Genomic DNA, 56162 nt, shown 5'->3' on the forward strand with positions numbered 1-56162 from the left:
CGCCAGCTTGTCCGGCGATTGCGTGTCGGGAATCACGATCACGCAGCGATAGCCGCGCGCCGCGCAGATATGCGCCAAACCGATGCCGGTGTTGCCCGCCGTGCCCTCGACGACGGTGCCGCCCGGCTTCAGCACACCACGCCGCTCGGCGTCGCGGATGATGTAGAGTGCCGCGCGATCCTTCACCGACCCGCCCGGATTCATGAATTCCGCCTTGCCCAGGATCTCGCAGCCCGTCTCTGCGCTGAGCTTCGTCAGGCGAATCAGCGGCGTACGCCCCACGCAGTCGACGAAACCTTGTCGCACGTCCATGACTCCCTCCGTTGCCTTCGCGCGGCACGCGTGCCCCACACAACGAAGGATAGGCCGCCCTCGCGCCTTTCGTCGCCGGCCGCCACGTATTAAGCTTGAAGAGCCCATTGCGGCGGACGCGCCGCATCGCGAGACGAGGTCCGCCATGCTGCAACTGCACACCGTTGCCGTCGACAAGCCCGAGACCGTGAACTTCATCCTCGGCCAGTCGCATTTCATCAAGTCCGTCGAGGACATCCACGAGGCGCTGGTCGGCACCGTGCCCGGCATCCGCTTCGGGCTCGCATTCTGCGAGGCGTCGGGCAAGCGGCTGGTGCGGCACTCAGGCACCGATGCGGCGCTCGTCGAACTTGCCTGCCGCAACGCCAGCGCGATTGGCGCCGGTCACGCGTTCATCGTGTTCCTCGGCGACGGGTTCTATCCGGTCAACGTGCTCAATGCGATCAAGGCCGTGCCGGAGGTCTGCCGGATCTATTGCGCGACCGCGAACCCGACCGACGTGATCGTCGCGGAAACCGCGCAAGGACGCGGGATCGTCGGCGTCGTCGACGGCTTCGCGCCGCTCGGCATCGAAAATGACGACGACGTCCGCTGGCGCAAGGACCTGCTGCGCACGATCGGCTACAAGGCGTAGGGACGGGCCCGCCGGGTGTGGCCTGTAGACCAGGCTGCATCGAAACCGCGTCGCGGCCGGGATTTTAGCGCGGATGGCACTCAGACCGTTAGTTGCGTTTATGAGTGCGGGCGCACCTCGTTCGTGTCGTGCCGCTACCGTCCGCCTGCCCTATACTGGCTGCAGCAGACTGACGGCCGCGCCGTCGCGCCGGCCGCCGCGATTCCTTCCGGAGCGACCATGCATTACCAGCTGATCTACGAACTCGTCGACGATTACCTCGCCCGGCGCGAAGCGTTCCGCGCCGAACACCTCGCGCTCGCGCAGGCCGCGACCGAGCGCGGCGAACTCGTGCTTGCCGGCGCGCTGCAGGAGCCGGCCGACCAGGCCGTGCTCGTGTTCGAAGGCGATTCGCCGGAAGCGGCCGAGTCGTTCGCGCGTGCCGATCCGTACGTGCAGAACGGCCTCGTGACATCCTGGCGCGTGCGGCCGTGGCGCGTCGTGGTCGGCAAGCACGCGCCGCCCCGCGCGTGAAGCAAGGCTACAGCCACCCTGCCCGCTTGAAGCGCCACCACAACCCGAAGTCGGCGGCGACCATCACCGCGATGCAACCGTAGAAGCCGTATTTCAGGTGCAGTTCGGGCATGTTCGCGAAGTTCATTCCGTAAATGCCGGCGATCATCGTCGGTATGGCAAACAGCGCGGCGAACGAGCCGAGCCGCTTCGTCACCTCGTTCTCGGCCAGCGAGATCATCCCGAGGTTGACCTGGATCGCCGTGACCACCATCTCGCGCCGCCCTTCGATCGTCTTCACGATCCGCTGCAGATGGTCGTACACGTCGCGAAAGTACGGCTCCATGCCGCTGCAGACTTGCGGAATGCGCCCGCCGGTGAGCTTCGCGAGCGGCTCGATCAGTGGCGCCGTGTGCTGGTACAGCATCACGAGCCGGCGCTTCAGCGAATAGAGATCCTCGATGATCGCGCGCGACGATGCGGGCGTCGCTTTCGCGAAGATGCGGTCCTCGAGTTCCTCGAGTTCGGCGCCGAGCGTTTCGAGGATCGGGAAATAGCGGTCGACGACCTGGTCCATCAGCGCGTAGAACACGAATGCCGAGCCTTCCCGGAGCAGATGCGGCTCGCGCTCGCAGCGCTTGCGCACGTCGCGAAAATCCTGCTCGGTATGGTTGCGGATCGACAGCACGTAGTTCGGGCCGATGAACACGTTCAACTCGCCGACATTGAATTCACCGTCGTCGTCCAGCTCGACCGTATGCAGCACCGCGAACAGCGAATCGCCGTACTCCTCGATCTTCGGCCGCTGATGCCCCTTGCGGGCATCCTCGAGCGCCAGTTCGTGCAGCCCGAACTCCTCGCCCATCAGGTCGAGTTCGGCGGGCGTCGGATCCTTCAGCGCGACCCACACGAAGCATTCGGGCTTCGACACGTAGTCGCTGATGGCGTCGATATCGATATCGGCCAGCTTGCGGCCGTCCTGGTATGCAGCACAATTGATCAGCATGGTGTCCGTGACGTTGCGGTTTGCGCATCAGTTTACCGGTTTGCTGCGCCGGCGGCCCGGCTTGCGCGGCACGGCGATATTGGTCATGATCGGGCTGCGTGCGCCGCAGCATGCGCACCAGGACTTCGGTACACACGCCGCACGGCCGTGCGGCCCAACCGTCAAGGAGACACACCCATGTGGTATTTCTCGTGGATACTCGGCATCGGCGTGGCGCTCGGCTTCGGCATCATCAACGCGATGTGGCTGGAAGCGGAAGTGTTCTCGCGCGGCGACAAGCGCAATGGTGCGTCGAGCCCGCAGCCGGGAGGCAAGGTTTCGTGACGCACCTGGTGTTCTTCTGCGGTCACGCCGGCACCGGCAAGACCACGCTCGCGAAGCGGCTCATCGGGCCGCTGATGCGCGCGACCGGCGAGGCCTTCTGCCTGCTCGACAAGGACACGCTGTACGGCCACTACAGTTCGGCCGCGATGGGCGCGCTCACCGAGGATCCAAACGACCGAGACAGCCCGCTCTACCTGAAGCACCTGCGCGATCCCGAATACCAGGGCCTGCTCGACACGGCCCGTGAAAATCTCGCGCTCGGCATCGGCGCGCTCGTCGTCGGCCCGCTGTCGCGCGAAGTGCGCGATCGTCGCATTCTCGACCGCGCCTGGCTCGGCATCGCGCCCGACGTCACGTTGACGGTCGTCTGGGTCCACACGTCGGAAGAGGTCGCGCACCAGCGGATCGTCGCGCGCGGCAACCCAAACGATGCATACAAGCTCGCGCACTGGGACGAATACCGGCAGCGCCGCTTCGTGCCGACCGGCCACGAATGCGACGGCATCGTGATGTTCGACAACACCGCGCCCTCCGATGCCGACGTCAATGCGCTGCTGTACCGCATCGCACCGCCTCCGCCTGCAGCCACGCTCGTCCCGCCGCTGCCGGCCTGACCGGCCCCCTTCTTCGCTCCCCGAAAAAAACAACGCCGGAAGCGCTGCTGCGCTTCCGGCGTCGTACGGCCCTCGTGCCTGAGGCTGGCGGACGGTCAGGCCACCGCGTGCACGCGCTCCATCGTGCCGCCTTCGTACAGCTTGCCGAAGCGGTTCGACAGGAACGCCTTCAGCGACACCTTTTCCTGCGGGATGAAACCGCTCTGCGGCAGTTTCTTCTCGCGGAACAGATCCAGCACCGCGCACATCGCGCCGGCCGTCGTGATCTGGATCGCGCTCATGTGCATCCCGCACACGTCCTTCGCGAAGATCTTGCGCGTGAACACGTCCTGCACCAGCTGGCCGTCCTTCACGCCCGTCACCGTGATGAACACGAGCACGACGTCCTGCTTCGTCGACGGCACCGCGCGGCGCATGATCGACTTCAGCGTGTCGCGGTCGGTCGACAGGCGCAGGTCCTCGAGCAGGAACTGCACGAGATCGCGGTGGCCCGGGTAGCGCACCGACTTGTAATCGAGCGTCTCGACCTTGCCCGACAGCGTCTCGCACAGCGTGCCCAGGCCGCCCGACGTGTTGAACGCTTCGTATTCGGTACCGTCGAGCGAGAAGTGCTCGAGGCCTTCGAGCGGCTGCACCCACTGCTTGCGGCCGTCGCGGATCGCTTCGCACGGCTGGCAGTATTCGTTGATCAGGCCGTCGACGCTCCACGTCAGGTTGTACTTCAGCGCGTTGGTCGGATACTCGGGCAGCGCGCCGACGCGCATCTTCACGTCGCGCACTTCGCTGAAGCCGTTCACCAGTTCATGGGCGGCGAGACCGATGAAGCCCGGTGCGAGGCCGCACTGCGGCATGAACGCACGGTCGGAGCCGTCGGCCAGTTCGCGGATCGCGTGGGTTGCGCGCACGTCTTCGGTCAGGTCGAAGTAGTGAACGCCGGCAGCCTTCGCGGCGGCGGCGACGTTGACCGCGAGGTAATAAGGCAGTGCGTTGACGAGCGCATCGAAGCCCTTCACGGCTTCGCGAATCGCGTTCGCGTCGGCCGAATCGACCCGTTGCGTCGCGATGCCTTCGCGCGACAGCTTCGCGAGCGCATCCGCATCGCGGTCGAACGCGACGACTTCGTAGTCGCCCGTTTCACGCAGCATGTGAGCAATGGTGTGGCCGATCAGACCTGCGCCGACGATGGCGATTTTCATGCGCTTATCTCCTGATGATGGGTTGGTGTTGTGTACGGCGTCGAGCCATGAACACAGTTTAGGGACGCGCAAAATCAGTTCCAAGACGAAGAATGATGCGAAACGACTGATAGTTTCGACGTTTTGACCACGCACTTCGTCTAAACGTCCAAATCATCTAAAAAACGCATATAGGCGTTGGCTCGAACACGCTGCCTCGGGCGGCGTTCCCGAGGGCAAACGGGAAGACGAGCGGCAACGCGCACCGCATGCGCGCCGTACGCGACGCGCGGCGCGTCGGTCGAAGCGAATGAGCAGGGAAATACAGCAGAGAGGCGTCGGACGACGCGGAGGAGCTGCCGTCCGTGTCCGCGCCGGTCATGAAACGCATCGGTGCCGGGCACGAACAAGCGACCCGCGTGCTTGCGACGAGCGCAAGACGCGGCATGCGTGAAGGGCAGAAAACCTGTACAGCGAGTGCGCCGCGCTTGAACGTCAGCCGCCGATCGTCCCGCGATCGATCTTGCGCGACAGGATGATCGACGTCGTCGTGCGTTCCACGCCTTCGAGCGTGCCGATCTGGTCGAGCAGGTCGTTGAGCCGTTCGGGCGAATCGGCGCGCAGCCATGCGACGTAGTCGTACTCGCCGCTCACCGCGCACAGCAGTTGCACTTCGGGCATCCGGTCGAGCTTACGCAGCACGTCCTTGCCGAACTTCGGCGTGAGGATGATGCCGACGTACGCATAAATGCTTGCATCGAGCACGTCCTGCCCGAGCCGGACGCTGTAGCCGGCGATCACGTTGGTGCGTTCGAGCCGCGCGATGCGGGCGACGACCGTCGTGCGCGCCACGTCGAGCTGGCGCGCGAGATCCGCGACGCTGGCGCGCGCATCGGCCTGCAGCAGCGCGACAAGTTGCCGGTCGAGATCGTCGAGTTGGTCGAGGCGGGGTGGACGCATGAGGCTGGGCCAGGGCGCGACGCGCCGGCTGAGTGGAAGGTGACGCGATGATAGCGCCGAACGCCGGCCCGCCCAAACGGCACCGCCCGGATCCGGCCCGAACCTTTCAATTCCGATTCGTATCGGATGTAAGCAAGTGTCGCATTCACTGCTGCGCCGCACTCAACGTGCTACTAATAATGGGCGACGCGAGATGCGCGCTTGCGGCAGTTGCCGCCGCGCCCGCTCGCAAGACACCACCCCGGAGAGCCAACCATGAAGAAAATCTCGCTCACCCTCGCTACGCTCGCCGTTGCAGCCAGCGCGTTCGCGCAAACCCCGGCGCAGGCGCCCGCCCAGGCCCCCGCAACGACGGCCGCGGCGTCGGCTCCGAGCGCCGAGCAGCGCGCGGCACGCCACGAAGCGCGCGTCGAGCAGCGCATCAAGTACCTGCACGACCAGTTGAAGATCACGTCGGCGCAGGAACCGCAGTGGAAGACGTTCGCCGACACGATGCGCGACAACGGCGAAACGATGGGCCGCCTCTATCGCGAACGGATGGCCAAGCACGAAGTCTCCGCACTCGACGACATCAAGCAGTATGCGGAACTGTCGCAGGCGAACGCCGACGGCGCGAAAAAGCTCGCCGACGCGTTCGCGCCGCTCTACGAGAGCTTCCCGGCCGACCAGAAGGCCCTGGCCGACACGACGTTCCGCAGCTGGCTGCACCACGGCGGCGAGCACCGCGGCAAGGGCAAGACGAAGGGCAAGGAAGGCAAGGCGGCAGCCGCGCCGGCCGCCAGCGCACCCGCGCAACCCTGACGCCCTCCCCGCCGGCGCCGTGCCGCCCGTCCGGGCCGAACGGCGCCGCGCCATACCAGGCGACCGGCGCGTCACACGGCGCGCCGGATTCGGGATAAGCTCCCGGCTTTTACCGCTTTCCCGCACTTCCCCGCCATGCTCGAACTCAAGCACCTCGACCTGCGTACCGATCCGCAGGCCCGTCGCGTCGTCAAGGACGAAACCGTCGCCGTTGCCTTCGCGGAGGCTGACGGCGAACTGATGAGCCTCGAAGGCCCGAATCGCTATGTGACGGGCGACGCGCTGGTCACGGGCTCGACCGGCGACCGCTGGGTCGTGTCGCGCGCGCGCTTCGACGCCAAATACCTGCCCGCCGATCCGGCACTCGCACACGGCGCACCGGGCGCCTACCGCAACCGGCCCGCTATCGTGCTCGCCCGCCGGATGGACGAGCCGTTCACGATCGCCCGCTCGGAAAACGGCGACACGCTGCGCGGCGTCGCCGGCGACTGGGTCATGCAGTACGCGCCCGGCGACTACGGTGTCGTGCAGGCGCAGCGCTTCGCACAGGTCTACCGCGACGCGTAAAGCGGCGCGCCGGCATCGCGCCGGCGCGAACGGTCACGCGAAGTCTTCGTCGAGTTCGAGTTCCGCGTCGCGCTCGACAGCCTCGCCGGCCGCGTGACGCTCCTCGAGCGACCCGAGCATCGCTTCCGTATATGCATGCAGTACCGCATGGCTGCGTGCGCGCTGCATCGGCTTGAACGCCAGATAGCGCGCGAGCGCGGCCGGCACGATACGGATATCGAGCGTCATCCGCTTCGGCGCCGCGCCGAAACGCATCGCGAGCCAGTGCACGGACAGGAACCGCCCGCGCGCGTCGCTGCTTTCGGCGAAACGTGTCTGCTCCGGAAAGAGATCGCAGATCACGCGTGCGAGCGCGTCGAATTCCGCGCTCTGGCATTCGATCAGATAGTCGTCCATTCCGTCTCTCCCGTCAGGCTGCCGATTGCGACGGCCGGCACGTCTTCACCAGCACGGCGACCACGATCGCGGCCAGCACGAAATAGGCAGCCTCGACCCAGCCGGCCGGCAGCACGCGCACCTGGTACAGCAGCGCCGGCGCGGCCGCGAGCGCATGCAGCGCGATCGCGAGCGGCAACACGCCCGCGCGGCCGGCGCGCACACCGCGCCAGACCAGCACCGACAGCGCCAGTTGCAGCACGAATGCCGCGCAGCGTTCGAGCAGCAACAGCAGGATCGACTGCGCCGACAGCGTCGCGAGCATCACGTGCAGCCGCACGACGGTGTCGCCCGGCAGGTCGGCGAGCTGGGTCTCGAGCTGGCCGCGGCTCGCGAGCCACGCGAGATACGACCACTGGCCCCATACGAGTACGCCGACGAACCACGCTTCGGCGCCGCCGTGGCCGATCCCGTAGCCGATTCCTCGGCTGTCGCCGGCCGACGGGCCGTAGCGGCGGCTCAGGAAACGCATCCCGAGATAGCGGCCGGCTTCCTCGAACACGGCGGTCGCGAGCGCGCTGTACGCGACGAACGCGAGCGGCTGCGTGAGCCAGCCGTCCGGCGGCGTCTGGCTCAGCACGAGCCCGTGGAACGCGCGTTCGAGGATCATCGCAAACAGCGTGAAGACCGCCACGCCGACGATCGTGTCGCGGCGGTTCAGCGCAAGCGGCTTGCGCAGGATACGGAAGAGGACGAGCGGCAGGAGCGCGATGATCAGCGTGGCGGCGATCAGCACCGCCAGCGTGACGGGAGCGACAGTCATGTATTTCCTTGTTCGGGGCAGCGCACCTGACGCGCTGCGTGCCCCGAATGATACTCAGCTTGCGGTCGACGCGCGCGCAACCAGCTCGCCCGGCAACAGCGAGACGCGTACGTCGCCCGCCGCACCGTCGATCCGCTCGTGCACGAATTCGACGGCCTTGTAGCCGATTTCGTAGGTCGGCTGGCGGATCGTCGTGATGCCGATCAGCTCGGCCCATTCCGGATCGTCGATCGACAGCAGCGCCGCCCTCTGCTGCCATGTGGCGCCGAAACGCGCGCGCAGGTGGCGCGCGATCGCGAGCGCGACCGGCGCGTTCGCGGCAAACAGCGCCGCGCGCGCGCCGCGCCGTGCCGCGTCGTCGATGCGGGCATCGATGTCGGCCAGCGCCGCCGTGACCGCGTCGGGCTCGTTCAGGTCGAGCACGACCGTCGACGGTACCGTCAGCCCGCGCGCTGCCAGTGCCGCGCGGAACGCGGCCTCGCGCAGGCGCCGCGAGCTGACGCGCTCGAACGGCTGCACGACGAAATGGATCGCGTCGAAGCCATGTTCGACGAGGTGCGCGAGTGCCGTCTCGATCGCGTCGGCGTTGTCGAGGCCGATCAGGTCGGCCTCGAAGCCCTCGACCGTCCGGTCGACGAGCACGGCCGGGATGCCGGCCCCGCGCAGCGGGCGCAGCACATTCTCGTCGGCGCCGAGCGCGTTGACGATCAGCCCTTCGACGCGGTAGGTCGTGAGCAGCTGCAGGAAGCGGCGCTCCATCTCGACTTCGTTTGCCGCGTGACAGATCAGCGGCATGTAGCCGAGCGCGTGGCACGCGGCCTCGACGCCCTGCAGCACTTCGACGGTATAGGGATTGGTGAGGTCGGCCGCGAGCATGCCGAGCAAGCGGTTGCGGCCGCGCTTGAGCCCGCGCGCCATCTGGTTCGGCCGGTAGTTGAGCCGCGCGATTGCCGCTTCGATCCGCTGGCGCAGGTCGGTGGACAGCACGTGCGTCTCGCCGTTCAGGTAGCGCGACACGCTGGTCTTGCCTGTGCCGGCCTCGCGCGCGACATCGCTGATCGTCGCAGGACGCGTCGTGGTTGGTTGCGAATCGGTCACTGTCGTGCCTCGCGACGTACGATCCGCGCCGCTTCGTGAGCAGACGGACCTTTGTTGTTGGAAACGTAAGCCACCCGGTGGAATCTCCTGTCGGTCAGCGTTAGCGCTTTAGCGCTTACGCTGACCCCATGCTTCGCGGTCGGTCAGCGTTAGCGCTTTAGCGCTTACGCTGACCCCATGCTTCGCGGTCGGTCAGCGTGAGCCCTTCAGCGCTTACGCTGACCCCATGCTTCGCGGTCGGTCAGCGTGAGCGCGCGGCGCCTGCGATGATCCCATGCTTCGCGATCGATCGCCGCCGGCGCGTTGGCACCCGCCCCGGTCACGTGCAAAAGCAGTCGGCCGCACCGGATCTGGCGCGGATACCTGTCGCGGGACGCCGCCGGCAGCATTGCCGGGCCGTCGATGCGACGCGCGGGCGATCATAACGCAGCCAGCCCTCCGGCACCAAGACCATCGACTCTAACGAAGCCGGCACCCCGTTGGCCGGACATCGGCCGATGGTCGGCCCGCTCCCCCCTCTGCGGCTCAGGCGCGCGCGAGCGCATCCGGATTGACGAGATTCGTGCGCAGCGTGCCGGCCAGCGCGCCGACCAGGTTTTCCGCGGCGCAACGCGCCATCGCGTGGCGCGTCTCGTGCGTCGCCGAGCCGATATGCGGCAGTGCGACGACATTCTTCATCTGCAGCAGCGGCGAATCCGCCGGCAGCGGCTCCTTCTCGAACACATCGAGCCCCGCGCCACGGATCGTGCCCGCGCGCAGCGCATCGACCAGCGCGGCTTCGTCGACCACCTGCCCGCGCGATGCGTTGATCAGGATCGCGCTGCGCTTCATCTTCGCGAATTCGTCCGCGCCGATCAGGTGGCGTGTTTCCGGCGACAGCGGCACCTGCAGGCACACGAAATCCGACTGCGCGAGCAACTCGTCGAGCGTCACGCGCCGCGCGCCGTACTGCGTCTCGGCTTCCGCATGCGCGGAGCGATTCGCGTACAACACCTGCATCCGGAATCCGAGCGCCGCGCGGCGCGCGACCGCGCCGCCGATCCGCCCGAGCCCGACGATGCCGAGCGTCTTGCCCTGCACGTCGGTGCCGTACAGGTCGGGGCCGATACTGTGATGCCAGTGGCCGGCCTTCACCCACTCGGCCAGCTCGACCACGCGTCGCGCAGACGCGAGGATCAGCGAGAACACCGTATCGGCGGTCGACTCGGTCAGCACGTCCGGTGTATGCGTGAGCACGATCCCGCGCTGCGTGAGATCCGCGACGTCGAAGTTGTCGTAGCCGACCGAGATCGTCGACCACGCCTTCAGCCGCGGTGCGCGGTCGAGCATCTGCGGCGTGACCTTCAGGCTCGCGCCGATCGCGCCGTCCGCGTCGCCGAGCGCATCGGCGAGGGCTGCGGCGCCGTCGGCCTGCACGACGTCCGCATGCTCGCGCAGGTACGCGAGGACGTCATCGGGCAGCGGCTTGTACGCGACGATACGGGGCTTCATCAGATTCATTTTCCTTGCAGCGGCGTCGCGAGCGGATGCGTATCGCGCGCCTGGGGTTTGACGGACAGCGTGAGGATCACCGCGGCGACGAGCGCGGCACTCATGAATGCGTACGACGCGACGGGCGAGCCGGTCGCCCCGTTCAGGTAGCCGACGAAGTACGAGCCGACGAACGAGCCGAGCGCGCCCATGCTGTTGATCAGCGCCATCGCGCCGCCGGCGACGTTCTTCGGCAGCAGTTCCGGCACGATCGCGAAGAACGGGCCGTACGGCGCGTACATCGCGGCGCCCGCCACGACCAGCAGCGCATACGAGATCCAGAAATGCGACGAGCCGAGTGCGTACGATGCGGCGAACGCGGCCGCGCCGATCAGCAGGAACGGCCACACGAAACCGCGGCGCGAACCGACCTTGTCGGACGCCCACGATGCGGCGAGCATCGCGATCGTCGCGGCGAGATACGGGAGCGCGGACAGCCAGCCGGTCGCGACCATCCCGAGGTCGGAGCCGTTCTTGACGATCGACGGCAGCCACAGCACGAAGCCGTACACGCCGATGCTCCAGCAGAAATACTGTGCGCACAGCTTGATCACGGCCGGCGAGCGGAACGCCTCGCCATAGTTGCGCACGGGTTTGATTGCTGCCTGCTCGGCCGCGAGCGCGGCGTCGAGGTCGCGCTTTTCCTGCGCGCTGAGCCACGGCGAATCGGCCGGCTTGTCCTGCACGAGGAACCACCAGCACACGGCCCAGAGCACGGCCGGCACGCCTTCGGCGATGAACATGTGGCGCCAGCCGAATTCGTGCACGAGATAGCCGGACACGATCGACATCCACAGCACGGTGACCGGGTTGCCGAGGATCAGGAACGTGTTCGCGCGCGAGCGTTCGTTCTTCGTGAACCAGTTGCTGATGTAGATCAGCATCGCCGGCATCACGGCTGCCTCGACGATGCCGAGCACGAAGCGGATCGCCATCAGCGACGGGATGTTGCTGACCACGCCCGTGAGCGCCGCGCAGGCTCCCCACAGGATGAGGCTGACGAACACGAGCTTCTTCACGCTGCGGCGTTCCGCATAGATCGCGCCGGGGATCTGGAAGAAGAAGTAGCCGAGGAAGAACAGCGCGCCGATCAGCGACGACAGGCCCTTGCTGATCCCGAGGTCCTGGTTGATGCCGGCCGCGGCCGCGAACCCGTAGTTCGCGCGGTCGAGGTAGGCGAGGCTGTATGTGATGAAGACGATCGGCATGATCGTCCACCAGCGGCGGGCAGCGAGAGTATTGGCCATCAGAATGTCTCCTGTGTCGACGCAAGTTAGCGCTTCAGCGCTTACTTGCGTCCCATGCTTCGCGGTCGATCAGAGTTAGCGCTTCAGCGCTTACTCTGATCCCATGCTTCGCGGTCGACGCAAGTTAGCGCTTCAACACTTACTTGCGTCCCATGCTTCGCGGTCGATCAGAGTTAGCGCTTCAGTGCTTACTCTGATCCCATGCTTCGCGGTCGATCAGAATTCGCGCCTCAGCGCTTACTCCGGCCCGATGCTCCGCAATCGACCCGAACAAACGCCTCGGCGCCCGTCCCGGTCCTGTACCTTGCCGTGCGCATGCACGACGAAATGAGTCCGCGGATTGTGCCGTGTCCGGCCTCTCATTGCGCGGTGAAGGTTTCCTCTAAGCGATCGGCGCGATTGCTGACGTTTTCGAACCGATCAAGCGCGGCGCGGGTCGGCAGCCCTTCCGAGTCGCCGATCACCTGGATCGCGAGCGCGCCGATCCGGTTGCCACGCGCCACGGCCTGCTCGATCGTCTTGCCCTCCAGCAGTGCGCTGACCACGCCCACCGCGAAGCCGTCGCCGGCGCCGACCGTGTCGACGACGTTCTGCACGCGCTCGCCCGTCACCGTCCCGTCACGGCCGTCGGCCGTCCGGTAATACGCGCCTTCGGCACCGAGCTTGATCACGACGCCGCGCGCGCCCTGCGCAAGATAGAAGCCCGCGATGTCCGCCGGCGTGTCGTGCCCGGTCAGTTGCCGCCCTTCGGCGATGCCCGGCAGCACCCAGTCGGCGAGCGACGCGAGCGCGTTCAGCGTCTTCGCCATCACGTCGGCGGACGGCCACAGCGTCGGGCGCAGGTTCGGGTCGAACGAGATCGTCTTGCCGGCCGCGCGCATTTCGCGCGCCAGCTTGAACGCAAGCTCGCACGACGTCGCGGAAATCGCCGGCGCGACGCCCGTCAGGTGCAGGTGGCGCGCGCCGAGCACGTAGTCGGCCACGTAGTCGTCGCACGACAGGTGGCTCGCGGCCGAGCCCTTGCGGAAATATTCGACGGTCGGGTCGCTGCCGTCGTCGTTGCGCGACTTCAGCTGGAAACCGGTCGGGAAACGCGGATCGACGGACACGCACGACGCGTCGATACCTTCGCGCGCCAGCGTGTCGAGCACATAGCCGCCGAACGAATCGCGGCCGACGCGGCTCATCCAGCCGACCCGGAAGCCGAGCCTCGACAGGCCGATCGCGACGTTCAGGTCGGCACCTGCGACCCGCTTCGTGAATTGCGTTGCGCGCGCGAGATGGCCGGGCTCGGTCGCGACGAACATCGCCATCGCTTCGCCGTAGGTCACGACATCGAGTGCTGCTTTCATGAATGAACTCTCCAGGATCCTGCCGCCGTCACGCGGTTGCGAGCCACGCGACGCGCCGGCATGCATCGCCCGCCAGGTCGGCCGCGTCGAACGGAAATTCGATGCCGCGCGGCGCCTGCTGCGGCAGCACCGCGAGCACGCCGGTCACGAGCGGGTCGTTCGGCGCCGGCGCGGCGGCGAAACGGCGCGCGCCCTCGCCCGCGACTGCCTTGCAATGAATGTATTCCACATGCGGCGCGAGCACTTGCGCGCAGTCAAGCGGCGCCTCGCCCGGCCACTGCCAGTTGCCGATGTCGAAGGTCATCCCGAGCGCATCGGGCATGCCCGCCGCGGCCAGTGCATCGAACAGCCCGCGGAACTGCGCGAGCGCGCCGCCCACCGGAAGCTGGCCGTTCTCGACCACCACGCGGGCCCGCGCGCCGCGCGACAGCGCGACGATGTCGGCCGCGTGCGCGTCGCCGGCGAAGCCGCCGAGCTGGAATTTCACGAAGCGCGCGCCGAGCGCGTCGGCTTCCGCGAGCGCGCTGCGCAATGCGTCTGCATCGAGCGCGCCCGTTTCCGTGTACAGGTTGGCCGGCGTCGAATAGACCGACCACAGTCCGTGGCTGGTCAGTTGCGCGCCGAGCGCGGCCAGCGCACCGGGCACCGCGTCCTCTTCCGACGCGAACAGTTCACGCCGCACTTCGAAACCGGTCGCACCGGATGCCGCCGCGGTCGCGACGAATGCGCTGTGGCCCTCCTGACGCACGCGGTCCATCCCGAATGCGCTCGCCACGATCACGATGTCTGTCATTTTGCCCTTTTTCACCGGAATGGAACCGGTTCCATTTGCTTGAGACGGATGGTGCGCTTCGCCTCGGACCCACGCCATAGAGGAAATCCCTAAGACGGGGCATGGCGCAAACGCAGGCCTGACGGCATGCATCGCGCGTTCCCGGGCCGGGTTCGGCCGCTCAGGCGATGTCGTGCGTGAGACTCATCTCGAGGAATTGTGCCGCGACCCGCGACGGCGCGCCGCCGTGCGGCACGAGGATGGAGAAGTGACGCGTCAGCGGCGCGGGCGCGAGCGACCGCAGGACGAGCGCGGCATCTTCGTGACGCAGCGACATCGCGGACACGAACCCGACGCCCATCCCGGCGCGCACGGCTTCCTTGACGGCCTCGACGCCCGCGATCTCGAATGCGACGCGCATCGGCGCCGCGCCTTGCGCGAACGCGCGCTCGACGAGTTGGCGCACGGCGGAACCTGCTTCACGAAGCACGAGCGGATGAGCCGCCAGCGCGCCGAGCGTGACCCCCGACGCGTATTCGGGCGCCGCCAGCGGGTGCCCGGACGGCACGATCGCCACGATCTCGTCCTCGCGCCACGCATGCACCGCGGTGCCCGGCGGCAACGCCTCGCCCGGCGGCCCTTCGATCATCGCGATATCGAGCGACGGCAGCGCCGCGACCACGTCGGCCGTGTTGCCGCTCATCGTCTGGATTGCCACGCGCGGCGCGCGCGGCTGGAACGCCGCGATCAGGTACGGCAACAGGTAGCTCGCGGGCGTCGTGCTCGCGCCGATGCGCAGCGTGCCGGCCTCGAGGCCGCGCACCGCGTCACGAAACGCACGCGCCTGCGCGTAGGTGTCGCGCTGCGCCTTCGCATACTGTGCGAGCTGTTCGCCGACCGGGGTCAGGCGGATGCCGCGGCCCTCGCGCTGGTACAGCGGCTCGCCGAATTCGTCCTGCAGCAGCCGCAACTGGCCCGACACGGCCGGCTGCGACAGATGCAGCACCACGGCGGCGTGGCTGATGTTCAGGTGCTCGGCGACGGCGGCGAACGTTATCAGTTGATCCGGGGTCATGGGGATAAATTATCGGATTTCCGGATAGCTTACGTCACAAATCACAATTTTTCATATCGATATAACGAAATTAGGATTACAGCATCGCAACACGCTCCATCACGTGCTTCCATGTCCACTGCCCCGAGTCCCCACCTGAGCCCCGCCGCACCGTCGATGCGCGGCCAGTTGAACGGCGTGCTGTTCGTCGCGCTGTTCGCCGCCGCCGTCACGAGCCTGTCCCAGCTTCCCGCGATCGCGGGGCTCGGCCTGTCGCCGCTGATCGTCGGCATCGTCGCCGGTGCGCTGTATGGCAACGCGCTGCGCGACGGCATGCCGGCCAGTTGGGCGGCCGGCGTCAATTTCTCCGCGCGCAAGCTGCTGCGCATCGCGGTCGCGTTCTTCGGGTTGCGCGTGAGCCTGCAGGAAATCGCGCAGGTCGGGCTGCCGGGGCTGACGGTGTCGGTGCTGGTCGTCGTCAGCACGCTCGTGATCGGCACCTGGGCCGGCATGAAGATCATGAAGCTCGACCGCGATTCCGCGCTGCTGACCGCCGCCGGCAGCGCGATCTGCGGCGCGGCCGCCGTGCTCGCGTTCGAATCGACGCTGCAGTCGAAGCCGCACCAGAGTGCGATGGCCGTGGGCAGCGTCGTGCTGTTCGGCACGCTGTCGATGTTCCTGTACCCGATCGCATATCACGCCGGGCTGTTGAACCTCGATCCGGCCGGCCTCGGCCTCTTCTTCGGCGGCACGATCCACGAGGTCGCGCAGGTGGTCGGCGCGGCGAGCGACATCAGCCCGCAGGTCGCGCACATCGCGACGATCGTCAAGATGACCCGCGTGATGCTGCTGGTCCCGGTGCTGCTGGCGCTCGGCTGGTGGCTGGCCCGCTCGGCGCGCACCCGCGCCGGCGGCGCGCAAGGCAAGCGCAAGGTGGCCGTGCCCTGGTTCGCGCTCGGGTTCCTCGGCTTCGTGATCGTCAACTCGCTGAACGTGCTGCCCGCCGACGTCACGCACACGCTGAACGTGCTCGACACCTTCGCGCTGACGATGGCGATGACCGCGCTCGGCATCGAAACCCGCGTGGCCCAGATCCGCGCAGCCGGCCCCCGTGCGCTGATGACCGGCCTGATCCTGTACGTGTGGCTGATCGCCGGCGGCTACGGGATCACCTGGGCCGTGCAGCACTGGCTTGGCTGAGTTGCCCGCCCGTGACACTTCGCGCGCCGCGCCCGACGGGATGGTCCCGCGGGCGCGGCGCAGTGCTATGCTTCGCGTCGTTTTCCATCGCCCTCTTTCAGCCGTGCTCTCGTTCCTGCTGAAGCTGCGCACTCGCGCCCAAACGCTGTTCCGCCTGTCGGACGCCCATACGATGCTGATCTGGTCGGCCATCGTCGGCGTCGGCGGCGCCTTTGCCACGATGGCGTTCCGCGAAGGCATCGACCTGATGCAGCACCTGATCTCCGGGCAAAGCGGCAGCTTCGTGCAGATGGCGAAACGCCTGCCGTGGTACGTGCGGTTCTGGATGCCGGCCGCGGGCGGCTTCCTCGCCGGCTGCGTGCTGCTGCTCGCCACGCGCGGCGACAAGCAGGCCGCCAAGACCGACTACATGGAATCGGTCGCGCTCGGCAACGGCGTCGTGCCGGTACGCCAGAGCCTGTGGCGCAGCGTGTCGTCGCTGCTGACGATCGGCAGCGGCGGCTCGATCGGCCGCGAAGGCCCGATGGTGCAGCTCGCGGCGCTCGCCGCGTCGCTCGTCGGCCGCTTCGTGCACTTCGACCCGCCGCGCCTGCGCCTGCTGGTCGCCTGCGGGGCGGCCGCCGGCATCACGTCCGCGTACAACGCGCCGATCGCCGGTGCGTTCTTCGTGTCGGAGATCGTACTCGGCACGATCGCGATGGAAAGCTTCGGGCCGATGGTCGTCGCATCGGTCGTCGCGAACATCGTGATGCGCGAATTCGCCGGCTACCGGCCGCCGTACGAGATGCCGGTGTTTCCGGCCGTCACCGGCCCCGAGGTGCTGCTGTTCGTCGTGCTCGGCGCGCTGTGCGGCGTGCTCGCACCGCAGTTCCTGCACCTGCTCGATGCGTCGAAGAACCAGTTCAAGCGGCTGCCCGTGCCGCTGCCCGTGCGGCTCGCGATCGGCGGCCTCGTCGTCGGCGTGATCTCCATCTGGATTCCGGACGTGTGGGGCAACGGCTACAGCGTCGTGAACCACATCCTCCATTCGCCGTGGACCTGGCAGGCGCTCATCGCGGTGCTCGTGTTCAAGGTGATCGCAACGGCCGCGACCGCCGGCTCCGGCGCGATCGGCGGCGTATTCACGCCGACGCTGTTCGTCGGCGCGGTGTTCGGCTCGCTGTTCGGGCTCGCGATGGAAGCGCTGTGGCCGGGCCATACGTCGGCATACTTCGCATACGCGATCGTCGGGATGGGGGCGTTCATGGCAGGCGCCACGCAGGCGCCGCTGATGGCGATCCTGATGATCTTCGAGATGACGCTGAGCTATCAGGTCGTGCTGCCGCTGCTGGTGTCGTGCGTGTTCGCGTATTTCGTCGCACGCGCGACGGGCACGACGTCGATGTACGAGATCACGCAGCACCACCACCAGGACGCGCAGGAGCGGATGCGGCTGCGCACCACGCAGATGCGCGAGCTGATCCAGCCCGCGCAGACGGTCGTGCCGCTCACGGCGAGCGTCGCCGACATGACGCGCGTGTTTCTCGAATATCCGGTGAAGTACCTGTACGTGACCGACGACGCCGGGCGCTTTCGCGGCGCGGTCGCGCTGAAGGACATCACGTCGGACCTGCTCGACAAGCGCGACACGACCGACAAGACGGCCGCGCACTACGCGCACACGCCGTTTCCGCTCCTCACGCCCGACATGCCGCTCGCCACCGCGCTCGAACGCTTCATGGCGTTCCAGGGCGAACGCCTGCCAGTGATCGAAAGCGAGGCCGAGCCGACGCTCGCAGGGGTCGTCTACAAGACGTCGCTGCTCGATGCGTACCGGCGGATGACCGGCGAGCGCTGACCGGGCGGTTCGCCGCCCGCGGCGCGGGTGCGACGCGCGGCCAAGGCCCGCTCAGTCTGGCGCGCGCCCGAGCACGACGCGTGCGAAGAACCCCGCGAGCACCGATTCGGCCGCCTCGGCCGACACGTGCTGCGGATCGGCCGTGTAGTACGACTGCACGCCGTCGCACAGACACATCAGCCCGAACGCAAGCGTCTCCGCCGGCAGCAGCAGCGGCGTACCCGCGCGCTCGGCGAAGCGCCGGATGAACTCGGCCATCTGCAGACGCTTGCCGTGCAGGAACTGGTTGAAGCGCACGCGGAATTTCGCGTCGCGCGCGGCCTGCAGCTTCGCCTCGCCCCACAGCAGCGAATATTCGTCGTCCTGAAACAGCGTCCGGTAATACGCGAGCGCCATCGACTCCATCTGCTCGCGCGACCCGCCCCCGTCGAAGATCGCCTGGAAGTCGGCCTGCACCTCCGCGTGGTCGCGCTCCAGCAACTCCAGCAGCAGGTCGGACTTGCTGCTGAAATTCGAATAGAACGCCCCGCGCGTATAGCCGGCCGCCGCCGCGACGTCCTCGACGCTCGCGGCCACATAGCCTTTCTCCATAAAAATCCGGTGCGCGGCATTCAGCAGACGTTCGCGCGTCTGGTCCCTGCTCTGCTCGCGAGTTAAGCGCTGTGGTTTCATGGCGCGCAGTCTAGCACCCTTTACCTTTCAGATTCATCTTTGCATTCAGATACAGGTGTGTATTAGAATTCGCCACAGTTTCTGAAAGATGGTGCCCGCACGCCCGTGCCGGCGCCGCTCGGGGCAAGCGCCCGCCGCGCTTGCCGGCTTCGTTCCGCTCTCGCTCTCACCTCATCTGGGGGTTTCGTGAATCGCTCCGGTTCCCGCGCCGCGCTGCTGATCGGCGTCGCGCTCGTCCTCGCCGCCTGTCATCCGAAGGAATCCGCGCCGCCCGCGCCGCGCCCCGTCGTCGCACTGCCCGCCCGTGCCGACGGCGCCGCGGTCGCACGCACGCTCCCCGGCGAAATCCAGCCGCGCTACGCCACCCCGCTGTCGTTCCGCATCGCCGGCAAGATCATCGAGCGCAAGGTGCGCCTCGGCGATACGGTCAAGGTCGGCCAGGTCGTCGCGCTGCTCGATCCGTCCGACGTCGAGAAGAACGCCGCGAGCGCGCAGGCGCAATTCGATGCCGCGACGCACAGCCTCGCGTTCGCGAAGCAGCAACTCGACCGCGATCGCGCGCAGGCGCGCGAAAACCTGATCGCCACCACGCAGCTCGAGCAGACCGAGAACAGCTACACGTCGGCGCTCGCGCAGCGCGACCAGGCGCAGCAACAGCTCGCGCTCGCGAAGAACCAGCTCCGCTACGCGACGCTCGTCGCCGATCATGCCGGCTACATCACCGCCGAACAGGCCGACACCGGCCAGAACGTGTCGGCCGGCCAGCCCGTCTACCAGCTCGCGTGGTCCGGCGACGTCGACGTCGTCAGCGACGTGCCCGAGGCCGCGCTCGCGGCGCTCGCGCCCGGCCATGCGGCGACCGTCACGCTGCCGTCGCTGCCGGGCCGCCAGTTCGCCGCCAAGGTGCGCGAAATCGCGCCGGCCGCCGATCCGCAAAGCCGCACGTATCGCGTGAAGCTCACGCTCGCCACCCCCGATCCGGCGATCCGGCTCGGCATGACGGCCAGCGTCGCGTTCGACGGCGCACCGGCCGCCGGCGACGCGCAGTCGATCACGCTGCCCGCGACCGCACTGTTCCACGACGGCCAGCAACCGGCCGTGTGGGTCGTGCGCGCGAAGGACGACACGCTCGAGCTGCGCCGCGTCGACGTCGCGCGCTTCAACGAGCGCACGGTGACGGTGTCGCACGGGCTGCAGCCCGGTGAACGCGTCGTGCTGCAGGGCGTGCACACGGTCAGCGCGGGCGAGAAGGTACGCGCGATCGCGCCGCTGCATGCGGAGGACGTCGCATCGTGAGCGTTTCCTACGAAGAAGGCCGCTTCAACCTGTCGGCGTGGGCGCTGCGCCACCAGGCGCTGGTCGTCTACCTGATCGCGCTCGCGACGCTCGCGGGCATCCTCGCGTACACGCGCCTCGCGCAGTCCGAAGACCCGCCGTTCACGTTCCGCGTGATGGTGATCCGCACGCTCTGGCCCGGCGCGACCGCGCGGCAGGTGCAGGAGCAAGTGACCGACCGCATCGGCCGCAAGCTGCAGGAAACGCCGGCCGTCGACTTCCTGCGCAGCTATTCGCGCCCCGGCGAATCGCTGATCTTCTTCACGATGAAGGATTCGGCGCCCGTGAAGGACGTGCCCCAGACCTGGTACCAGATCCGCAAGAAGGTCGGCGACATCGGCTATACGCTGCCGCCCGGCGTGCAGGGCCCGTTCTTCAACGACGAATTCGGCGACGTCTACACCAACATCTGGACGCTCGAAGGCGACGGCTTCACGCCCGCGCAGCTCCACGATTACGCCGACCAGCTACGCACCGTGCTGCTGCGCGTGCCGGGCGTCGGCAAGGTCGATTATTTCGGCGACCCCGACCAGCGGATCTTCATCGAGGTCAACAACGCGCAGCTCACGCGCCTCGGCATCTCGCCGCAACAGCTCGGCCAGGCGATCAACGCGCAGAACGACATCTCGTCGGCCGGCGTGCTGACGACCGCCGACGATCGCGTGTTCGTGCGGCCGAGCGGCCAGTTCGACAACGTCAACGCGATCGCCGACACGCTGATCCGCATCAACGGCCGCACGTTCCGGCTCGGCGATCTCGCGACGGTGAAGCGCGGCTACGACGATCCGGCCGTCACGCAGATGCGCACGGCCGGCCGGGCCGTGCTCGGCATCGGCGTCACGATGCAGCCGGGCGGTGACGTAATCCGGCTCGGCAAGGCGCTCGACGCCGAATCGAAGGACCTCCAGGCGCAACTGCCGGCCGGCCTCAAGCTGACCCTCGTGTCGAGCATGCCGCACGCGGTCGAGCATTCGGTCGACGATTTTCTCGAAGCCGTCGCCGAAGCCGTCGCGATCGTGCTGGTCGTGAGCCTCGTGTCGCTGGGCCTGCGCACCGGGATGGTGGTCGTGATCTCGATTCCCGTCGTGCTCGCGGTCACCGCCCTCTTCATGTACCTGTTCGACATCGGGCTGCACAAGGTGTCGCTCGGCACGCTGGTGCTCGCGCTCGGGCTGCTCGTCGACGATGCGATCATCGCGGTCGAGATGATGGCCGTGAAGCTCGAACAGGGTTACACCCGCGCACGCGCCGCCGCGTTCGCCTATACGAGCACCGCGTTCCCGATGCTGACCGGCACGCTCGTCACCGTGTCGGGCTTCCTGCCGATCGCGCTCGCGAAATCGAGCACCGGCGAATACACGCGCTCGATCTTCGAAGTGTCGGCGATCGCGCTGATCGCGTCGTGGTTCGCGGCGGTCGTGCTGATCCCGCTGCTCGGCTTCCACCTGCTGCCCGAGCGCAAGCGGCAAGCGCACGAGGCGCACCTGCCCGACGACCACGAGCACGACATCTACGACACGCGCTTCTACCGGCGGCTGCGCGGCTGGATCGACTGGTGCATCGAGCGGCGTTTCGTCGTGCTGCTGATCACGGGCGCGCTGTTCGTCGTGGCGCTGATGGGCTTCACGCAGGTGCCGCAGCAGTTCTTCCCGAGCTCCGACCGGCCCGAGCTGCTGGTCGACCTGCGGCTGCCCGAAGGCGCATCGTTCGCGGCGACGCTGCGCGAGACCGAACGCCTCGAGAAAGTGATCGACAAGCGCCCCGAGATCGATCATTCGGTGAACTTCGTCGGCAGCGGCGCGCCGCGCTTCTACCTGCCGCTCGACCAGCAGCTTCAACTGCCGAACTTCGCGCAGTTCGTGATCACCGCGAAATCGGTGAAGGACCGCGAGAAGCTCGCGACCTGGCTCGAAACCACGTTGCGCGAACAGTTCCCGGCCGTGCGCTGGCGACTGTCGCGGCTCGAGAACGGCCCGCCGGTCGGCTACCCGGTGCAGTTCCGCGTAAGCGGCGACAGCATCGCGACGGTCCGCTCGATCGCCGAGAAAGTCGCCGCGACGATGCGCGGCGACGCGCGCACGGTCAACGTGCAGTTCGACTGGGACGAACCGGCCGAACGCTCGGTGCGCTTCGAGATCGACCAGAAGAAGGCGCGCGAGCTGAACGTCACGTCGCAGGACGTGTCGAGCTTCCTCGCGATGACGCTGTCCGGCACGACCGTCACGCAGTACCGCGAGCGCGACAAGCTGATCGCCGTCGACCTGCGCGCGCCGCGGGCCGATCGCGTCGATCCGGCCAAGCTGGCCGGCCTCGCGCTGCCGACCCCGAACGGCCCGGTGCCGCTCGGCTCGCTCGGCCGCTTCAAGCCGACGCTCGAATACGGCGTCGTGTGGGAGCGCGACCGCCAGCCGACCATTACCGTGCAGTCGGACGTGCGCGCCGGCGCACAGGGCATCGACGTCACGCATGCGGTCGACGCGAAGCTGAACGCATTGCGCGCGCAATTGCCGGTCGGCTATCAGATCAACATCGGTGGCTCGGTCGAGGAAAGCGCGAAGGCGCAGAAGTCGATCAATGCGCAGATGCCGCTGATGGCGATCGCCGTGTTCACGCTGCTGATGATCCAGCTGCAGAGCTTCTCGCGCGTGCTGATGGTCGTGCTCACCGCGCCGCTCGGGCTGATCGGCGTGGTCGCCACGCTGCTGCTGTTCGGCCAGCCGTTCGGCTTCGTCGCGATGCTCGGCGTGATCGCGATGTTCGGGATCATCATGCGCAACTCGGTGATCCTCGTCGACCAGATCGAACAGGACATCGCGGTCGGCCACCGGCGTATCGACGCGATCATCGGCGCGACCGTGCGGCGGTTCCGCCCGATCACGCTGACGGCCGCGGCCGCCGTGCTCGCGCTGATCCCGCTGTTGCGCTCGAACTTCTTCGGGCCGATGGCGACCGCGCTGATGGGCGGCATCACGAGCGCGACCGTGCTGACGCTGTTCTACCTGCCCGCGCTGTATGCGACGTGGTTCCGCGTGAAGCGCGACGAACGCGACCCGCAGAACGGCCCGCCGCCTGGCGGCAGCACGCCGGCCGCGCCGTCGGGAGCCTGACCATGGATCGATCGATGAACCTGAAAACGAAAGCCGTGCGGGCACTCGCCGTAGCGAGCCTCGCCGGCCCGCTCGCGGGCTGTTCCTGGTTCGCGCCGAGCGGCGAGCCGCCCTCGATGCCGTCGCCCGCGCACTACGGCGCCACGCCGCAAGTCCAGCAGACCGTGTCCGCGCAAGGCGTCGCGCAGCAGTTCGAGGTCGGTGCGCAGCCGGTGCCCGACTGGTGGAAGCAGTACCGTTCCGATGCGCTGAACGCGCTCGTCGACGAAGGGCTGCGCAACAGTCCGACGCTCGGCGCGGCATCGCACTCGCTCGATGCCGCGCGCGAACAGCTGCGCGGACAGATCGGCAGCTCGATGCTGCCGTCGATCGACGCGGGCGGCCAGGCCACGCGCCAGCGTGCGCTCGGCGTGCCGATTCCCGCGCTCGGCGCGCCGACGCTGCTGTACGACACGTTCGTCGGGCAACTGCAGGCGAGCTACACGATCGACCTGTTCGGCGCGGCGCGTTTCGCGAACCGCGCGCTGGCACGACGCGTCGACGTCAGCGCGTTCCAGCTCGAATCCGCGCGGCGCGCGCTGGCCGCGAACATCGTTACCGCGTCGATCACGGTGTCGGTGCTGAATGCACAGATCAATACGACCGAGCGGCTCGTCGCGCTCGCCAACGACCAGGCGCACGATGCCGAGCGCCGCTACGCGCTCGGCTCCGCATCGCGCAGCGACGCGCTGAACGCGCGGCAAAGCGCCGACACGTTCGCGGCGAGCCTGCCCGCGCTGCGCCAGCAGCGCGACTCGGCGCGCCATGCGCTCGCGGTGCTGGTCGGCCGCACACCCGACCGGCCGCCGGCCGACCTCACGCTCGCCGATCTGCACCTGCCCGAACAGGTGCCCGTCGTCGTGCCGTCGGACCTGTTGCAAAGCCGCCCGGACATCCAGGCGGCCGACGCGGGGCTGAAGGCGGCCGCGGCCGAAGTGGGCCTCGCGACCGCGCAGATGTTCCCGCAGCTGTCGCTGTCGGCCGCGATGGGCCAAGGCGGCTTCAGCTGGCCGACGATGCTGTCGGGCGCCGGCGCGATCTGGAACGTCGGCGCGTCGCTGAGCCAGCCGATCTTCCACGGTGGCGCGCTGCTCGCGCAGCGCCGCGCGGCAAAGGCGACCTACGAGGCCGCCGTCGACCAGTACAAGCAGGCCGTGCTCGGCGCGTTCCAGAATGTCGCCGATTCGCTCGCGGCGCTCGAGCACGATGCCGAAGCGCTCGACGCGTCGTCCCGCGCCGCGCTTTCCGCGCGTGGCGCGTACGACGACGCCGCGGCGCGCGTGCGGCTCGGCGCGCTGCCGCCGTCGGCCGCACGCGCCAGCGAGCTGCAGTATCGCAACGCGCGGCTCGACGAGATCCGTGCGACCGGCGCGCGGTTCGCGGACACCGCGCGGCTTTACCAGGCGATGGGCACGCCGCCGGTCGACAAGGCCGGCCAGTCCGGCCAGTCCGGCAAGACCAACAAGGCGGCCGGCGACGCCGCAACCGGCCAGCAAGCGCGCGCCGCCACCGCCGACACCCCGCCTTCGCCGCAATAAACCGGCCCTGCCGTCGGGTGCGTGCGGAATCCCCCGCGCACCCGATTCCCGATCTTCCGCTTGACCCTCACGTAGCGTAACGTTCGAGACTCCAGTGTGCGTACCGAACGGAGGAACGAATGCGACTGAAAGTGGGAGAACTGGCGAAACGCAGCGGGCTGACCGTCCGCACGCTTCATCACTATCACGCGATCGGTCTGCTGACGCCTTCGGCGCGCGCCGACAACGGCTACCGGCTGTACGACCGCCACGACATCGCCCGGCTCCACCAGATCCAGGCGCTGCGTCGCTTCGGCCTGTCGCTCGCCGAAATCGGCGACCACCTGAACCAGCCCGGCACCCCGCTCGTCGATCTCGTCGCGAAGCAGATCGCGCTGCTCGACCGTCAGCTCGCGCAAACCACGCAGCTGCGCGAGCGGCTCGTGAGCCTGCATGCGCAGCTCGCCGCGGGCACGGAGCCGGAGCTGGCCGATTGGCTCACCACACTGGAGTTGATGACCGTGTACGACAAATATTTTTCCGAGGAAGAACTCGCGCGCCTGCCGATGTACCAGAAGAGCCAGGCGGGCGACGCCGAATGGATCGCACTCGTCGACGAAGTTCGCGCGCTGCACGACGCGGGCGTGCCCGCCGACGACGAACGCGCCCGCACGCTCGCCGGCCGCTGGATGACGCTGCTCGTGCGCGACACGAACAACGACCCGCGGCTGCTGGCGAAGCTGAACCTGATGCACGAACACGAACCGGCGATGCAGTCGAAGATCGGCATTTCGACCGCGCTGCGCGACTACGTGCTGCGCGCGTCCTCCGAAACCAAGATGCGGATCTTCGAGAAATATCTCGCGCCGGACGAGATCCGCTTCATGCGGGCACACTACGGCGAACGCGCGATGGAATGGCCGCAATTGATGGGCGACGTGCGCGACGCGATCGACGCGGGTGCAAGCCCCGCTTCGCCGGAAGGCCGCGCGCTCGCGCAGCGCTGGCTCGAGCTGTTCTGCAGCTATGCCGGCAACGATCCGGCCACGCATGAGAAATTCCGCCAGGCGATGATGAACGAGCCGGCACTGACGAAGGATTCGTGGGTCGACGACACGCTGATCGGCTTCGTGCGGGAGGCGATGGCGCAGCTTGCGCCTGCGCGTTGAGCTGGTCGAGCGCATGAAGGTGCGGGCGGCAAGCGGGTTTCCCGCATGCCGCCCGTTTCACCATTTGCAGCCGGTGTCGCGAACCGCATCCAGTGCGAGCATCGGCAATGCGAGCAGGCCCGCGCCCGAATAGGCGTGCCGGCAGTCGGCGCGACGGGCGTTCGACATGCCGTCGGCCAGCCTCGCGTCGACGGTGTCGCGGCTCGCAGCCACGCCGCCGGACGACGCGCCCAATGCGCCGACCGCCGCCTGCGCCGGACTGCGCGCCGCCGCATGCCGCGAGCCGATTGCGTCCAGATCGCGGCGCCAGTCGAGGTCGGGGCTTGACGCGGTCTCGGGATGATTTTCAAGCCGGTTCGCGATTGCGCCGGCAGGGGTCTCGCGTTGCCGATGCGTAACGCTCGCCACATCCGAAGTCGGCCGCATCGTCATGCGCGACGTTGCAACCGCGGCGGATCGTTTCGTCGATCGCACGGCGCCCTCGACTCCGCCCTCACCCGCGACCGGGCCGGTTCGCCCGGCGTCACGCGCGCGCGTGCCGGGCGCGGGCCGCGCGGGAATCAGCTCGACATGCAGCGTGATCCGGGGCGGCGCCCCGGCGTTCGGGCCGGTAGCCGTCGATGCCTGTTGCAGCACGAACCATCCGAGCAGGTGGATCGATACGGAGACTGCGACGGCCAGCGCGACGATGCGCGGCCGACGGCACCCCGCCGTCTCGACACGTCGCGATGGCGATGCGTCAGTCCGGCTCGCCGACACCGTCATCGCTGAACGCGAGCAGATCGCCGGGCTGGCAGTCGAGATAGCGGCAGATGGCCTCGAGCGTCGCGAAGCGGATGCCCTTGACCTTCCCTTGCTTGAGCAGCGACAGATTCTGTTCGGTGATGCCGACGGCTGCCGCGAGATCCTTCGAGCGAACCTTGCGCGTCGCGAGCATCACATCGAGCTTGACCACGATCGACATGGCGCGCCTCAGACGAACTGCCGATGTTCGGCATCGAGTTCGCTCGCCTGCCGGAGGATATGCGCGATGACCGCGATGCAGGCCGCGGTGAACAGCGCGACCACGTACGGCAGGCTGAAGCCGATGCTGACCACGCGATGGCCGACCGGTTCGCGCAGCGTCGCCCACACGCTCAGCAGCGGTTCGCACAGCAGGCTCAGCAACACCCACAGGCCGATCGCACGGCCCGTCTTGCCGAGATGGCCGGCCGCTTGCGCGGAGAAATAGTCGCGGCGCGCGTAGGTGCGAAACAGCGCGCGCAGATGGCGCAGGCCGTTCGCGAGCGCAAGCAGCGGCACGCTCGACAGCAGGATGCCGACGGCTTTCTGCCACCACGGGAAGGCGGCGACGTCCACGCGCAGGTTCGAGATCACCGAATCGGTGAGGCCGAACACGAGGCCGGGCCCGGAGGCCGCATTCAGTGACGGAAACGCCCAGCACGCGGCGTTGAGCACCAGCATGCCGACGATGAACCACAGCGTGACGGTGGCCATCTGCTGGCTGATACGGGCGATGCGATCGGAATGCATGCGAAGTCCTCGACGGGGAATGAACGTGCGTCGATTGTACGTCACAAATTATCGTAAAACGATAATTAATCGTCGTCCCGTCATGATTTTTTATCGTGCGGCTTGTTCAACTCACCTCGATCGGCGCGTGCCGCATGCACCGTCGCGACGGCCGGGCGCGCGCCTATCGATAGTCGCGCACGCTGATCCCGTGCCAATGCTTCGTCATGTAGCGCAGAAACGCGGGTTGGGCTTTCAGGTCTGCATTCGGCACGGGCGCCGCGCCGCCGTCCATGAACTTGCCGTGGACCGTGACGGTTTCCTCGCCGCGCAGCACGTACTTCGTGCCCTGGTCGATCAGGAAGTACTTGACCTGGTCGGCGCTGACGTCGCCGCGGCAGCCGAGCTTGTACGCGAACAGGAACTGCTTGCGGCCGTTGCCGAGCAGGTCGCGCATTTCGATCGACCCGGGCACGACGTCGAGGATCACGTCGACCGGGCAGGCCTTCACGTAGTCGCGCACGGTCCAGTCGGGCCGGCCGTCGAGCGTCGCGGCAACCTTGAGTTCGAGGTCATCGCCGGACGCGGTTCTCGCGAGCGTCACCGCATGCGCGCCGGCCGCATCGGTCCATGTGTATTCGGCGTCGGCTTGCGCCAGGTTGCACAGCGCAGCGGCTGCAAGAAACAGGCATGGCGAAAGGAAACGTCTCTTCATCGGCGAGGTGGAGGCTGGATCGAACGCGCCATTATCGACAATGCCGCCTGCCGCGGCCAGCCGCTCGCCGCGCGCCCGTTCAGCGCTCGCGCGATCCGAGCCCGAGCGCCTTCATCCGCCGGTACAACGTCCGCTCGCTCATCCCGACCTGCTCGGCGAGCGCCTTGCGCGTGCCGTCGAACGTGCGCGCGATGCGCACGAGCTCCGCATCCGACACGCCGCGCGCATCGGCCGCACGGTCCTGCGGCGCCGCCGATGCGGCGACCAGCTCGGCCGGCAGATGCTCGATCCGGATCGTCCCGTCGTCCGCGAATAGGCATGCGCGTTCGAGCACGTTGCGCAGCTCGCGGATATTGCCCGGCCAGGCATACGCATCGAGACACGCACGCGCGCGCTCGGTCAGCACGAACGGCCGCGCGCCCGCATCGCCCGCGCTGGCGCGCGCGTTCGCGATCCGCCGCAGGATCGACTCGGCCAGCAGCGCGACGTCCCCGCGCCGGTCGCGCAACGCCGGCAACGGAATCGGAAAAGCGTTGATCCGGTAGTAGAGGTCCTGCCGGAACCGGCCATCGTCGATCATCTCGCGCAGCGGCTTGTGCGTGGCCGCGACCAGCCGGAAATCCGCGCGCAGCGCCTCGACGCCGCCGACGCGGCGGAACGTGCCCGACTCGATCAGCCGCAGCAGCTTCACCTGCATCGGCAGCGGCACGTCGCCGATCTCGTCGAGAAACAGCGTGCCGCCCTGCGCGGTCTCGACGAGGCCCGGCTTGCGCTGGTTGGCCCCCGTGAACGCACCCTTCTCGTAACCGAACAGTTCGCTCTCGAACAGCGTCTCGGCGATCCCCGAGCAATCGACGACGACGAACGGCCCCATCGCGCGATCGCTCGCCTCGTGCAGCGCGCGGGCGAACAGTTCCTTGCCGGTGCCCGATTCGCCGAGCAGCAGCACCGGCAGCATCGAAGGCGCGACGCGCTGCAGTGCGCCGAGTGCCGCATTGAACGCGTCGGCGCCGCCGACGAGCCCTTCCGCACTGGGCTGCGCGGACGCGCTGCGCACCGTCGTCAGCCGCTCGACATAGGCGATCACGTTGCCGTGCGCATCGAAGATCGGCCGCAATTCGACGTCGACATGCTCGGGGCCGCGCGGCGTGTGGTGGATGTGCAGCACCCGGTTCAGGCTGCGCGATTCGAGCGCCTGCTTCATCGGGCAATGCTCGCCGGCCTGGTCGCACGGCACGTCGTAGTGATGCGAAACCTGGAAGCAGTGCCGGCCCACATGCTCGACGCCCGCGACGCCGAACTGGCGCCGGTACGCATCGTTCGCCGCGAGGATGCGGTAGTCGGGATCGACGACGATCATCGGCTGCGGGTCCTGCTCGAGATACGCGACGAGCGCGCGCACGTCGGGCATGACGTCGTGGCGCGGCGCGGGGACGATCGGGATGGTGTCGTGCGGATTCATGCGGACGCTCGGTGATGGGAGGCCTGACGAACTGCCAGGCAGACTGCCAATTCTGCCACGACACTGCCAGATGTGGCAGTCGGCAGCGGCGGCCGGATGCCGACGACGCCCGCCCATCGCCGCGGCCGCACCGAAAACCCGAGCCGAATCAAGTCCCTGGCAGATCGGCCGGTACCGTGGTGCAGGCTGGCACGCTTCTTGAGTTACCGATCCCGATTGCAGATGCAGAACCCGATCGAGGACACCCCGTGAGCCATGCCACCACACTGTCGGTCGAAGGCTTTTTCGACCCGGCGACCCACACCGTCAGCTATCTCCTGCTCGATACCGCGAGCCGCGCGTGCGCGCTGATCGACAGCGTGCTGGACTACGACCCGAAGTCCGGCCGCACGCACACGGCCAGCGCCGACCGGCTGATCGCCCGCGTCGCCGAACTCGGCGCGGACGTGCACTGGCTGCTGGAAACCCATGTGCACGCCGACCACCTGTCGGCCGCGCCGTACCTGAAGGAACACGTCGGCGGCCAGATCGCGATCGGCTCGCACGTGCGCCGCGTGCAGCACGTTTTCGGCACGCTGTTCAACGCGGGCCCCGGCTTCGCGCACGACGGCCGCCAGTTCGACCGGCTGCTCGACGACGGCGACACGCTCGCGCTCGGCGCGCTGACGATCCGCGCGCTGCATACGCCGGGCCACACGCCAGCATGCATGACCTACTGCGTCGACGATGCGACGCAGCGCACGGCGTTCGTCGGCGACACGCTGTTCATGCCCGACTACGGCACGGCCCGCTGCGACTTCCCCGGCGGCGACGCGCGCACGCTGTACCGCTCGATCGCGCGCGTGCTCGGCCTGCCGCCCGACACGCGCCTGTACCTGTGCCACGACTACCAGCCGGGCGGCCGCGACGTGCAGTTCGTGACGACCGTGGCCGAGCAGCGCCGCGCGAACGTGCATGTGAAGGACGGCGTGACCGAGGACGATTTCGTCGCGATGCGCACCGCGCGCGACGCGACGCTCGCGATGCCCGTGCTGATGCTGCCGTCCGTGCAGGTCAACATGCGCGCCGGCCACCTGCCCGAGCCCGAAAACAACGGCGTGCGCTACCTGAAGATCCCGCTCGACGCGATCTGAGCCGCGCGCCTTACCCGGAGAACCCCGACATGACCATCCGCAAGCTGACCGACGCGCTGTCGGTCTCGCCGCAGATCGCGGCGGCCGACCTGCCCGCGCTTCACGCGGCCGGCATCCGCGCGATCATCTGCAATCGCCCCGACGGCGAAGGCCCCGACCAGCCGACCGTCACCGAGATCCGCGCGGCCGCCGCGCCGCTCGGCATCGACGTGCATTACCTGCCGGTCGACACGGGCAAGGTGACCGACGACCAGGCCGCGCAGTTCGGCGCGCTCGTCGCATCGCTCGAAGGCCCGGTGCTCGCGTACTGCCGCAGCGGCACGCGTTCGGCCACGCTGTGGGCGCTGTCTCAAGCCGGCCTGCGCCCGCTGAACGATATCGTCGCGACGGCCGGCGCAGCCGGCTACGACCTGCGCGCGCTCGCCTCGCGTGTCGTGCAAGGCGGCAAGCAGGCAGCACCGGCCGTCGACGCGCGGCACGACATCGTGATCGTCGGCGCGGGCGCAGCCGGCATCGCGGTCGCGTCGAGCCTGCTTGCGCGCGACGCGTCGCTCGACATCGCGGTGATCGATCCGGCCGACGTCCACTACTACCAGCCGGGCTGGACAATGGTCGGCGCGGGCGTGTTCCGGCCCGACACCACCGCACGCCGGATGACCGACGTGCTGCCGCGCGGCGTACACCGGATCCAGGCCGCCGTCGCAGGCTTCGAACCCGACGCGCACGCGGTCGTGCTCGACGGCTGCCGCCGCATCGGGTATCGCAAGCTCGTCGTGTGCCCGGGGCTCAAGCTCGACTGGCACGCGATCGACGGCCTCGCCGACACGCTCGGCCGCAACGGCGTCACGTCGAACTACCGCTACGATCTCGCGCCGTACACATGGGAGCTCGTGCGCGCGTTCCGCGGCGGCAACGCGCTCTTCACGCAGCCGCCGATGCCCATCAAGTGCGCAGGCGCGCCGCAGAAAGCGATGTACCTGTCGTGCGATCACTGGCGGCGCGCGGGCCGCCTCGAGGCCGCGAACGTCGAGTTCCTGAATGCGGGCGGCGCGCTGTTCGGCGTCCCCGACTACGTGCCCGCGCTGATGGAGTATGTGAAAAGCTACGACATCGCGCTGTCGTTCGGCCACAACCTCGTCTCGATCGACGGGCCCGCGCGCCGCGCGACGTTCGCGCGCGCACTGCCCGACGGCGGCAAGGAAACCGTCGTGCGTTCGTTCGACGTGATCCACGTCGTGCCGCCGCAGAAGGCGCCCGACTTCGTGCGTTCGAGCCCGCTCGCCGATGCGGCCGGCTGGATCGACGTCGATCCGGCGACGCTGCGGCACCGGCAGTTCCCGGACATCTACGCGCTCGGCGACGCCACCAACACGACCAATGCGAAAACGGCCGCGGCCGCCCGCAAGCAGGCGCCCGTCGTCGCGCACAACCTGCTCGCCTCGCTCGGCCGCGCGCACGGCGACGCCGCGTACGACGGCTACGGTTCATGCCCGCTCACCGTCGAGCGCGGCAAGATCGTACTCGCCGAATTCCTGTACGGCGGCAAGGTCGCGCCGACCTTTCCCGCGTGGCTGATCGACGGCAAGCGCCCGTCACGGCTTGCGTGGCTGCTCAAGGAACGCGTGTTGCCGCCGCTCTACTGGAAGGCGATGCTCAAGGGCCGCGAATGGCTCGCGAAGCCCGCGATCGCACGTTGACCGGAGCCCGCTGACGTCATGCTGATTTCCCTCGTACTGGGCGGTTTCGTCGGTGCCGTGCTCGGCCTGACCGGTGCCGGCGGCGGCATCCTCGCGGTGCCCGCGCTCGTCGTCGGCATGAGCTGGCCGATGCAGCAGGCCACGCCCGTCGCGCTCGTCGCGGTGGCCGGCAGCGCCGCACTCGGCGCCCTCGAAGGTTTCCGCCGCGGGCTCGTGCGCTATCGCGCGGCACTGCTGATGGCCGTCGTCGGCGTGCCGCTGACCACGCTCGGCGTACGGCTCGCGCACGTGCTGCCGCAACGCCTGCTGCTCGCGCTGTTCGCGCTGACGATGCTGGTCGTCGCCGGCCGCCTGTTGCGGCAGGCGCTGCGGCACGCGCCGGTCGATGCGGAAGCGTCGCCGCTGTGCGTCGGCCGCGTGAACCCCGATACGGGCCGGCTCGTGTGGTCCTGGCCGGTCGGCGTCGCGCTTGCGTCGACCGGCGCGATGACGGGCCTGATGACGGGGCTGCTCGGCGTCGGCGGCGGCTTCGTGATCGTGCCGATGCTGCGCAAGTTCACGAACGTGTCGATGCATGGTGTCGTCGCGACGTCGCTGATGGTGATCGCGCTCGTCGGCACCGGCGGCGTGTTCGCAACGCTCGTGTCGGGCACGCGCGCACCGCTCGACGTGACGCTGTGGTTCACCGTCGCGACCGCGCTCGGCATGGCCGCCGGTCGCGGCGCGTCGCACCGCCTCGCCGCGCGGCACGTGCAGGCCGGGTTTGCGGCCGTGCTCGTGTGCGTCGCGCTCGGGCTGCTGGCGAAGGCGGCCTTCGGCGCGTGAGCCGGCGCACGATCGGGCGCGGGAATCGAGCCTGTGCCCGGTCGCTGACATCCTTCATCCGACGCGATCGCGTACTGACCGGCACCGACCAACGCGCAGCGCCACCAGACAAAACGCCCGGCCCGACTCGTCGTCGGCACCGGGCGTTTTTCATGGCGGTCGCAACCTGAACGTCAGGCCGCGAACCCCGCCATCCGCTTGCGCTCCTGGCGCAGCATCACGAAGTTCGCGATCACGACGCCGGCCGTCACCGCGACGATGAACAGCGTCGCGAGCGCGTTCATCTCCGGGTTCAGCCCGAGGCGCACGCGCGAGAACACCACGAGCGGCAGCGTCGTCGAGCCGGGGCCCGACAGGAACGCCGACAGCACGAGGTCGTCGATCGACAGCGTGAACGACAGCAGCCAGCCGGCGATCAGCGCCTGCGAGATCAGCGGCAGCGTGATCGTGAAGAACACCTTCAGCGGCGTCGCGCCGAGATCGAGCGCGGCTTCCTCCAGCGACGGGTTCAGCTCGCGCACGCGCGACTGCACGATGATCGCGACGTACGAGATGCACAGCATCACGTGGCCGAGCCAGATCGTGAAGACGCCACGCTCGGCCGGCCAGCCGATCCACTTCGCCAGTTCGATGAACAGCAGCAGCAGCGAGATCCCCTGGATCACCTCGGGAATCACGAGCGGCGCGTTGATCATCCCGCTGAACAGCGCGAAACCGCGAAAGCGCCCCATCCGCGCGAGCACGAAGCCGGCCCACGTGCCGATGAACACCGACGCAAACGCGGTCAGCACGCCGATCTTCAGCGACAGCCACGCGGCCGTCAGCAGCTCGTCGTCCTCCACGAGCGCCGAGTACCAGCGGAACGAGAAACCCGACCACACGGTGACGAGCTTCGACTCGTTGAACGAATAGACGATCAGGCTGATGATCGGGATGTACAGGAACGCGAAGCCGGCAAACAGCGCCGCGAACTGCAGGTAACGATTCGGCTTCATCGGCGGCCTCCCTGCTCCTTCGCCTGGAAGTGCTGGAACATCGCCATCGGCACGAGCAGCAGCAGCACCATCGCGCAGGTCACGGCCGACGCCATCGGCCAGTCTGCGTTGTTGAAGAACTCGTTCCACATCACGCGGCCGATCATCAGCGTGTTCGCGCCGCCGAGCAGCTCGGGAATCACGTACTCGCCCACCGCCGGGATGAACACCAGCAGGCAGCCCGCGATGATCCCGTTCTTCGACAGCGGCAGCGTGATCTGCACGAACGCCTTCCACGGCTTGGCGCCAAGGTCGTACGCGGCTTCGAGCAGGCGCAGGTCCATCTTCACCAGGTGCGCGTACAGCGGCATCACGAGGAACGGCAGGTACGAATACACCATCCCGATGTACACCGCGTAGTTGGTGCGATACAGCTCGATCGGCGTATGGGTCAGGCCGATCCACATCAGGAAGTTGTTCAGGAGCCCGTTATTCTTCAGGATGCCGATCCACGCGTACACGCGGATCAGGAACGACGTCCAGAACGGCAGCATCACGCCCATCATCAGCAGGTTGCGGGTTGCCGGGTTCGAACGCGCGATGTAGTACGCCATCGGATAGCCGATCAGCAGGCACAGCAGCGTCGTGATCGCGGCCACCCACACCGAGTTCACGTAAGTCGCGAAATACAGGCTGTCCGTGAACAGGAACGCGTAGTGCGACAGGTTCAGCGCGACGTGCACGACGCCGTCGGCATACGACGCGAGCTCCGTGTACGGCGGGATGCCGAGCTGCAGCTCCGCGAAACTGATCTTGACGACCAGCACGAACGGCACGAGGAAGAACAGCACGAGCCACGTGAACGGCCCCGCGACGACCGCCGTGGCGCCCGTCAGGTTGAAGCGCCGCACCGGCCACGAGAGCATGGACTTGAACGCGGTCATGACGTCAGCACCACGCCTGCGGTTGCGCTCCAGCGCACGTAGATCTCGTCGCCGAGCGCCGGCGTGTCGAGATCCGAAATCGCGAGGCTCGACACGTTCGCGATCACCGTCTTGCCCGCGTCGAGCTTCACGTGATACAGCGAGTAGCCGCCCATGTACGCAACGTTGCTGATCCGGCCGCGCGCCCAGTTGAACGCGCCTTCGGGCGGCTTGCGCGTGAGCGCGATTCGTTCGGGGCGCACCGACACCGTGACCGGCATCCCGAGCGGGCCCGAGATCCCGTGGCTCACGTACAGCCGGCTCGGCAGTTCCGGCGACTCGATGTACACGTGATCGGGTTCGTCCTCGACGGTCACGCCTTCGAACAGGTTCGTCGAGCCGATGAATTCGGCCGAGAAGCGGCTGTTCGGATATTCGTACACTTCGTTCGGCGAGCCGATCTGCACGATCTGCCCTTCGCTCATCACCGCGAGGCGATTGGCCATCGTCATCGCTTCTTCCTGGTCGTGCGTGACCATGATGCAGGTGACGCCGACCTTGTTCAGGATGTTGACGAGCTCGATCTGCGTGCGCTGGCGGATCTGCTTGTCGAGTGCGGACATCGGCTCGTCGAGCAGCAGCAGCTTCGGGCGCTTGACCAGCGAACGCGCGAGCGCGACGCGCTGCTGCTGGCCGCCCGACAGTTGATGCGGCTTGCGCTTCGCGTACTTGCTCATCTGCACGAGTTCGAGCGCCGTGGCCACGCGCTCCTTCAGCTCGGCCTTCGGCGTGCCTTCCTGCTTGAGACCGAACGCGACGTTCGACTCGACCGACATGTGCGGGAACAGCGCATACGACTGGAACATCATGTTCACGGGCCGCTTGTACGGCGGCATCTGCGCGAGGTCCTCGCCGTCGATCAGGATCTTGCCCGACGTGACCGTCTCGAGGCCCGCGAGCATCCGCAGCAGCGTCGACTTGCCGCAGCCCGAGCTGCCGAGCAGCGCGAACAGCTCGCCCTGGCGCACGGTCAGGTTGACGCTGCGCACGGCTTCGGTGTCGCCGAATTTCTTGACGACGTCGACGATCTGGACAAAGTTCTCGGCGCGCGCATCGGCGCCGGAGGAGGAAACGGAGGACGGCGCGCCCGCGACCGGCGCACCCGACTGGCTATTCATGATGTGCTGCTTCTCTCCTGCGTTGAACGAACAAAGCCCCCGGGGGCACCAGGGGCTTCATGACTGCTGGGAACACCGGCTCGTGTCAGCGGCCCGACTTCAGCTCGGTCCACAGACGCGTCTGCAGACGCTGGATTTCAGGCGGCAGCGGCTTGAGCAGGAACAGCGTCTTCACGACGTCGGCCGGCGGATAGACGGCCGGGTCGTTCGCGACGTCCGGCCGCACGTACTTGCGGGCCTCGGCGTTGGCGCTCGGGTAGTACACCGCGTTCGTGATCGCCGCGTGCACCTTCGGATCCTCGATGTAGTTGATCCACTGCAGCGCGGCATCCTTGTTCTTCGCATCCTTCGGGATCGCCATCACGTCGAACCACACCGGCGCGCCGCCCTTCGGGATGTAGTACTCGACCTTGTACGGCTTCTTCGCCTCGATCGCGCGATGCTTCGCGATCACGACGTCGCCCGACCAGCCGAACGCGAAGCAGATGTCGCCACCGACCAGGTCGTTGATGTAACCCGACGAGTTGAATTGCGTGATGTACGGGCGGATCTTCTTCAGCACTTCCATCGCGGCCTTGTAGTCGGCCGGGTTCGTGCTCATCGGATCCTTGCCGATGTAGTGCAGCGTCGCCGCGAACATCTGGTCGGGTGCATCGAGCACCGACACGCCGCAGGTCTTCAGCTTCGAGATGTTTTCGGGCTTGAACAGGATGTCCCAGTTGTCGAGCGGCACCTTGCCGAGCGCCTGCTGCGCCTTCGTCAGGTTGTATGCAAGGCCGGTCGTGCCGTATGCCCAGGGCACCGAGTATTTGTTGCCCGGATCCGCGCCGGCGACGAGCGCCATCAGTTGCGGATCGAGGTTCTTGAGGTTCGGCAGCTTCGACTTGTCGAGCGGCGCGAAGATGCCGGCGGCGATCTGCTTGCCTGCGTAGTTGCTGGTCGGCACGACGATGTCGTAACCCGAGCTGCCCGTCAGCAGCTTCGCCTGCAGCGTGTCGTCGCTGTCGTAGTTGTCGTAGCGGACCTTGACGCCCGTCTGCTTCTCGAAGTTCGGGATCGTGTCCTTCGCAATGTAGTCCGACCAGTTATAGACATTGAGCTGCGTATCCTTCGCCGCTGCCGCCGACGCACCCACGCACAGCGCGAGCGCTGCGAACCGGCCCACTACCTTTGCTTTCATCCCGTTCTCCCTACGGCCGGACCTTGTGTCCGGCTGCCGTCTGCCTCGTCATGGCGGCGCATTCTGGCGCGCCGCCCCTCGAAAACCCCGAAAACTACCATCATTCGCGCCCCGTCACAAAAAAATCATGCCGGTGTCGCGCAAACGGAACAGATTCCCGCCGCCGGCCGGTCTGGCCGCCCGTGCGGCGGGGCGCTCCCGGGGATTCTATCGGGTAATCGGCGGCTGTCCACCGGGAAAAGCAGCGGAAGGTGAAACCGCGTTCGCCGGCCCGGTACGCAAACCGTTCGGCGGCAGCGGTCGCGCCCGATGCTCGCCCGTCCTGTCACGCCCCTGCGCCCGTACGGCATGCCGGCCGCACCCGCCCGGCCGTCCGGCCGCGATGCATTAAAATGGCGGCTGACGATTCAACTGCGTGAACCCTTCCGATGGCCTCCAATCTCCACGACCTGCCCGACAGCCCCTGCATCGGCGTGTGCTCGACCCTCTTCGACGAAGTCTGCAAGGGCTGCGGCCGCACGGCTGCCGAAGTGTCGAACTGGGTGTTCCTGAGCGACGACGAAAAGCGCGCGGTGTGGGAGCGCATCACGCGCGAAGGCACCGCGATGCGCTTCCAGTACGACAAGCTGTAAATCCGCCGCGCATAAAAAAAGCGGCATGCCGACCGCCATGCCGCCAACCCCAACTCTGTTCTTTTCCCGCCGCGCGTCCGCGTCTAGAACTTCATCCCGACGCCCACGCCGACGATCAGCGGATCGATGTGCAGCGTGCCGATGCCCTTGTCGCCGAGCGTCGCATCGGTGCTCATCCAGATCTTCTTCACGTCGACGTTCATGAAGACCTTCTTCGTCAGTTGCACGTCCACGCCGAACTGCAGCGCCGGGCCGAAGCTGCTCTTGTTGATCGATACGCCCTCGCCGCCAACGTTGAGCCCGTTGTTGTAGAAGTACGTGTAGTTCACGCCCGCGCCAACGTACGGACGCACCTTCCCGGCATGGTTGAAGTGGTACTGCAGCAGCAGCGTCGGCGGCAGCACACCCACACCGCCGAGATTGCCGACGCTCGACGTCAGCTGGTGCCGCGACGTGCCGAGAATCAGCTCGACGCCCAGGTAGTCGCGGATCATGTACGTGAAGTCGAGCTCGGGCACGATCGCGTTGTTCACGCCGACGTTCAGCGCACCCAGCGTGTCGCTCGCGCGTTCGTTCGGCTGGATGCTGATCGCGCGCAGCCGGACCAGGACGTCGCCCTGGTTGATGCCGTCGCCCGGCGAGGCCGCGTGCGACAGCGAAGGCATCGCGGCGAAAGCGGCTGCAACGGCCGCAGCGGTAACACAGGTTCGAATCGTTTTATGCATGGTACGGACCCCCAAAGAATGGTTCCATTTTCCCTGTAGGGTCTTTTCGTCGTCTTGATATCCGTCAAGCCAGCGTAAACGTGGGACGGTTTGCCGCAGGCTCGGTCGCACTGCCCGTCAGCAGCAGGTCGAGCAGATCGCGCACGCTGCGGATCGCTTGGCCGAACGGCAACGCTTCGCGGCCGCGAAAGAACAGCCCGTTCGCGACGTCGCCGCGCAACGCGGCTGCAAGCCGCGTGTCGATGCAGAAATGGCCGAACTTCTCGATGCCGTCGCGCAAGCCGCAGACGCTCAGGCATTCGAGCGCGGTCGGGCAGCGCTGCTTCAGCGCGCCGAGCTTGTTGCGGATGCGCGTCTCGTTGCGCAGGTAACGATCGAGCCACGGCGTCTTCACCGCGCGTGCGGGCAGCCCCGTCACGCTGACGAATTCGACGATGTCGTCGGGTGTCGCGTCGGCCAGCACGCGCTTGAAGTGCGGATGCGCATCGCCCTCTTCCGTCACCGCGAACGGCGTCCCGACCTGCACGCCGTTCGCGCCGGCCTCGAACGCCGCGCGCACCGAGTCGTGACCGTTGATCCCGCCCGCAACGATCAGCGGGATCGTTTCGCGCGCGAGACCGAGCGACGCCATCACCTGGGCGGTCTCGTCGAGCACGCGTGCGAAATCGAAACGACGGTCGTGCATGTCGTCGATCTGCGTGACGCCGAGATGGCCGCCTGCATGCGCCGGATGCTCGATCACGATCGCGTCGGGCAGGCGCCCCTTCTTCATCCACTTCTTCAGCACGAGCGAAATCCCGCGGCTGTCCGACAGGATCGGAATCAGCGCGATGTCGTGTCCTTGCGTGAGATCGGGCAGGTCGAGCGGCAGGCCCGCGCCCATCACGATCGCGTCCGCGCCTTCGTCGCACGCGACCCGCACGTAGTCCGCATGCGCGCTCACGGCCTTCATCACGTTGACCGCGATCATCCCGCGCCCTTCGCTGTAGGTCTTCGCGAGGCGGATCTCGCGTGCGAGCGCCTCGAGGTTTGCGGCCTCGAGCGTCGCGCGATCGGGTTGCGCGCGGCAACGCGCGAGCAGGTCCGCATGATGATGGCGCAGGTCGATGCTCGCGATCGTGCCGACCGCGCCTTCGCGCGCGACGCTGCCTGCCAGCCGGTGCGCGGAGATGCCGACGCCCATGCCGCCCTGCACGACAGGCAACAAGGTGCGGCCGCGAATCGTCAGCGGCGGAAAGGAAGTGCGTACGGTCATCTGAAACCTCGTCGGAACATCGGAACCGCGATGATCGACGATCCACCGCCGCGCACCTTGACGGCCGTCAATAAAAAAACGGCACGCGAGCGTGCCGTTTCCGTTTCATGCCACGAGAAGCGCTCAGGCAGGCTTCGCCGGCTTCAACTGCATCGACTTGTACTCGAGATACTCTTCGAGCCCGTACACGCCGTTCTCGCGGCCGTGCCCCGACTGCTTGTAGCCGCCGAACGGCGCGGCCATGTTCCACGTGCCGCCGTTGATGTCGACCTGCCCCGTGCGGATGCGGCGCGCGATGCCCATCGCGCGTTCGTCGCTGCCGGCCCACACCGCGCCGCCGAGCCCGTACGGCGAATCGTTCGCGATCCGCACGGCCTCGTCTTCATCGCGATACGTGATGATCGACAGCACCGGCCCGAAGATTTCTTCCTGCGCGATCGTCGATTTCGGATCGACGCGGCCGAACACGGTCGGCTTCACGAAGAAACCCTTCGCGAGCCCCTCCGGCAGGCCCGTGCCGCCCGTCACGAGCTCCGCGCCTTCGTCGATCCCGCGCTGGATGTATGCCTGCACGCGCTGCTGCTGCACGGCCGATGCAAGCGCACCGAGGCGCGTCGCGTCCTGCCGCGGATCGCCGGCGACGTAGGTTTCAGCCGCCGCCTTCGCGATCGCGCGCGCCTCGTCGTAGCGTGCTTCCGGTACCAGCATGCGCGTGTGCGCCGAGCAGGTCTGCCCCGCGTTCAGGTAGCACGCGTTGACCGTGCCCTTCACCGCCACTGCGAAATCGGCATCGTCGAGAATCACCGATGCCGACTTGCCGCCCAATTCGAGCGCGACGCGCTTGACACCCGCGGCCGCCAGCTCGGCCACGCGCTTGCCCGCGCGCGTCGAGCCCGTGAACGACACCATGTCGACGTCCGGATCGGTGGCCAGCACCTCGCCGACCACCGGGCCGTAGCCGCACACGAGGTTGAACACGCCGGCCGGCAGCCCGGCTTCGTGAATCGCCTCGGCGAGCATGAACGCATTGAGCGGCGCGACTTCGGACGGCTTCAGGACGACCGTGCAGCCGGCCGCGAGCGCCGGCGCGACCTTCAGCGTGACCTGGTTGAGCGGGTAGTTCCACGGCGTGATCGCCGCGACGACGCCGACCGGCTCGCGCACGACGAGCGAGTTGCCGACCTGTGCCTCGAACTCGAACGACTCGGCGAGCTTCGCGTACGCCTTCCAGTTGTAGATCGGGCCGCCCACCTGGATCGCGCGCGACAGCTTGATCGGCATCCCGACTTCGCCGGTGATCGACTGCGCGAGTTCCTCGCTGCGCGCCTGCAGATGCTCGACGATCTTGCGCAGGTAGCCCGCGCGCGTCGCGGCCGGCGTGGCCGCCCAGGCGTCGAACGCTGCGCGTGCCGCGCGGATCGCGTCCTGCGCGTCGGATGCGACGCCTTCCGGAATCCGGCCGATCACGGCCTCGGTACCCGAGTCGATCACGTCGATCGTGCCGGTGCCGGCCGGTTTGCGCCACGCGCCGTCGATGTAGAACTGGTCGTAGATTTTCATCGTTTTCCGCCTCCAGGAAAGCCGACATTCTAGCGAGCGTTTCGGTCGGCCGGTGTGACGATTGACAGCTATTAGAAAGGTCTTTAGCCTCGGCGCCTCATTCATCATAAGAAAGGAGAATGCCTTGAGCATCCTGACCAGAATCGAGGGCGGCTATCTTCAGGTACTGCGCGTGATCGTGCTGTTGTTCGCGACCGCAGTCCTGATCGGCGGGGTCATATTCGGCGCGATCGCACTCGATGCGCGCCTGTCGAAACCGCCGAAGGTCGATTCGGCCATCCAGGTCGATCCGGCATCGTTCGCGTGGGAGGACGATGCACCCGCCAAGGCCACGCCGGCCGCCGACGGGGCGGCAGCCAAGGACGACGGCGCGTCACCCGCGCTGCGCCTGTCGACGCAACTGTCCGGCATCGTGCAGAAACACGGCCGGGCGGCCCTGTCGCCGGACTACGCGGTCGATCGCGACGCGTACGAGCCGTCGTTCCAGCGCGTGCTCGGCGACGACGACCATCCGGACGTCGCGTACTACGAGCAGCAGATCGCGTATCTCGACAAGGTGCTGTCGCGTACGGACGTCGCGGCCAGCGTCAAGAAGAAGGTCACCGGGCACGGCGACGAGTATGCACGCGAGCAGGCATATACCCACGTCGTGTCGGCGGTCATGCGCGACTTCTCCGAGCGCTACGACGCACGCCGGACCGCGATCGACGACGAGAAGAAGGCCGCGGAAGAGACCGCTGCCGAGAACGGCCAGACCGCGCGCTACGCCGGCGTCGCCGCACTCGTCGCGCTGTATTCGTTCGTGTCGCTCGCGGTGCTGATCATCCTGATCCGCGTCGAGCGCAGCATCCGCTCGATCGCGCGCGCCACGGCCACGACGACCTGATCCCGCTCATCCGTCGGCCCGCGCGCCGAGCTGCGGCGGGCCCGGCACCGGGCCCGCTTCGCGGCGCAGCCGGCCGGTTCGCGGCCGCCTCTTCGCGCGGGGTTCCTCACGCGCTCCCGCGCTTTCCGCTCCCGCAGCACCCTCACTTCCCCGTCGGCCATCCACGCCGGCGCAGCGTCCGTTTCGCCGCCGCCATGTCAGGATCCGCCCGGGTGCGCGGCCGGGCCCGCATCGTGCTATGTTTTTATTATCGGCACCGGCCCACTGCAACCGGCGCCGCCCGGAATCGACGTATTTCGTGAGCGCTGCCATGTCCGACGCACCCCATATCCTCGGCTCGCAAGACCGCCTGGAGCTGCTTTGCTGGCTCACCTGCGGCAATCTCGGCGCGTTTTACCTCAACGAATCGTGGCCGGACGCCACGTTCCAGGTCCAGGCCGCGCACCGCTGGCTCGACCGCCATCACCGTCAGGCCGACTGGCTCGTGATCGCCAGGCTCGCCGCGCTCGCGCAGGACATCGCGAAGCGGCACGCCGGGTTCGTCGATGCATCGTGGGCGCGCGACGCGGTCGAGGAAATCGTCGATACCGACGATCTCGACTATCGGGCGAAACTCGTGCAATGGGTCTACGAAGACTGCTGCAAGGCGCTCGCCGACAAGCGGCTGGCCGACTGAGCCCATACGTGCAGGCCGCGGCATATCGCGCGGCCGTCCGTCTTTTCGTCGATGCACGCGCGGCAGCCGCGATAACCGACGGGCACGGTACGCCTCGCACCGCACCCTGCGCCGGGACGCTTACAGCAGCGACTTCGCCTGCGTCAGCACCTTGTCGCAGATCTGCCTGGTCACCTGCTGCTTCAGGCCGCCGCCGCTCAGGTCGAGCTTGCTGCCGTTGCCGGCGTCGAGGATCCCGCTCGCGCCGCTGGAATAGCCGCTGTCGGACGACGCATTGCCGCCGAGCTTGCCCATCAGCGCGTCCTTCACCGACGACGCGCCGCCGGACGCCCCGCCGAGATAGTTGTTCTGGATGCAGAACTGCAGCAGGCCCGCGACGTTGCCGGTGCTGCCCGGCATCAGCGACGAACCGCCGCCGCCTGTCAATGCGCCGCCGAGGCCGCCGAGGTTGCCGAGCGCACCGCCCGCGCTGCCGCCTGAGTCGCCGCCGCCGACCTGCTTCAGGACATCGCCAAGCTGCGCATGCGCCACCGAAAACGGCGCGAGCAATCCGATCAGCGCGCCGGCAACGGTCGCGCGGTATAGACGTGCATTCATGTGAAGCCTCCCGGTTGTGACTGCGTGAGTTCCGCGAATCGAATCCAAGGATACTCAATCAACCTGTGCATGACAGCCCCTGCGCCGCCGACAAACGCACGCGGCGGCCCGATTTTTCGACAATTTGACAAAGCTTGACGTAACGCACCGACTCACCGGTCAATCGTTCGCGCGACAAACATCGCAACCTGCCGCACGGTGTCGGCACGTGCGCTGCTATGCGTCCGCCGCACGCGCTCCCCGCCACGAAGCGGCGACTGAAACGAGCGCCAGCATCACGCCGATCGACGCGAACGGCATGGCCGGATGCAACTCGTACAGCATCGCGCCGACCAGTGGCCCGATCACCATGCTGAGCCCCTGGGCCATCGACATCGCGCCCGCGCATGCAGCCTGCTCGTGCGGCGCCACCCGTGCGCTTGCCAGCGCCGCCACGGCCGGAAACGCCGCGCCCATCCCGCATGCGGCGACAAGATAGCTCGCACACAGCGCCAGCGGCTGGCCGGCCTCGGCCATCAGCACCGACGCGAATCCGGCGCCGCCCACGAGCGCGCCCCAGCGTAGCCACTGTGCCGGTGCAACCGACCGGAAACGCCCGACCAGCGCCTGCGTCACGATCAGCCCGAGGCCCGCGCTGCCGAGCGCATACCCGGTCGCGAGCGGCGCAGCCTGCGCGCTCACGCCCAAGCGGTCGATCACGTAAAACCCAAGTGCGCTGTTCGCGATCATCACGGCGCTGTAAAGCGCCAGCGCGCTGAACCAGGGCAGCCGCAGGCGCGGCTCGGTCGGCTTCAGGCGAAGCGGTGCCTGCCACACCGCCCCCTCGCGGCCGTCGCGCCGGCCGCGCAACCCGGCCAGTCCGGCGAGCGGCAACACCGCGAACACGGCCAACGCAAGCGTCATGTCGTATCCGGCGATCCAGCCCGCCAGCGGCGGCGCGACCACCATCCCGACGGCACCTGCGGCACCGAACCGGGCGATCACCGCCGCGCGTCCCGTCACGGCCGTGCGGTCCGCGATCCACGCGGTCGCGGCGACCGGCAAGCCCGCGTAGCAACCGCCCATTGCCGCACGCGTGGCGAGCAGCGCGACGAAGCCGATCCAGACGGCCGGCACCGCCGTGCCGCCATCGCGCAGCGCCCAGCCGACGTACGCCGTCAGCAGCAGCGAACTCGCGATGAAGCCACCGATCACCGCACGCATGGCCGGCAGCCGGCCGCGCAGATCCGCGACTCGCGCCCAGCGCGGTGCGGCCAGCATCCACACGAGCCCGACGATGCCGATGATCGCGCCGACGTGCAGCGGTTCGAGGTGCATGCGCCGGGCCATCGGGCCGGCGATCGTGACGAACGCGTAGGTTCCCGCGACCATCGCGAAGTTCGCGAGCAGCAGCGGCAACAAAGACGCGCCGGCATCGGCCGGCGGGTTCAGGGTGTCAGCGGAAGGAGTCGACATGATTCGGTCGTATTGAAGAAATGAAGGGGGCCGGCCTGTACCGGCCACGGTCAGCCCGCTCGCGCGAGCAGGCGGTTTCGTGCATGCAGCAACGCATCCGCGGTCGCTTCCCGGCCAATGCACCGATCGGTCACCGGGCAGCCGTAGCGCAGTGCGCCGCCGAGCGGCCGCTCGTCATGACGCGGCTGCGCGAATGCGACCGCCGCGCCGTGCTCGATAGAAACAGTGAGGTGTTTCATGGCCAGGGCTCCGGAAGCCGCCCGCGCATCACACACCGAGCGTCGCGCCGCCGTCCACGCACAGCGTGTGCAACGTCACGTGACGCGATGCGTCGGACAGCAGGAACAGCACGGCTTCGGCGATATCGTCGGGGGCCGCGATGCGGCCGAGCGGAATGCCGTTCCGGTAGGTGCCGAGCGCCCCCGCAATGACCGTTGCCGGGCCTTCGGGACCCTGCCAGAGCTGGCGCTGCATCGGCGTGTCGGTCGATCCCGGCGCGACGATGTTGCAGCGAATGCCGTGCGCGGCCAGTTCGAGGCCGAGGCAACGGGTGAACTGATGAGCCGCCGCCTTCGACGCCGCATAGGCCGCCATCTGCGTGCGCGGCACGAGCGCCGCATTCGACCCGACGGTCACGATGGCGCCTGCCCGGCGCGCGGCCATGAGCGGCGCGACCGCACGCGACAGATGAAACACGCCGTCGGCATTGACCGCGAAGCAATGCGCCCAGTCGTCGTCCGTCAGCGACGACGCGCTTGAAAGCCGCAGCACGCCGGCGACGTTGGCGAGCATGCCGATCGGACCGACGGATGATTCCACCCGTTCGACGGCCGCCTGCACCGCACGCGCGTCGGCAACGTCGACCGCGAACGCGTGCACGCGTCCCGCCGGCGGCGGGCTGTCGGCGATCGTGCGCGCCAGCGCGTCGCCATCCATGTCGAAGGCGGCCACGTCCACACCGTGCGCGGCGAGCAAGCGGACGACCGCGGCACCGATTCCGCGCGCCGCACCGGTCACGACGGCGGTACCCGCCGGGAATGTCAGGTTCGTCGTGCTTCTCATCGATTCGAATTCCGTGATTGAAGATCCTGGCCCGCCTCTACGGCGAGCCGTTCGGTCAGGACAGCGCCGATCGCCGCCATCGGTTCGGGGTCCGACATGCCGTCGTGCGAGCAGTCGAGCGCATGGCAGGTCAGCGTCCCGCGCGGACGATGCGCATGCCAGCTCTCGGGCGTCGGCATGCCCTGCCGCTTGCGGGTCGCGTTGAAGAGCAGCAGTTCGCCGTCGTAGCGCGGCGTGGATGTCGCGCGAAACAGGCGCATCTGCCGCAGCGTCGCGGCGACGAGCGCATCGAGGCCTGCGCCGCCGAGCGCCGCGAACGGGCTGTTCGCGCGAAGCAGGCGTTGACGCAGCACGGTGTCGGACAGGTCGGCCGTATCGAAGTCGCCGTTGACGGTCAGCAGGATCCGCAGCGCGTCGCCACAGGCCGGCATCGGCTGCGCGGTCCATGCCGACGACGGGTAGCTGTCCATCAGCGCGAGTGTGCCGACCGCCGCGCCATCGCGCACCAGCGCCGCCGCGACGCCATAAGCCAGCGCGCCGCCGAGCGACCAGCCCAGCAGGTGATACGGCCCGTCGGGCTGCAATGCCCGTACGCGCCGCACATAGGACCGCACGAGCGCGTCGAAATCGGCCGCGTCGCACGTGTCGTCGACCGATAGCTGCAATCCGTCGATCGTCGCATCGGGCAGATAGGCCGCGAGCCGCAGGTAGCTCCACGCGAGGCCGTCGGCCGGATGGATGCAGATGAGCCGCGGCGCGGCGCCCGGCGCCGACTGGATCGCCAGGTGCGGCGCAAACCCGTTGCGCTCGGTGCGCGGCCGGTACGCCAGCGGCGTACGCAATGCAGCCGTCAGCATCGCGATCGTCGGATACCGGAACAGCATCGAGACGGGCACGTCGCGCCCGAGTTCCGCCGCCAGCCTTGCGCTCGCCTGCATCGCCTGCAGCGACTTGCCGCCGATGTCGAAGAAATTGGCGTCCGGGGTCAGCGCGGCATCGCCGAGCACGTTCCGCCATACGGCCATTACCTGGCGCTCGAGCACGCCGGCGCGCGGATCGTCGGCCCCCTCGTCGCACCGCGCATCGATCCGCTGCAGCGCGCTGCGATCGATCTTGCCGTTCGCATTGCGCGGCAGCCGTTCGAGCACGTGCCAGCGGTCCGGAATCGCCGCTGCCGGCAGCCGCAGCGCCAGTTGCGTGCGCAACGCGGCAGGCTCGGCCGGCCCGGCGACGAATGCCGCGAGCGTCACCGTGCCTGCGCCGCTGCCGGATGCGACGACCGCCGCCTCGCGCACGTCCGGTTCGCGCAGCAGTGCGTCCTCGATCCCGCGCGGATCGATACGCACGCCGCTGATCTTCACTTCGTGATCGATCCGGCCGTCGAAATACAGCCGGCCGTCGCGCAGCGTCGCGAGATCGCCGGTGCGGTACGCACGCTGCCCGCCGCGCGGCAACGTGACGAAGCGTTTCGCCGTCAGCGCTGGATTGCCGGCATACGCGAGCGCCAGCCCGTCGCCGCACAACACCAGTTCTCCGGTGCGCCCCGCGGCGACCGGGTACGCGCGCTCGTCGACGATGCACGCATCGACGCCCGCACGCGGCGTGCCGATCGGCACCGGTTCGCCTTCCTGCCAGACCGCCTGCGGGCCGCCGATGCGCGCTGCGGTCGCGATGATCGTCGCCTCGGTCGGTCCGTAGGTATTGAGCAGCACCGCATCCGGCAGGTGTGCGCGCCAGCGCCGGATCCGCTCCGGCAACGCGGCCTCGCCGCCGATGATCGTCAGGCGCACGCGGTCGAGCCGTCGTGCATGGCGTGCGTCGAGCGCATGCGCGAGCACGTGCCAGTAGGCGGTCGGCAGATCGAGCACGGTAATGCCGCGCCGCTCGACCTCGGCGGTAAACGTATCGACCGAATCGAGCATCGCATCGTCCCGCAGCACGAGCGTCGCGCCATGGCACAGCGTGGCGAAGATCTCCTCGAAGCTCGCGTCGAAATGCAGCGGCGCGAACTGCAGTACGCGATCGCCCGGCCCGATGCAATACAGGTCGCGCGTGCTCGCGACGAACTGGCCGAGCGCGCCGCGTCCGGTCAGCACGCCGTTCGGGAGGCCGGTCGACCCCGACGTATACAGCAGATACGCGGGCAGCGCGTCCGGCACCGGTTCGGCGCCGGCCGGCGCGGGTTGCGTCGTCGGCACGCGCGCCGCATCGAGATCGAGCACCGGGCATGCGCCCGCGCATGCCCGGTGCGAGCCGCGCGTGATGACGATCGCGGGCGCTGCGTCCGCGCACATCGCGGCCGTGCGTTGCGGCGGCCCGTCCGGGTCGAGCGGCACGATGACGGCGCCGAGCTTCAGTACGGCCAGCATCGCCGCGATCACGTCCGGCGCGCGCGGCGCCGCGAGCGCGACGCGCGTCTGCCGTGTCACGCCATGCCGTGCAAGCTCGTCCGCCAGCGCCGCGGTGTCTGCGAGCAACGTGCGATAGTCGACGCGACGCTCGCCGGCTTCGATCGCCGTGTTCGCAGGTGCGTCGCGCCCCGCGCGTTCGATCAGCGCGATCACGTCGTCGTGCGGCCCGGGCAGCGGCGCGCCGCGCATGATCGATGGTGGCGGCAGGTCGTCGATCAGGCTCGCGACCGGCTCGTCGGCCGCACAGGCGGCGAACGTGTCGAGCCACTCCACGAAGCTTTGCGCGTACGCCGCGAGCGTGTCGGCGTCGTACGCGTTCGGATTGGCCTCGAGCGTCAGATGCCACGCGCCGCCACGCACGGCGAGCGTCACGTTCAGGTCCTTCACCGGCCCGCCGCTCACCGCGTGCGTATCGCTCGCCAGCCCGCGAAACGCGACCTGCCGCTCGAACGGCATCACGTTGACGGCCTGGTTGAACAGGAACACGTTGCGCTCGAGCAGGCCCAGATCGCCGCGAATCCAGCCGTACCGGTAGTAGAGATGCGGCCGGATCGCGCGCAGCTGCTCCGAGCAGGCGCACGCGAGATCGCGCGGCGAATGGCCCGTGTCGACATGCACGCGAAACGGCACGATGTTCATCGCCATGCAGGGGACACCGAGGGCCGCCGTGCCGAGCCGGTTCATTACCGGCAACCCAAGCGTCAGGTCGCGCTGCCCGCCCTGTCTTGCCAGCCAGATCCCGGTCGCGCACAACAGCCACGCGTTCCAGTCGACACCCGCGTGCGCCGCGGCGTCCCTGAGCCGGGCCAACCGGGCGCCGTCGACCACGCGCGTGACCCGCGCCGCATCAGAGGCCACGTCCTGCTTCGGCGCGAGTACGAGCGGCGCGGGCATGTCGCGCAGGTATGCGCTCCAGAATGCACGATCGGCTTCGAAGCCGCCGTTCACGCGATAACGCGCCTCGGCTTCGACGACGCGATCCACGCGCCAATCGGGCAGCTCCGGCACGGGAGCATTGCCGACCCGCGCGTTGTAGCGCGCCGCGACGGCTTGCTGCAGCAGCCCGTAGCCAAAGCCGTCCAGCGCGATGTGATGAACCTGCAGATACCACCAGTGCCGCGTCGGCGAGAGCCGCAACAGCATCGTGCGATACAGTGGATCGGACGTGACATCGCAGCACACCGACAGCGCTGCCATCATCCAGTCCCGTGCCGCCTGCTCGGGATCCGCTTGCGTCGACAGGTCCACGAGCGACAACCGCGTGGCCGGTGCGCGGCGACATTGCCAGAGCGTATCGTCGGCCCATGCAAAACGCATGTGCAGCGCATCGGCATGATCGAGCACCGCCTCGACGCTCCCGGTGAGCGCGTCAACGTCGAGTGCGCCGTCAAGTTCGATGATTTCGGCCGTCAGGTAGCCCGGATCGTCGGGATCGACCTGCTGCGCGACCCAGATCCCGTATTGCGCGGATGTCGCGCGTATCGGTTGTTCTTCGAGTTGCATGAATAGAGATATCGCGAATAAGCGTTGAACCGGAATTCAGGCCGTCAGGCGGCCTGCTGCCACGCAATCACGAGCTCGCGATTGCGCGACATCAGCACCAGGTGCTCGTCCATCACGTACTGGATCTGCACGAGTTTGTCGGCCGAATCGGCTTCGCAGCGCAGCCACAGCCGATCGTCGACCCGCTGCATCCGGCAGGTTCCGTACGGGAAGTCGACGGTCGCGCGGTGCTCGTCGAATACGACAGGCACCTTGATCGCGTAGTGCTTGCACAGCTTGAACAGCACTCGATCGGCATGCGCCAGCGTGACTTCCGCCGTGCTGGCAAACGGCGCCGGATGGATGCCGGGCGCGTCATGCACCGTCACGCCGGCACCTGTGCGGTGCGTTGCAGCAGGCGCGCCCATGCTTCGAGCGTCGGCTGTTCGGCGAGTTGGACGAACGTAACGTCGTGGCCATCGGCCCGCCACTGCTCGACGAACGTCATCATGCGGATCGAATCGACGCCGCAATCGACGAGGTTGGCGTCCGCGCGCAACGTCGCGGCCGGAACGCGCAGGCTTCCGGCGACCAGCCGTGCGACGTCGTCGAGCGTCGGCATCGCGAGATCGTCATGGGCCGCGCCGACGAGCATGTCGACCGACACGACGCTGCCGCAGCGCCCCGCGACGTAATCGAGCGCCATCCGATGCTCACGTTCGGAGAAATCCGCGAGCGCATCGCCGACGAAAAACGGCTTGATGTCGCGCATGAACGCATCGCATGCGGTCATCAGGCAGCCGATGTGCGCGTAGATCCCGCAGATCGCGAGCTGGTCGCGCCCCGGTGCACTCAGCCGGGTCTCGAGATCCGAGCGCCGGAAGGCGCTGTAGCGCCACTTGTCGAGCACCGTGTCGCCGGGCGTCGGCGCGACGATCTCGCTGATCGCCGCGCGCGCCGGCTGCGCGGTCAGGCCCGGGCCCCACATGTCGGTCAGGAGCGCACGATCCGCTGGCGCCTGGGTCGCCGGCTGCGCGGTGTAGTAAACCGGCATCCCCGTCGCATGCGCGAAATCGATCAGGCGCCGCACACCGGCAAGCAACGACGGTACCGGCGATGCGCCGCGATCGTAGAAATCGAGAAAATAGTCCTGCATGTCATGCACGAGCAGCGCCGCGCGTCGCGGATCGAACTGCCAGGTCACGCGGTTGGCCGGCAGGTCTGCCGGCATCGGATAGGAAGCGATTTTCGGAATGGCCATGTTGGAATGTGTGGTGAGCGTCGTGAAAATGAACGTTTTCGGCATTACCTGAGCGCCGGACATCAGGCTGGCGCGTCGGCCAGGCAATCAGCGATGCGCTGCCGCAACGCCCGCTTGTCGATCTTGCCCACCGGGGTCTTCGGGAACGCGTCGACGAACTCGATCCGGTCCGGCACCTTGTAGGTCGCAACGCCCTGCTCGCGCACGAACCGCACGAGATCCGCCGCGCTCGGCGCCGCGGATCCGCGAATCACGTACGCGCAGCTGCGCTCGCCGAGATACCGGTCCGGCATCGGCACGAGTGCCGCGTCGGCAACGCCGGGATGCGCCAGCAGCAGATGCTCGATCTCCTCCGCGGGAATCTTCTCGCCGCCCCGATTGATCTGGTCCTTCGCCCGCCCCTCGACGACGAGATAGCCGCCGTCGGTGATCCGCACGCGATCGCCGGTGCGGTAGAAGCCGTCCGCCGTGAACGCGCGTGCGTTGTGTACCGGCGCGTCGTAGTAGCCGCGGATCGTGTACGGGCCGCGCGTCAGCAGGTGGCCGACCTCGCCCGGCCCGACCTGGCGATCGTCGTCGTCGACCACGAGAATCTCGTCGTCCGGCGAGATCGGCCGCCCCTGCGTGGCGATCACGACGTCGCGCGGATCGCCCAACCGCGTGTAGTTGACGAGCCCCTCCGCCATCCCGAATACCTGCTGGAGCTGCGCGCCGAAGCCATCCGCCGCGCGCGCGGCCAGTGCCGGATCGAACCGCGCCCCGCCGACCTGCACGAGTTCGAGACTCGCGGGCGCGCCGCCGCGTCGCGCCGCTGCGTTCAGCCAGACGAGCACGAGCGGCGGCACGAGCGCGACCACGCTTACACGTTCACGCTCGACCAGCTCGAACGCAACGTCGGGGCTGGCGCTATCGCTCAGCACGACCGTGCCGCCCGCGTCGAATACACCGAGCGAGCCCGGCGAGCTGAGCGCGTAGTTGTGCGCAGCCGGCAGCGCAGCGAGATAGACAGTGCGTTCGCTCAGCCCACAGATGCGCGCACTCTCCCGCACGCTGTACAGATAATCGTCGTGCGTGCGCGGAATCAGCTTCGGCGTGCCCGTGCTGCCGCCCGACAACTGCAGGAACGCCACCTCATGCGCGGCCGGCCCGGGCGGCAATGCGATGTCCGGTGCATCGGGCAGATCGAGCCCTGCGTTGCCCGGCGTCGTGAACAGCACGTGCTTCAGCGTCGGCGCGCCGGCCTGTACGTCGCGCGCGAGCGACCGGTAGTCGAAACCGTCGTGCGATTGCGCCGCGATGTAGGCCACCGCACCCACGTGCCGGCAAAAGAAGTCGATCTCGCGACGCCGGTGCGCGGGCAATGCAAAAACCGGCAGCGCGCCGATGCGGAACAGCGCGAACGTCGTCGCAAAGAAGGCCGCGCAGTTCGGCAGTTGCAGCACCACGCGATCGCCTGGCACGATGCCCGCCGCGCTCAGCGCGCGCGCAATGCGTTGCGCCTCGGCCGCGAGCGTCCGGTACGACCAGCGCAGATCGCCCTGCACGAGCGCCGTCCGTTCGCCGAATTGCGCAACGCGCGCATCGAACCAGCGGGCGAACGATTCGCCGCGCCAATAGCCCTTTCTGCGGTACGTGTCGGCCAACGCGGCCGGCCACGACGTGCCGTGCGCGATCGTCATGCCGCCTCCCGGGCGCCGCCCTGTGCCGCGTCGCGGCCAATCCCCAGCGCATCCAGCATCGTCCTGAACTTGGCCGCCGTTTCGGCCCGCTCGCCGTCGGGCGTCGACTCGGCGACGACGCCTGCCCCCGCATAGAGCCGCAGCGTGCGATCGAACGCTTGCGCGCAGCGGATCGTCACGATCCATTCGCCATCGCCGTGCGTATCGACCCAGCCGAGCATCCCCGCGTAGAACCCGCGGTCGAACGGCTCGGCCGCGCGAATACATGCACGGGCCGCGTCACGCGGCGCACCGCAGACCGCGGGAGTCGGATGCAGCGCAAGCGCGAGCGTCAACGCGTCGGCCTGCGTTTCGCCGCGCACTTCGGTGGACAGGTGCCACATCGTTTCGGTATGCATCAGCGACGGGCGCACCGGCACGTCGAGATGCGAGCAGAACGGCGCGAGGCTGTCTCGCACCGCCTCGACGACGACCCGATGCTCGTCGAGATCCTTGGCCGAATCCAGCAGCGCCTCCGCGCGACGGCGATCCTCGACCGGGTCGAGGCTGCGCGGCGCGGAGCCGGCCAGCGGATTCGCGCGCACGACGCCGCCGAAGCGGTTCACGAGCAGTTCCGGGCTCGCACCGAGCAGCGTGCCCCCCGCACCGAGATCCACGGAAAACGTATAGCCGTGCGGGTTGCGTGCCGCGAGACGCGCGACGAGCGGTGCGACGTCGACCGGCTGCTCGCCGTCCACTTCGAGCGTGCGCGCCAGCACGACCTTGTCGAGTTCGCCCGCGCGGATGCGCGCAACCGCATGCGCCACCGCGTCGCCATAGGCGTCGGCCGCTGGCACCTCGCGCGTGGCATAGCGCATTCCGGCCGGATCCGGCACCCGCGGCACGCCGGACGGCGCCGCACGCAGCATCGTGTGCGCCACCCGTAGCGCGGTCGGCGTATCTGCGTCGAACGGCACGGCGCCGACCACCGCTGCGCCGGCATACCCATTCGCCTGCGCACGACGCAGCGCCTCTGCCACACGCGTGACCAGCGGCGTATCCGCATGTGGAATCGCTTCCGCCGGATCGGCCGCAAGCAGCGCATGGGCCGGAGTCACCAGGAACAGCGCCGCGTCGGCACGATAGAGATCCCATATGCTATGGGGTACTAAAAGACTAGAAGGATGGGATATCGCATTCATCTCATTCATCTCCAGATTGAAGGGCCGGCGCGTCGCACCGGCCGTGCCGTCACATTTCGGCCGTGACACTCACCGCGACGCGGCGCCCCTGATCGACCAGCCAGTTCCCGTTCAGGCCGCTCGTGCGCGTGCGATCGTCGATTGGAACCATCTTGTTGGTCAGGTTCAGCACCGCGAAGTTGACGGAGAAACGCTTGTCGATCCGGTAGCGGCCGCCGAGATCGAAGGTGGTCGTCGACGGCCGCTCGCGAACACCCTGCGCGCCGTTGCGGAACGCCGCCCAGTATTCGCTGCCGATGTAGTTCGCCGTCGCGTACAGATCGAGCTTGGCAGTCGGCGTCCAGTCGACCTGCACGTTGAATTTGTGCTTGGGTGTCTTGTCGAGCGGATAGCCGTCGAGCGAGCCGCCATTGAACGCCTTCTCGCCGCCGCCCTCGCGGCGCGACTGGGTCAGCGTGTAGGTGCCCGACACCTTCAGCGTACGCAGCACGCGTGTGCCCGCGCCGAGTTCGAGGCCGTACAGCTTGACCCGGTCAATGTTGTCGTACACGTAGATGTTGCGACCCGGCGAGCGCGGATCGGCCTTGCCCGTGTCGTAGCTGGCCACCTTGTTCTTGAACAGGTTGTTGAAGAGTGTCAGCCCCGCGTACGTGTTGCCCAGGTCGTAGCGCACGCCGAGTTCCTCGGTCAGGCTCGTCTCGGGCTTGAGATCCGGATTGCCGCACAGCGTGCCGGGCATCGCCCCCGCCGCGCCGCCCGACGTCATGCAGTAGCCGCCCGTGCTCTGGCGCAACGACGGCGGCCGGAAGCCCGTCGACACACCACCACGCACCGTCCACGCCTGGCTGAGCTTGTAGACGCCGTAGATGCGCGGGCTCACGTGGCTGCCGTAGCGATCGTCGTGATCGAGCCGCACGCCGGTCGTCAGCGTAAACCGGTCGTTGAAGAAGTAGTCGTTTTCACCGAACAGCGCCCACGCATTGCGCCGGATGCGGTCCGAGTTCGCCGCGTGGCCCTTCGGCACCGCGTCCTGGCGGGCCACGCCCGACAGCGTCGACCAGATATGCTGGCCACCGACCGTCAGGATGTTGCGCTCGCCCCACCACGGCACCTCGGCCTTGCCTTCGAGGATCGTGTCGGTCAGCGCGGGCTTGATCGCCTCGCGGCCGGCCGGCGTCCACTGGTCCTGCACGCCGCGCTCGCCATAGAGCGACAGCGTCGTGTTGCCGAAACCCCAGCGACCGTCGTGCGTGATGCCCCAGTAGTCGCGGACATGGCGCGTTTCGGTCACCGCCGACGCGGCCGTGCGCGGCGTGAGCGGCGCCGCGCTCTTGCCCGGCGTGCTCAGGTAAGTGAGCTGCTCGCGCCCGATGTTCACGCTCACGTCCTGGTTGCGCGTGGGCTTCGCCGCCAGCTTCACGTCGAAGCTGCCGATCCGCTGCCCGTTCGCGCCGCTTGTCCCGCTGTTCGCGTAGAAGATGTCGTCCTCGCCGCGATGCAGGAGCCGGCCGGACGCCTGCAGCCCGAGCACGTCGGATTTCAGCGGGCCGCCGAGCCAGAAGTCGACGCTCTGCGTATCGCCCTGGTTCGATTCGAGCTGCCACACGCTGCCGGCCGTGATCGTGCCGCCCCAGCGCTTCGGCACCTTGCGCGTGATCACGTTGATCACGCCGCCCATCGCATCGGCAC

53 protein-coding genes (2 of these 53 running past the window's edge) are annotated in these 56162 nt (G+C 68.1%); 18 read left to right on the top strand and 35 right to left on the bottom strand.

Going from position 1 to position 56162, the window contains the following annotated elements:
• Positions 1-312 carry the 5' portion of a cysteine synthase A gene (locus B7G54_RS10930; protein WP_085039109.1) on the bottom strand. The gene continues 678 nt to the left of window position 1, outside the view, so the window shows 312 of its 990 coding nt (coding positions 1-312); the start codon lies at positions 310-312; the stop codon falls past the left edge of the window.
• 145 nt (positions 313-457) lie between these two features.
• On the opposite strand from B7G54_RS10930, the gene B7G54_RS10935 reads away from it, so the two are divergent.
• Both B7G54_RS10935 and B7G54_RS10940 read left to right on the top strand, forming a co-directional pair.
• The gene (locus B7G54_RS10935) at positions 458-946 is read left to right on the top strand and encodes an adenosine-specific kinase (protein WP_106408961.1); all 489 of its coding nucleotides are present in this window, start codon (positions 458-460) and stop codon (positions 944-946) included.
• Positions 947-1165: 219 nt separating this feature from the next.
• Positions 1166-1459 (top strand): YciI-like protein, encoded by a 294-nt coding sequence (locus B7G54_RS10940; protein WP_085039110.1) that lies wholly within the window; start codon positions 1166-1168, stop codon positions 1457-1459.
• A gap of 7 nt (positions 1460-1466) precedes the next feature.
• Here the strand turns inward: B7G54_RS10940 and corA are convergent, their stop codons facing one another.
• On the bottom strand, positions 1467-2444 hold the full coding sequence (corA, locus tag B7G54_RS10945) for a magnesium/cobalt transporter CorA (RefSeq protein WP_085039111.1): 978 nt from the start codon (positions 2442-2444) through the stop codon (positions 1467-1469).
• A 177-nt stretch (positions 2445-2621) separates the two neighbouring features.
• Between corA and cydX the strand changes: the two genes are divergently transcribed.
• Complete coding sequence (cydX, locus tag B7G54_RS10950; RefSeq protein ID WP_085039112.1) at positions 2622-2768, top strand: cytochrome bd-I oxidase subunit CydX; 147 nt, start codon at positions 2622-2624, stop codon at positions 2766-2768.
• Positions 2765-3382, top strand: coding sequence for a P-loop nucleotide/nucleoside kinase family protein (locus tag B7G54_RS10955; protein WP_085039113.1), 618 nt, complete (start codon positions 2765-2767; stop codon positions 3380-3382). Before cydX ends, B7G54_RS10955 begins: the two co-directional genes overlap by 4 nt.
• Before the next feature lie 95 nt (positions 3383-3477).
• On the opposite strand, the gene B7G54_RS10960 is transcribed toward B7G54_RS10955, so the two are convergent.
• Positions 3478-4578, bottom strand: coding sequence for a saccharopine dehydrogenase family protein (locus B7G54_RS10960; protein WP_085039114.1), 1101 nt, complete (start codon positions 4576-4578; stop codon positions 3478-3480).
• A gap of 474 nt (positions 4579-5052) precedes the next feature.
• The gene (locus tag B7G54_RS10965) at positions 5053-5517 is read right to left on the bottom strand and encodes an Lrp/AsnC family transcriptional regulator (protein WP_006481526.1); all 465 of its coding nucleotides are present in this window, start codon (positions 5515-5517) and stop codon (positions 5053-5055) included.
• A 255-nt stretch (positions 5518-5772) separates the two neighbouring features.
• On the opposite strand from B7G54_RS10965, the gene B7G54_RS10970 reads away from it, so the two are divergent.
• Positions 5773-6318 carry a Spy/CpxP family protein refolding chaperone gene (locus tag B7G54_RS10970; protein WP_085039115.1) on the top strand — a complete coding sequence of 182 codons (546 nt, stop codon included), beginning with the start codon at positions 5773-5775 and terminating at the stop codon, positions 6316-6318.
• Between the two features lie 135 nt (positions 6319-6453).
• Positions 6454-6885 (top strand): PGDYG domain-containing protein, encoded by a 432-nt coding sequence (locus B7G54_RS10975; protein ID WP_085039116.1) that lies wholly within the window; start codon positions 6454-6456, stop codon positions 6883-6885.
• 33 nt (positions 6886-6918) lie between these two features.
• On the opposite strand, the gene B7G54_RS10980 is transcribed toward B7G54_RS10975, so the two are convergent.
• From B7G54_RS10980 to B7G54_RS11020, 8 genes are all read right to left on the bottom strand, one after another.
• Positions 6919-7281, bottom strand: coding sequence for a DUF3022 domain-containing protein (locus tag B7G54_RS10980; protein ID WP_085039117.1), 363 nt, complete (start codon positions 7279-7281; stop codon positions 6919-6921).
• A 13-nt stretch (positions 7282-7294) separates the two neighbouring features.
• On the bottom strand, positions 7295-8083 hold the full coding sequence (locus tag B7G54_RS10985; protein ID WP_085039118.1) for a YhfC family intramembrane metalloprotease: 789 nt from the start codon (positions 8081-8083) through the stop codon (positions 7295-7297).
• 54 nt (positions 8084-8137) lie between these two features.
• Complete coding sequence (locus B7G54_RS10990) at positions 8138-9181, bottom strand: LacI family DNA-binding transcriptional regulator (RefSeq protein WP_085039119.1); 1044 nt, start codon at positions 9179-9181, stop codon at positions 8138-8140.
• A gap of 525 nt (positions 9182-9706) precedes the next feature.
• Entirely contained in the window at positions 9707-10672 is a 966-nt protein-coding gene (locus B7G54_RS11000) for a 2-hydroxyacid dehydrogenase (protein ID WP_085039206.1), read from the bottom strand.
• Positions 10673-10677: 5 nt separating this feature from the next.
• Positions 10678-11958, bottom strand: coding sequence for an MFS transporter (locus B7G54_RS11005; RefSeq protein WP_085039121.1), 1281 nt, complete (start codon positions 11956-11958; stop codon positions 10678-10680).
• A gap of 359 nt (positions 11959-12317) precedes the next feature.
• Positions 12318-13310 carry a sugar kinase gene (locus tag B7G54_RS11010; protein ID WP_085039207.1) on the bottom strand — a complete coding sequence of 331 codons (993 nt, stop codon included), beginning with the start codon at positions 13308-13310 and terminating at the stop codon, positions 12318-12320.
• Between the two features lie 28 nt (positions 13311-13338).
• A complete protein-coding gene (locus tag B7G54_RS11015; protein ID WP_085039122.1) occupies positions 13339-14103 on the bottom strand; it encodes a sugar phosphate isomerase/epimerase family protein in 765 nt (254 codons plus the stop codon).
• Positions 14104-14263: 160 nt separating this feature from the next.
• A complete protein-coding gene (locus B7G54_RS11020) occupies positions 14264-15157 on the bottom strand; it encodes a LysR family transcriptional regulator (protein WP_085039123.1) in 894 nt (297 codons plus the stop codon).
• A gap of 111 nt (positions 15158-15268) precedes the next feature.
• Here B7G54_RS11020 and B7G54_RS11025 point away from each other — a divergent pair, with 111 nt between their 5' ends.
• Entirely contained in the window at positions 15269-16336 is a 1068-nt protein-coding gene (locus B7G54_RS11025) for a YeiH family protein (RefSeq protein WP_085039124.1), read from the top strand.
• 103 nt (positions 16337-16439) lie between these two features.
• The gene (locus B7G54_RS11035) at positions 16440-18173 is read left to right on the top strand and encodes a ClcB-like voltage-gated chloride channel protein (protein WP_208864956.1); all 1734 of its coding nucleotides are present in this window, start codon (positions 16440-16442) and stop codon (positions 18171-18173) included.
• 51 nt (positions 18174-18224) lie between these two features.
• Here B7G54_RS11035 and B7G54_RS11040 read toward each other — a convergent pair whose 3' ends face one another.
• Complete coding sequence (locus B7G54_RS11040) at positions 18225-18845, bottom strand: TetR/AcrR family transcriptional regulator (protein WP_085039126.1); 621 nt, start codon at positions 18843-18845, stop codon at positions 18225-18227.
• Between the two features lie 186 nt (positions 18846-19031).
• Between B7G54_RS11040 and B7G54_RS11045 the strand changes: the two genes are divergently transcribed.
• From B7G54_RS11045 to B7G54_RS11060, 4 genes are all read left to right on the top strand, one after another.
• Positions 19032-20141, top strand: a complete 1110-nt coding sequence (locus B7G54_RS11045; RefSeq protein ID WP_085039127.1) for an efflux RND transporter periplasmic adaptor subunit — start codon at positions 19032-19034, stop codon at positions 20139-20141.
• Positions 20138-23287, top strand: a complete 3150-nt coding sequence (locus B7G54_RS11050) for an efflux RND transporter permease subunit (RefSeq protein WP_085039128.1) — start codon at positions 20138-20140, stop codon at positions 23285-23287. The genes B7G54_RS11045 and B7G54_RS11050 overlap by 4 nt, the downstream gene beginning before the upstream one ends.
• A gap of 2 nt (positions 23288-23289) precedes the next feature.
• Positions 23290-24864 carry an efflux transporter outer membrane subunit gene (locus B7G54_RS11055; RefSeq protein WP_085039129.1) on the top strand — a complete coding sequence of 525 codons (1575 nt, stop codon included), beginning with the start codon at positions 23290-23292 and terminating at the stop codon, positions 24862-24864.
• A 119-nt stretch (positions 24865-24983) separates the two neighbouring features.
• Entirely contained in the window at positions 24984-26012 is a 1029-nt protein-coding gene (locus tag B7G54_RS11060; RefSeq protein WP_085039130.1) for a MerR family transcriptional regulator, read from the top strand.
• 57 nt (positions 26013-26069) lie between these two features.
• Here the strand turns inward: B7G54_RS11060 and B7G54_RS11065 are convergent, their stop codons facing one another.
• The 5 genes from B7G54_RS11065 to B7G54_RS11085 form a co-directional block, all read right to left on the bottom strand.
• Positions 26070-26777: a hypothetical protein gene (locus B7G54_RS11065; RefSeq protein WP_085039131.1), complete on the bottom strand. Its 708-nt coding sequence runs from the start codon at positions 26775-26777 to the stop codon at positions 26070-26072.
• Complete coding sequence (locus B7G54_RS11070; protein WP_027787308.1) at positions 26752-26976, bottom strand: helix-turn-helix domain-containing protein; 225 nt, start codon at positions 26974-26976, stop codon at positions 26752-26754. Before B7G54_RS11070 ends, B7G54_RS11065 begins: the two co-directional genes overlap by 26 nt.
• Positions 26977-26984: 8 nt before the next feature.
• Complete coding sequence (locus tag B7G54_RS11075; RefSeq protein ID WP_085039132.1) at positions 26985-27545, bottom strand: DUF2975 domain-containing protein; 561 nt, start codon at positions 27543-27545, stop codon at positions 26985-26987.
• Between the two features lie 163 nt (positions 27546-27708).
• Complete coding sequence (locus B7G54_RS11080; RefSeq protein WP_085039133.1) at positions 27709-28239, bottom strand: M949_RS01915 family surface polysaccharide biosynthesis protein; 531 nt, start codon at positions 28237-28239, stop codon at positions 27709-27711.
• Between the two features lie 79 nt (positions 28240-28318).
• Complete coding sequence (locus B7G54_RS11085) at positions 28319-29701, bottom strand: sigma-54 interaction domain-containing protein (RefSeq protein ID WP_085039134.1); 1383 nt, start codon at positions 29699-29701, stop codon at positions 28319-28321.
• 248 nt (positions 29702-29949) lie between these two features.
• Between B7G54_RS11085 and B7G54_RS11090 the strand changes: the two genes are divergently transcribed.
• The 3 genes from B7G54_RS11090 to B7G54_RS11100 are packed head-to-tail and all read left to right on the top strand — an operon-like array spanning position 29950 to position 33356.
• Positions 29950-30834, top strand: a complete 885-nt coding sequence (locus B7G54_RS11090; protein ID WP_085039135.1) for an MBL fold metallo-hydrolase — start codon at positions 29950-29952, stop codon at positions 30832-30834.
• 29 nt (positions 30835-30863) lie between these two features.
• A complete protein-coding gene (locus tag B7G54_RS11095; RefSeq protein ID WP_085039136.1) occupies positions 30864-32531 on the top strand; it encodes a bifunctional protein tyrosine phosphatase family protein/NAD(P)/FAD-dependent oxidoreductase in 1668 nt (555 codons plus the stop codon).
• Between the two features lie 18 nt (positions 32532-32549).
• A complete protein-coding gene (locus B7G54_RS11100) occupies positions 32550-33356 on the top strand; it encodes a sulfite exporter TauE/SafE family protein (RefSeq protein WP_085039137.1) in 807 nt (268 codons plus the stop codon).
• A gap of 173 nt (positions 33357-33529) precedes the next feature.
• On the opposite strand, the gene B7G54_RS11105 is transcribed toward B7G54_RS11100, so the two are convergent.
• From B7G54_RS11105 to B7G54_RS11120, 4 genes are all read right to left on the bottom strand, one after another.
• On the bottom strand, positions 33530-34351 hold the full coding sequence (locus tag B7G54_RS11105; protein ID WP_085039138.1) for an ABC transporter permease subunit: 822 nt from the start codon (positions 34349-34351) through the stop codon (positions 33530-33532).
• The gene (locus tag B7G54_RS11110) at positions 34348-35274 is read right to left on the bottom strand and encodes an ABC transporter permease subunit (protein ID WP_085039139.1); all 927 of its coding nucleotides are present in this window, start codon (positions 35272-35274) and stop codon (positions 34348-34350) included. The genes B7G54_RS11105 and B7G54_RS11110 overlap by 4 nt, the downstream gene beginning before the upstream one ends.
• Positions 35271-36431 (bottom strand): ABC transporter ATP-binding protein, encoded by a 1161-nt coding sequence (locus tag B7G54_RS11115; protein WP_085039140.1) that lies wholly within the window; start codon positions 36429-36431, stop codon positions 35271-35273. Before B7G54_RS11115 ends, B7G54_RS11110 begins: the two co-directional genes overlap by 4 nt.
• An 85-nt stretch (positions 36432-36516) precedes the next feature.
• Entirely contained in the window at positions 36517-37611 is a 1095-nt protein-coding gene (locus B7G54_RS11120; RefSeq protein ID WP_085039141.1) for a polyamine ABC transporter substrate-binding protein, read from the bottom strand.
• A gap of 428 nt (positions 37612-38039) precedes the next feature.
• Between B7G54_RS11120 and B7G54_RS11125 the strand changes: the two genes are divergently transcribed.
• The gene (locus tag B7G54_RS11125; RefSeq protein ID WP_006493160.1) at positions 38040-38243 is read left to right on the top strand and encodes a DUF1289 domain-containing protein; all 204 of its coding nucleotides are present in this window, start codon (positions 38040-38042) and stop codon (positions 38241-38243) included.
• Positions 38244-38326: 83 nt separating this feature from the next.
• Here the strand turns inward: B7G54_RS11125 and B7G54_RS11130 are convergent, their stop codons facing one another.
• The 3 genes from B7G54_RS11130 to B7G54_RS11140 form a co-directional block, all read right to left on the bottom strand.
• Positions 38327-38968: an OmpW/AlkL family protein gene (locus B7G54_RS11130; protein ID WP_085039142.1), complete on the bottom strand. Its 642-nt coding sequence runs from the start codon at positions 38966-38968 to the stop codon at positions 38327-38329.
• Between the two features lie 64 nt (positions 38969-39032).
• On the bottom strand, positions 39033-40223 hold the full coding sequence (locus B7G54_RS11135; RefSeq protein ID WP_085039143.1) for an NAD(P)H-dependent flavin oxidoreductase: 1191 nt from the start codon (positions 40221-40223) through the stop codon (positions 39033-39035).
• A gap of 123 nt (positions 40224-40346) precedes the next feature.
• On the bottom strand, positions 40347-41783 hold the full coding sequence (locus B7G54_RS11140; protein ID WP_085039144.1) for an aldehyde dehydrogenase family protein: 1437 nt from the start codon (positions 41781-41783) through the stop codon (positions 40347-40349).
• Between the two features lie 124 nt (positions 41784-41907).
• Between B7G54_RS11140 and B7G54_RS11145 the strand changes: the two genes are divergently transcribed.
• On the top strand, positions 41908-42669 hold the full coding sequence (locus B7G54_RS11145) for a hypothetical protein (RefSeq protein WP_085039145.1): 762 nt from the start codon (positions 41908-41910) through the stop codon (positions 42667-42669).
• A gap of 310 nt (positions 42670-42979) precedes the next feature.
• The gene (locus B7G54_RS11150) at positions 42980-43345 is read left to right on the top strand and encodes a hypothetical protein (protein WP_011352206.1); all 366 of its coding nucleotides are present in this window, start codon (positions 42980-42982) and stop codon (positions 43343-43345) included.
• A 120-nt stretch (positions 43346-43465) separates the two neighbouring features.
• On the opposite strand, the gene B7G54_RS11155 is transcribed toward B7G54_RS11150, so the two are convergent.
• The 10 genes from B7G54_RS11155 to B7G54_RS11200 form a co-directional block, all read right to left on the bottom strand.
• A complete protein-coding gene (locus B7G54_RS11155; protein WP_085039146.1) occupies positions 43466-43942 on the bottom strand; it encodes a YjjA family protein in 477 nt (158 codons plus the stop codon).
• A gap of 216 nt (positions 43943-44158) precedes the next feature.
• The gene (locus B7G54_RS11160; protein ID WP_085039147.1) at positions 44159-45397 is read right to left on the bottom strand and encodes an MFS transporter; all 1239 of its coding nucleotides are present in this window, start codon (positions 45395-45397) and stop codon (positions 44159-44161) included.
• 50 nt (positions 45398-45447) lie between these two features.
• Positions 45448-45636, bottom strand: coding sequence for a hypothetical protein (locus tag B7G54_RS11165; protein WP_085039148.1), 189 nt, complete (start codon positions 45634-45636; stop codon positions 45448-45450).
• A gap of 28 nt (positions 45637-45664) precedes the next feature.
• Positions 45665-46459, bottom strand: a complete 795-nt coding sequence (locus B7G54_RS11170) for a 2,3-dihydro-2,3-dihydroxybenzoate dehydrogenase (protein ID WP_085039149.1) — start codon at positions 46457-46459, stop codon at positions 45665-45667.
• Positions 46456-50373 (bottom strand): non-ribosomal peptide synthetase, encoded by a 3918-nt coding sequence (locus tag B7G54_RS11175; RefSeq protein ID WP_085039150.1) that lies wholly within the window; start codon positions 50371-50373, stop codon positions 46456-46458. The genes B7G54_RS11170 and B7G54_RS11175 overlap by 4 nt, the downstream gene beginning before the upstream one ends.
• Before the next feature lie 44 nt (positions 50374-50417).
• Positions 50418-50741, bottom strand: coding sequence for a DUF2218 domain-containing protein (locus B7G54_RS11180; RefSeq protein ID WP_244289323.1), 324 nt, complete (start codon positions 50739-50741; stop codon positions 50418-50420).
• Positions 50738-51613, bottom strand: a complete 876-nt coding sequence (locus tag B7G54_RS11185) for an isochorismatase family protein (protein WP_165765571.1) — start codon at positions 51611-51613, stop codon at positions 50738-50740. The genes B7G54_RS11180 and B7G54_RS11185 overlap by 4 nt, the downstream gene beginning before the upstream one ends.
• A gap of 62 nt (positions 51614-51675) precedes the next feature.
• On the bottom strand, positions 51676-53292 hold the full coding sequence (locus B7G54_RS11190) for a (2,3-dihydroxybenzoyl)adenylate synthase (RefSeq protein WP_085039152.1): 1617 nt from the start codon (positions 53290-53292) through the stop codon (positions 51676-51678).
• On the bottom strand, positions 53289-54389 hold the full coding sequence (locus B7G54_RS11195) for an isochorismate synthase (protein WP_244289324.1): 1101 nt from the start codon (positions 54387-54389) through the stop codon (positions 53289-53291). The genes B7G54_RS11190 and B7G54_RS11195 overlap by 4 nt, the downstream gene beginning before the upstream one ends.
• 133 nt (positions 54390-54522) lie before the next feature.
• On the bottom strand, positions 54523-56162 hold the 3' portion of the coding sequence (locus B7G54_RS11200; RefSeq protein ID WP_085039153.1) for a TonB-dependent receptor domain-containing protein. It continues 523 nt past the right edge of the window; only the last 1640 of its 2163 coding nucleotides appear in the window; the start codon falls outside the window, past its right edge; its stop codon occupies positions 54523-54525.

Origin of the sequence: Burkholderia puraquae, assembly GCF_002099195.1 — a bacterium.
GTDB classification, from domain to species: domain Bacteria; phylum Pseudomonadota; class Gammaproteobacteria; order Burkholderiales; family Burkholderiaceae; genus Burkholderia; species Burkholderia puraquae.

Excerpts from the sequence above, each read along its gene's own strand:
- B7G54_RS10935 (WP_106408961.1), top strand. The coding sequence starts at position 458 with ATGCTGCAACTGCACACCGTTGCCGTCGACAAGCCCGAGACCGTGAAC.
- B7G54_RS10940 (WP_085039110.1), top strand. The coding sequence starts at position 1,166 with ATGCATTACCAGCTGATCTACGAACTCGTCGACGATTACCTCGCCCGG.
- corA (WP_085039111.1), bottom strand. The coding sequence starts at position 2,444 with ATGCTGATCAATTGTGCTGCATACCAGGACGGCCGCAAGCTGGCCGAT.
- cydX (WP_085039112.1), top strand. The coding sequence starts at position 2,622 with ATGTGGTATTTCTCGTGGATACTCGGCATCGGCGTGGCGCTCGGCTTC.
- B7G54_RS10960 (WP_085039114.1), bottom strand. The coding sequence starts at position 4,578 with ATGAAAATCGCCATCGTCGGCGCAGGTCTGATCGGCCACACCATTGCT.
- B7G54_RS10965 (WP_006481526.1), bottom strand. The coding sequence starts at position 5,517 with ATGCGTCCACCCCGCCTCGACCAACTCGACGATCTCGACCGGCAACTT.
- B7G54_RS10970 (WP_085039115.1), top strand. The coding sequence starts at position 5,773 with ATGAAGAAAATCTCGCTCACCCTCGCTACGCTCGCCGTTGCAGCCAGC.
- B7G54_RS10975 (WP_085039116.1), top strand. The coding sequence starts at position 6,454 with ATGCTCGAACTCAAGCACCTCGACCTGCGTACCGATCCGCAGGCCCGT.
- B7G54_RS10980 (WP_085039117.1), bottom strand. The coding sequence starts at position 7,281 with ATGGACGACTATCTGATCGAATGCCAGAGCGCGGAATTCGACGCGCTC.
- B7G54_RS10985 (WP_085039118.1), bottom strand. The coding sequence starts at position 8,083 with ATGACTGTCGCTCCCGTCACGCTGGCGGTGCTGATCGCCGCCACGCTG.
- B7G54_RS11000 (WP_085039206.1), bottom strand. The coding sequence starts at position 10,672 with ATGAAGCCCCGTATCGTCGCGTACAAGCCGCTGCCCGATGACGTCCTC.
- B7G54_RS11005 (WP_085039121.1), bottom strand. The coding sequence starts at position 11,958 with ATGGCCAATACTCTCGCTGCCCGCCGCTGGTGGACGATCATGCCGATC.
- B7G54_RS11010 (WP_085039207.1), bottom strand. The coding sequence starts at position 13,310 with ATGAAAGCAGCACTCGATGTCGTGACCTACGGCGAAGCGATGGCGATG.
- B7G54_RS11015 (WP_085039122.1), bottom strand. The coding sequence starts at position 14,103 with ATGACAGACATCGTGATCGTGGCGAGCGCATTCGGGATGGACCGCGTG.
- B7G54_RS11020 (WP_085039123.1), bottom strand. The coding sequence starts at position 15,157 with ATGACCCCGGATCAACTGATAACGTTCGCCGCCGTCGCCGAGCACCTG.
- B7G54_RS11025 (WP_085039124.1), top strand. The coding sequence starts at position 15,269 with ATGTCCACTGCCCCGAGTCCCCACCTGAGCCCCGCCGCACCGTCGATG.
- B7G54_RS11040 (WP_085039126.1), bottom strand. The coding sequence starts at position 18,845 with ATGAAACCACAGCGCTTAACTCGCGAGCAGAGCAGGGACCAGACGCGC.
- B7G54_RS11055 (WP_085039129.1), top strand. The coding sequence starts at position 23,290 with ATGGATCGATCGATGAACCTGAAAACGAAAGCCGTGCGGGCACTCGCC.
- B7G54_RS11060 (WP_085039130.1), top strand. The coding sequence starts at position 24,984 with ATGCGACTGAAAGTGGGAGAACTGGCGAAACGCAGCGGGCTGACCGTC.
- B7G54_RS11065 (WP_085039131.1), bottom strand. The coding sequence starts at position 26,777 with ATGACGGTGTCGGCGAGCCGGACTGACGCATCGCCATCGCGACGTGTC.
- B7G54_RS11070 (WP_027787308.1), bottom strand. The coding sequence starts at position 26,976 with ATGTCGATCGTGGTCAAGCTCGATGTGATGCTCGCGACGCGCAAGGTT.
- B7G54_RS11075 (WP_085039132.1), bottom strand. The coding sequence starts at position 27,545 with ATGCATTCCGATCGCATCGCCCGTATCAGCCAGCAGATGGCCACCGTC.
- B7G54_RS11080 (WP_085039133.1), bottom strand. The coding sequence starts at position 28,239 with ATGAAGAGACGTTTCCTTTCGCCATGCCTGTTTCTTGCAGCCGCTGCG.
- B7G54_RS11085 (WP_085039134.1), bottom strand. The coding sequence starts at position 29,701 with ATGAATCCGCACGACACCATCCCGATCGTCCCCGCGCCGCGCCACGAC.
- B7G54_RS11095 (WP_085039136.1), top strand. The coding sequence starts at position 30,864 with ATGACCATCCGCAAGCTGACCGACGCGCTGTCGGTCTCGCCGCAGATC.
- B7G54_RS11100 (WP_085039137.1), top strand. The coding sequence starts at position 32,550 with ATGCTGATTTCCCTCGTACTGGGCGGTTTCGTCGGTGCCGTGCTCGGC.
- B7G54_RS11105 (WP_085039138.1), bottom strand. The coding sequence starts at position 34,351 with ATGAAGCCGAATCGTTACCTGCAGTTCGCGGCGCTGTTTGCCGGCTTC.
- B7G54_RS11110 (WP_085039139.1), bottom strand. The coding sequence starts at position 35,274 with ATGACCGCGTTCAAGTCCATGCTCTCGTGGCCGGTGCGGCGCTTCAAC.
- B7G54_RS11115 (WP_085039140.1), bottom strand. The coding sequence starts at position 36,431 with ATGAATAGCCAGTCGGGTGCGCCGGTCGCGGGCGCGCCGTCCTCCGTT.
- B7G54_RS11120 (WP_085039141.1), bottom strand. The coding sequence starts at position 37,611 with ATGAAAGCAAAGGTAGTGGGCCGGTTCGCAGCGCTCGCGCTGTGCGTG.
- B7G54_RS11125 (WP_006493160.1), top strand. The coding sequence starts at position 38,040 with ATGGCCTCCAATCTCCACGACCTGCCCGACAGCCCCTGCATCGGCGTG.
- B7G54_RS11130 (WP_085039142.1), bottom strand. The coding sequence starts at position 38,968 with ATGCATAAAACGATTCGAACCTGTGTTACCGCTGCGGCCGTTGCAGCC.
- B7G54_RS11135 (WP_085039143.1), bottom strand. The coding sequence starts at position 40,223 with ATGACCGTACGCACTTCCTTTCCGCCGCTGACGATTCGCGGCCGCACC.
- B7G54_RS11140 (WP_085039144.1), bottom strand. The coding sequence starts at position 41,783 with ATGAAAATCTACGACCAGTTCTACATCGACGGCGCGTGGCGCAAACCG.
- B7G54_RS11150 (WP_011352206.1), top strand. The coding sequence starts at position 42,980 with ATGTCCGACGCACCCCATATCCTCGGCTCGCAAGACCGCCTGGAGCTG.
- B7G54_RS11155 (WP_085039146.1), bottom strand. The coding sequence starts at position 43,942 with ATGAATGCACGTCTATACCGCGCGACCGTTGCCGGCGCGCTGATCGGA.
- B7G54_RS11160 (WP_085039147.1), bottom strand. The coding sequence starts at position 45,397 with ATGTCGACTCCTTCCGCTGACACCCTGAACCCGCCGGCCGATGCCGGC.
- B7G54_RS11165 (WP_085039148.1), bottom strand. The coding sequence starts at position 45,636 with ATGAAACACCTCACTGTTTCTATCGAGCACGGCGCGGCGGTCGCATTC.
- B7G54_RS11170 (WP_085039149.1), bottom strand. The coding sequence starts at position 46,459 with ATGAGAAGCACGACGAACCTGACATTCCCGGCGGGTACCGCCGTCGTG.
- B7G54_RS11175 (WP_085039150.1), bottom strand. The coding sequence starts at position 50,373 with ATGCAACTCGAAGAACAACCGATACGCGCGACATCCGCGCAATACGGG.
- B7G54_RS11185 (WP_165765571.1), bottom strand. The coding sequence starts at position 51,613 with ATGGCCATTCCGAAAATCGCTTCCTATCCGATGCCGGCAGACCTGCCG.
- B7G54_RS11190 (WP_085039152.1), bottom strand. The coding sequence starts at position 53,292 with ATGACGATCGCGCACGGCACGTCGTGGCCGGCCGCGTTGGCCGACACG.